This window comes from Qipengyuania sp. (assembly GCF_048550555.1).
Lineage (GTDB): Bacteria > Pseudomonadota > Alphaproteobacteria > Sphingomonadales > Sphingomonadaceae > Qipengyuania.
In genome coordinates, this window is sequence record NZ_JBLYYF010000037.1 from 1 (window position 1) to 57,210 (window position 57,210).

Genomic DNA, 57,210 nt, shown 5'->3' on the forward strand with positions numbered 1-57,210 from the left:
GCAAAGTCGAGGTATTGAAGTTTATGCAGATCATGGTTCGCGATAACAATGTCGACCAGGCCCTCCGCGCGCTCAAGAAGAAGCTGCAGCGTGAAGGCGTGTATCGCGAAATGAAGCTGCGTCGCCACTACGAGAAGCCGAGCGAAAAGCGCGCCCGCGAAAAGGCTGCCGCCGTTCGCCGCGCGCGCAAGCTCGAGCGCAAGCGCATGGAGCGCGACGGCGCCAAGTAAGTCGCGCTTGCGGCTCTATCCAAGCTAAGCCATGAGGGCGCGGAGAAATCCGCGCCCTTTGCGTATCAGGACGAATTCGATGACCGAGATTACCCGCGTTCCCCTCCAGCCCATCAAGAAAGGCTCGCTGACCAAGCTGTGGCTCGGCGTGCTCGTCGCCGTCCTGTTCGGGGCCGGCCTCGCCTGGGCCGCCGTGCCCAAGGGCCTCAATGTCGAGACGGTGACCGCGGGCACGGGCGATTCGCCCAAGATCGGCGACGTGGTGTTCGTGAAATATGTCGGCAAGCTCGCCGACGGCACCGAATTCGACCGCTCGCAGCCGCTGCCCGTGCCGCCGGGCCTGTTCCCCGAAGGCAATCCGCTGCTGCTCGAGGAAGGCGCGATCATCGACGGCTTCATCGAGGGGCTGGAGCAGATGCAGAAGGGCGGCAAATACGTCCTCACCATCCCCGCCGAGCAGGCCTATGGCGCCGAACCGCCTCCGGGCTCGCCGATCCCGGCCAATGCCGATCTGGTGTTCGAGGTCGAAGTGGTCGATTTCATGAGCCGCGACGATTTCCAGGCACGCGCCGCCGCACTCCAGCAGATGATGGGGCAGCAGCAGGGCCAGGGCGGCGACGCTCCGGCTCCCGCAGCGCCGCAATAGGCTTTCCCCGCGTTTTCTGCGGTTTGCCCATGCGGGGCGCCGCGTGATGCGCTAGAGGTCGTGCGAGGCGAGGGAAGCAGCGCATGACCGATACCGTTGCAATGCAGCACGAGGACTGGGCGCTGCGCCCCTGGGTGCTGGCGGGCCTGCTGGGTCTCGCCGGCCTCGGCGTGCATTTCCTCGCCCAGTGGGATGCAGCCTGGTGGTCGCCATGGCGCGCGGCGCTGACCGCCGCGCTGGCCTTCGGCCCGCTGGCCTTCGCCTTCACGCTCGATCGCGCCCGGTGGCGGGAGCCGCTGACCTTCGCGGCGCTGGTCGCGCTGGTCACGGCGGGGATCGCCTGGCGAGTCGCGGCGGGCGGAGAACAGCACGCCGATGCGCCCTTCTGGTTCGCCGCAGCCATTGTCTCGATCGCGCTGGCGCTGCCGCTGTTCCAGGCGGGCTTCCATCGCCTGCGCTGGCGCACGCCCTACGACGCGACGCATTTCCACGTCTGGACCGACGCCATCAGCGCGGCCGGCGCGCTCGCTTTCGTCGGCCTTTCGTGGCTGCTGCTGTTCCTGCTGTCGCAACTCTTCGCCGCGATCGAGATCGACCTGCTCAAGGAGCTGGTCGAGAAGGGCTGGTTCGGCTGGGCGTTCTCGGGCGCGAGTTTCGGCGCGGCGCTGGGCGTGCTGCGCAACCAGCTGAAGGTAATCGGTACGCTCCAGTCGGTGGTGATGCTGGTCTTCGCGATCATCGCCGTCCCGCTGGCGATCGCGCTGGCGATCTTCCTCGCCGCCGTGCTGGCGAGCGGGATCTCGGTGCTGTGGAACGCCACCGAGAGCCCGACGCCGCTGCTGCTCTCGGTCGCGGTCGCCAGCTTCGTGCTGGTCAATGCGGTGATCCGCAACGGCGAGGAAGAGGCCAGCGGCAACCGCGTGATGCGCTGGGCGGCGCTGGCGCTGGCGCTGGCGATATTCCCGCTGGCGCTGCTCGCGGCGATCTCTACCGGCACGCGGATCGCGCAATACGGCCTCAGCCCCGAGCGGATCTGGGGCGTGATCGCGGTGGCCGTCGCGGTGGCCTATGGCGTGGCCTATTTCGTCTCCCCGATCCGCGGGCGGATGGCCGGGTGGATGGCGCGCGTCCGCACCGCCAACCTGCACCTCGCGGTCGGCACCTGCGTGCTCGCCTTCCTCCTCGCCCTGCCGCTGCTCGATTTCGGCGCGGTCTCCGCGCGCAACCAGATTGCGCGGCTCGAAAGCGGCAAGGTTTCGGTCGACGAATTCGATTTCGACGCGCTGCGCTGGGATTTCGGCGATGCCGGGAAGGAGGCGCTGGTCAAATTGACGACGAATTCGGACCCCCAAATCGCGAAGCGCGCCAAGGAAGCAAATGAAGCTAAGGAACGCCTTTGGGACGATTATCGGATAAGCTCGAAGGATGATGCCTTCGAAGGGGAGTACAATATTCATCCCTCTGGCGCCGATCTGCCTTCCGGGCTGAGGGAGGCAATCAACAATCCCCCAACCCAGGCATGCTTCTCGGATGCGCAATGCCGCGTCTACCTGCAGCCGGGCGGGGCTAGCGCAATCGTTCTGGCGGATCGCTGTGCAAGACCTGACATTACGAGTGAGGAAAGCATTGATCCTGGCTTTAGCTGCACCGTCAGCCCAACCGTCTTCGAAATTGAAGACGGGAAGTTGGTAAAGCGGCAACGCTTCATGGAACTAGATTTGACCCGGGCGGAGCAAAAGGAAGCTCTGGCCAAGGAAAGGCGCGGTATCGAGGAGGGTGACGTCAGGATCGGGCCGGCCGACCTGCGTCAAATCTATATTGGCGGCTTACCGGTCGGGGACGCCTTCGAATAGCCTTGCGTTGCAGCATCGCGCTTGAAGCTCACTGCCTGCGCCGCTAACGCGCGAGCCATGTCAGTTACACGCGAAGAAGTGGCCAAGATCGCCTCGCTCGCCCGCATCAAGATGGGCGATGCCGAGCTCGACCGGATGGTCCCCGAATTGAACGGCATCCTTGCCTGGGTCGAACAGCTGGGCGAGGTCGACACCTCCGCCGTCGAACCGATGACCGCGGTCATCCCCAACACGCTGCGCCTGCGCGACGACGTGGTCGATGCCATCCCCGAAACCGCCGGCGGCCGGCGCGACGACGTGCTCGCCAATGCCCCCGCCGCCGAGCACGGCTTCTTCGGCGTGCCCAAGGTGATCGAATAATGAGCGAGCTTACCCAGCTGGGCGTCAAGGCCATCCGCGATGGTGTGGCCGGTGGCGATTTCACCGCGCGCGAGGTGGCTGAGGCCTTCAACGCCGCGGTCGCCGAGGCCGCAGACCTCAACGCCTTTATCGTCACCACGCCCGACCACGCGCTCGCCGCCGCCGATGCGGTCGATGCCAAGCGCGCGCGTGGCGAGGCGCTCGGGGCGATGGGCGGCGTGCCGATCGGCATGAAGGATTTGTTCGCCACCAAGGGCGTCCAGACCAGTGCCGCTAGCCACATCCTCGAAGGCTTCACGCCCGAATACGAGAGCACCGTCAGCCAGAACCTGTGGAATGCGGGCGCGGGCATGCTCGGCAAGCTCAATCTCGACCAGTTCGCGATGGGCAGCTCGAACGAGACGAGCTATTTCGGCAACGTCAATTCGCCGTGGCGGAAGGCGGGCAGCAACGCCGCGATGAGCCCGGGGGGATCCTCGGGCGGGTCCTCCGCCGCAGTCGCCGCACGCATTGCGCCCGCGACCACCGGCACTGACACCGGCGGATCTATCCGCCAGCCCGCCGCCTTCACCGGCATCTGCGGGATCAAGCCGACCTATGGTCGCTGCAGCCGCTGGGGCGTGGTCGCCTTCGCCTCCAGCCTCGACCAGGCCGGTCCGATGGCGCGCAGCGTGGAAGATTGCGCGATCATGCTCGAAGCCATGGCCGGCTTCGACCCCAAGGACGCGACCAGCCTCGACATGCCCGTGCCCGATTGGGAAGCCGCGCTGTCGGCCGACCTCAAGGGCAAGACAATCGGTATCCCGAAGGAATACCGGATGGAGGGCACCGACGAGGAAATCCTCAAGAGCTGGGAGCAGGGCAAGGAATGGCTCCGCGATGCCGGAGCCGAGATCGTCGACGTATCGCTGCCGCACACCAAATATGCGCTGCCCGCCTATTACATCGTCGCGCCCGCCGAAGCCTCGAGCAATCTCGCGCGCTATGACGGCGTGCGCTACGGCCTCCGCGACCTGCCCGACGGGGCGGGACTGCAGGACATGTATGCCGCCACCCGCGCCGCCGGTTTCGGCGACGAGGTCAAGCGCCGCATCCTGATCGGCACCTATGTGCTCTCCGCGGGCTTCTACGACGCCTATTACACGCAGGCGCAGAAGATCCGCACGCTGGTGGCGCAGGACTTCGCGCAGGCGTTCGGCCAGTGCGACGCGATCCTCGCGCCGACCACGCCGACCGCCAGCTTCCCGCTGGGATCGCTCAACGAAGACCCGCTGACGATGTATCTCAACGACGTCTTCGCGGTCCCCGCCAGCCTTGCGGGCCTGCCCGCGATGAGCGTGCCCGCCATGGTCAATGCCGACGGCTTGCCGCTCGGCCTGCAGGTGGTCGGCAAGCCCTTCGACGAACAGGGCGTGCTCGATGTCGGCCTCGCGATCCAGCAGCGCGCCGGGTTCGAGGCGAAGCCGGAGAAGTGGTGGTAATGGCGATGATCATGATCATCGTCGGCTCGGTGTTCCTGACCGGAATCATCGCGATCTTCATCTCGCGAAACGTCGAGCATGGAGAGGCGCGCTTCGGGCCCGATGGTCAACTTCCTCCGTACGAACCGCCAGTCACGGATCGCGCCGACATGACGGTGACGATCAAGCAGGGCAGCACAATCCATGACTAACTACCGCATCCAGGGCGCAACGGGCGAATGGGAGGTCGTGATCGGCCTCGAAGTCCATGCGCAGGTCACCTCCAAGGCCAAGCTGTTCAGCGGCGCCAGCACCGCCTTCGGCGCGGAGCCGAATTCGCAGGTCAGCCTCGTCGACGCGGCGATGCCGGGCATGCTGCCCGTGCCCAATCGCGAATGCATCCGCCAGGCAGTGCGCACCGGCATGGCGATCGAGGCGGAAATCAACAAATACAGCCGTTTCGACCGCAAGAACTACTTCTACGCCGATCTGCCGCAGGGCTACCAGATCAGCCAGCTCTACCACCCGATCGTGGGCGAGGGATCGCTGCATATCGATGCCGACGAGAAGGCCGGCATTCCCGAAGACAAGGTCATCGGCATCGAGCGCATCCATGTCGAACAGGATGCGGGCAAGCTGATGCACGATCAGCATCCGACCATGTCCTATGTCGACCTCAATCGTTCGGGTGTGGCGCTGATGGAGATCGTCTCCAAGCCCGACATGCGCAGCCCGGCAGAGGCGGGGGCTTACGTGCGCAAGCTGCGCAGCATCCTGCGCTATGTCGGCTCGTGCGACGGCAATATGGAAGAAGGCTCGATGCGCGCCGACGTCAACGTCAGCGTGCGCAAGCCGGGCGAGCCCTTCGGCACCCGGACCGAGACGAAGAACGTCAATTCGGTCCGCTTCGTGATGCAGGTCATCGAATACGAGGCCAACCGCCAGGTCGACGTGATCGAGAATGGCGGCACCGTCGACCAGGAAACGCGCCTGTTCGATCCGAACACAGGGACCACGCGGACCATGCGCAGTAAGGAAGACGCGCATGACTATCGCTATTTCCCCGATCCCGACCTGCTGCCGCTGGAGCTGGAGGACAGCTTTCTCGAGGAATGTCGCGCCTCGCTCCCCGAACTGCCCGACGCCAAGCGCGCGCGCTACGAGAGCGAGTTGGGCCTCACGCCCTACAATGCGCGCGAGCTGACCGCGGAGGTCGAGACCTTCGCGCGCTTCGAAACGCTGCTGGGTGCAGCCGCCGCGAAGATCGGCAAGACCGAGGCCGAGGTGGCGACGCAGGTCGCCAACTGGGCGCTCTCGGTCGCGCCGGGAGTGATGAAATCGCTCGGTGACGAGGCCGATCCGGCCAATGCCACCGCCGAGGCGCAGGCCGGCATCCTCGCGATGCAGGACAAGGGCGAGATTTCGGGCGGGCAGGCCAAGGAAATCTACGAGATCGTCCTCAAGACCGGCCGCGATCCCGAGGAGATCGCCGATGCCGAGGGCCTCAAGCAGGTCAGCGACACCGGCGCGATCGAGGCGGCGATCGACCAGATCATCGCGAACAACCAGGACAAGGTCGCCGAGTATCGCGGCGGCAAGGACAAGCTGTTCGGCTTCTTCGTCGGCCAGACGATGAAGGCGATGCAGGGCAAGGCCAACCCGGCCGTCGTCAACCAGATCCTGAAAGACAAGCTGGGCTGACGCCCGGCTTTTGGGAAATCCGGGCGGGTGCGTGAGGGCGCACCCGTTTGCCCAAGAATTACACTGAGAAGAGTCGCATCCATGCGCAAGATCACCACCATCGCCGCGCTGCTTACCTGCGCCGCCTCCGCGCCGCTCACCGCCAAGGAGGGCATGTTCACGCCCGGCCAGCTACCCGAGATCGCCGACGACCTGCGCGCAACCGGGCTGGAGGTTTCGCCCGAGGCGCTCGCCGACCTCACCGGCTTCCCGATGGGCGCGATCGTCCAGCTGCAGGGCTGTTCGGGCAGCTTCGTCTCGGACGAGGGGCTGGTGGTCACCAACCACCATTGCGCGCGCGGATCGGTGCAGTACAATTCGACCGCCGAGAACAACTATCTCGAGAACGGTTTCCTCGCCAAGACCAAGGGCGAGGAACTGCCCGCCGCGCCCGGTTCGCGCGTCTATGTGACGACCGAGATCAGCGACGTCACCGCGCGCGTGCGCGACGGGATCGACACGCTTTCGCCCAACGATCGTTACGACACGGTCGACCAGCGGGTGAAGGACATCACTGCCGAATGCGAGGCCGATGCGGGCTATCGCTGCCTCGTCGCGAGCTTCTACGGCGGCAAGGAATACACGCTGATCAAGCGGCTCGAGGTCAAGGACGTGCGGCTGGTCTATGCCCCGGCGGATTCGGTCGGCAAGTATGGCGGCGACATCGATAACTGGATGTGGCCGCGCCACACGGGCGACTGGTCGTTCTACCGCGCCTATGTCGCGCCCGACGGCTCTTCGGCCGAATATTCGGAAGACAACGTCCCCTACCGCCCCGATCACCACCTCAAGGTCAGCGCCGCCGGGCTGGACGACGGCGATTTCGTGATGGCCGCGGGCTATCCCGGATCGACCAACCGCTACACGCGGCTGGGCGAGGTAGAGAACACCTTCGAATGGACCTACCCGACCTTCGTCACGCTGCTCAACGACTGGATCCACACGATCGAGGCGGCGGCACCCGAGGGTTCGGACGCGCGGGTGAAATACGAATCGCGGCTCGCGGGCCTCAACAATTACGAGAAGAACCTGCGCGGCCAGATCGACGGCGCGCGCCGCGTCGGCCTCGTCGACCGTCGGCGCGAGCGCGAAGCCGCGCTCAACGCCTGGATCGCCGCCGACCGCTCGCGCGGCAAATACGCCAAGGCGATCGCCGCGCTCGATGCCCTGTCGCAGGAAAGCGCCACCGCCGACCGCTCGCACTTCTGGTACGGCAACGTCACGCGCCCGCAACTGCTTGCGGCGGCGCAGCGGCTCTACCGTCTCGCCAAGGAGAAGGAAAAGCCCAACGCCGAGCGCGAGAGCGGCTATCAGGAGCGCGACATGGCGTTCTTCCGCCAGGGCCTGCAGGCGCTCGACCGGCGCTATGATGCTTCGGTCGACAAGGCCGAATGGCTGCTGTTCCTGAACGGCTACCTCGCGCAGCCCGATGCCGAACGCGTCGCGGTGTTCGACAAGGCGCTGGGCCTCGACGGTGTCGACGATGCCAAGCAGCTCGCGGCGATCGTCGACGGCTATTACGCCGGCACCTCGCTCGACGAGAGCGACACCCGCCTCGCGCTGATGGACGCCACGCCCGCCGAGCTCGAGGCGAGCGAGGATCCCTTCATGCAACTCGCCGTCGCGCTCTATCCCTACGAGCGCAAGCTCGAGGACGAGGAAGAGCAACGCGCCGGCCGCGCGCTGGCGCTGCGCCCAGCCTATATGGACGCGATCACGCAGTGGCAGCGCAGCCAGGGCCAGGCGACCTATCCCGACGCCAACAGCACGCTGCGCGTGACCTATGGCAAGGTGCTCGGCGGTAGCCCGCGCGACGGCATGGCCTATCTGCCCTTCACCACGCTCGAGGGCATCACCGAGAAGGACACGGGCGAGGACCCGTTCAACGCGCCCAAGCGCGAGCTCGAGGCGATCCGCGCCAAGGACTACGGCTCCTACGCGCTCGACAGCATCGGTTCGGTGCCGGTGAACTTCCTCTCCGATCTCGACAGCACCGGCGGCAATAGCGGCTCGGCCACGCTCAACGCGCGCGCCGAGCTGGTCGGCCTGCTGTTCGACGGGACCTTCGAGAGCGTCAATTCGGACTGGGACTTCGACCCGCGCACCACGCGCACGATCCATGTCGACACGCGCTATATGCTGTGGGTGATGGACAAGGTCGACGGGGCGCAGAACCTGATCGAGGAAATGGACGTGGTCCGCTAGGCCTTGCAACCAAGCAACAAAAAAGGGCCGCCGGATCGCTCCGGCGGCCCTTTTCGTTCGCGGGTGAAAAGATCAGCCCTGGCGCGTGCCAGTCAGCGGCATGTCGCCGAAGGCGCCGGCGTTGACGGTGCCGGTCAGCGCGTCGCCGTCGATGGTGGCGGTGCAGTTGAGCGTCATCGGCATCGGCACGGTCATATTCATCGACCAGGTGATGGTGTTGCCGTCGACCTTGCCGTCGGTGATGTCCATCGAGCCCATGCCGCCGGCCATCTGGCCGGTCCAGCTGTCGCCATCGGGATTGACGGTCAGCGTGCCCTTCTGGTCGCCCATCGGGCTCTTGACGGTGGTGTCATAGGTACCGGCTACAGACATGGGAATTCCTCTCTTCGCTTGAGGGTTTGAAGTGCTGTTTCAATCGGCGCTACTGACACCGGTGTCAACATCGAGATAGGTCGTCGGCAGGCCGAGCTTTTCGAGCTGGCCGTCGATTTCCTTGCGGTCGCCGACCACCACGATGGTGAGGTCGTCGGCCCCCAGATAGTCACGCGCGGCGGCATCGATGGCCGCCTTGTCGATCGCGCGATAGGTCGCGGGCAGGGTGACGTAATAGTCGTCTGGACGGCCGAGTTCGTCGTTCTCGGCGATCGCGCCGAGCACCTGGCCATTGGTCTCGAAGCGATTGGGCAGGCCGCGGATATTACCATCGGTGACGCGGGTGAATTCGGTGTCGTCCACGCCCTGCGTGCCATCGGCGAATTCGCGCGCCGTCTGCAGGATCAGTTCAACCGAATCCGCCGTGCGGTCGGACTGCACCGAGGTGCTGATAGTGAACAGGCGCGGGCCGTCCGGGGCATCGACCCCGCTACGCGCGCCGTAGCTCCAGCCCTTCTCCTCGCGGATAAGCATGTTGATCCGGCTGAGGAAGCCGTTGCCGAGCACCTCGTTGGCAAGGTCGAGCGCCTCGAGACCAGGCGTCGGGCCGGTCAGCGGCAGCACCCGCCCGGCATAGATCACCGATTGCGGCGAATTGGGCCGGTCGATGACCACGAGCCGCGTCTGCGCGGGCGGGGTGGCGCTGTCGAGCATCTTGGCGGGGGCAGCTTCGCCGGTGCCCTGCCAGTCGCCGAAGGCCTGCTCCAGCAGCGGCTTGATCTCGGCCATGGTGACGTCCCCGACGACGTAGATCGCTGCGCTTTCGGGGCGGATCCAGCGGTCGTGCTCTTCTTCGAGCGTATCGGGCGTGATCGCTTCGACGACCGGGACGGCGCCGAGCCCGCCGACCGTGCCATAGGGGTGGGCCTCGCCGAAGACGAGCGGACGCAGCGTCCGCCCGGCGAGACCACCGGGCGAGGAGAGCTGCTGCGCGATCGCGGCGAGCCGCTGGTCGCGCACGCGCTGGACCTCGGTCTCGGCGAAGGCGGGGTTGCGCACCACATCGGCCATCAACGTCAGCGAGGGGGCAAGATTGGCGGTGAGCGCATTCATCGTCACCGAGCTCGTGTCGAGCGAACTGCCGGTCGAGATCGTCGCGCCGAGCCGTTCCTGTTCCTCGGCGATCTCCACCGCGCTGCGCGTTTCGGTGCCTTCCTCGAGCAGGTCCATCATCAGCGACTGCGTGCCTGCCCGTGCCGCGCCGTCGGCGGCATAACCGGCGTCGAATTCGACGCTGATCACCGCCTTGGGTACCGCCGTGCGGCGCGCCAGGATCACGGGAATGCCGTTCGAAAGCTTGGAGCGCTCGACCTCGGGGAAGGTCAGCGGGCCGACCGGTTCGGGGGGCGGCAGGTCGCGCGGCGGCCCGGTGCGGGCGATTTCCATCGGTTCCCTGGCGTCCGGCTCGGGTGCGGGGCTGGTCGCCTCGTCGCCCCAGCCGCCCATGGTCGCGCCGTCCTCGGTCCGCTCGCCCGGCACGATGGCAAGGCGATAGACCGGGCGGGTCAGCCAGCGCTGCATCGCGTCGGTCACGCTCTGCGGCGTCGCCGCGGCGATCGCTTCGAGCTGCTTCTTGTAGTTCGCCGGACTGCCAGCGTAGAGCAGGCCTTGGGCCAGCGTCGCCCCCTTGCCGGAAAAGCCGCCGACGCGTTCGAGCGAGTCGATCTCGCCCGACACCATGCTGGTCGATGCGCGCGCGAGTTCCTCTGCAGTGGGGCCTTCGGCGACCATCTGCGCGATCACTTCGTCGAAGCGCTTCTCGGCCAGCGCGCGGTCGACGCCGGGTTTCACGTCCATCTGGGCGAAGAGGATCGAAACCTGCTCGGACTGGTAGCTGCTGGCGGAGACGCCGGTGGCGAGCTGCTCGTCGCGCACCAGCACGTTGTCGAGCCGCGAGCTGGCGAGGCCGCCGAGCACTGTCATGCCGAGGTCGAGCGGTTCGGCATCGGGATGCGTCAGCGCGGGGCCGGTCCACAGGCGATAGATGCGCGGCTGCGGCACCTGGTCGACCATCTCGCGCGATGTCTCGGCGGCGAGCGTGGTCGGCGGCGCCTCGACCGAGCGGACCTCGGGCCCGGCGGGGATGGCGCCGAACCAGCGCTCGACCATCGGCCGCGCGGTCGCCGCGTCGATATCGCCGGTCAGCGAGAGGACGACATTGTTGGGCGCGTAATTGTCGAGGAACCACTGGCGCACGTCGGCAAGGCTCGCCGCATCGAGATCGGCCATCGAGCCGATGGTCGAGTGGCGATAGGGATGTCCGACCGGGAACAGCCCTTCGAGCATGGCATAGAACGACAGGCCATAGGGCTGGTTGTCGCCCTGACGCTTCTCGTTCTGGACCACGCCGCGCTGTTTATCGAGCTTCTCCTGGCTGATCGCGCCGAGGAGGTAGCCCATGCGGTCGCTTTCCATCATCAGCGCGAGATCGAGCGCGCCGGTCGGGACCACTTCGACGTAATTGGTGCGGTCGAAGTCGGTTGAACCGTTTGTGCTCGTCGATCCGGCCGCTTCGAGCGGGATATCGAAGTTCTCGACGTTCTCGCTGCCTCCGAACATGAGGTGTTCGAACAGGTGTGCGAAGCCCGTGCGGCCCCGCGGTTCGTGTTTCGAGCCGACACGATAATAGGTCGTCACGCCGACGATCGGCGCCTTGCGGTCGGTGTGGACCAGCACGGTGAGGCCGTTGTCGAGCGTGAACTGTTCGTAGGGAATATCGACTTCGTCGACCAGTTCGGCGAGCGGCGCGGCCTCGGCGGCGTCTTGCGCCGCGAGCGGCAGCGGCTGCGCGACGGCTAGTCCGGCGAGGGCGACCGCGGCGATGCCGCTCAACAATTTGCGACGCATCGAATACTCCAGTTTAGCGCTTCGGCTGGTGGGCGACGGTATAGCGTCGCTCGGCATTGGCAAGCACGTCCTGTCGCCAGAAATGCACCGGCTTCAAGCGGTGCTGGACGAACAGCGCAGCCTGATCGGCGTAATGCGGCGAACGCGGCCGTGTGGTCGCCGCGCCATAGGGCTGAATCGACTGCGAGCTCACCCGTTTGCCCGGCGCCCATTCGACGAACTGGATGAAGCTGTCGCCGTGCTTGACCGACAGCCGTCCGTCGTCGTCCACGTCCCAGGTGGTCGAGGCGCGCAGCGTATCCGAACCGCCGTCGAGCGGCAGGTCGACATCGCCCTGCCGCAGCCGCAGGAGGTCGCCCATCGGCGGGTCGATGCTGCCGAAATGGGTCTGCAGATGGTCGACCGCCCATGCGAGCCGTTCGCGCACATCGGGCATGGGCTTGTTCTGATATTCGGCGGACATGAAGTCCTTGATCATCAGCAGCGCCAGCGCATCGCCGCGGCCGATATTGTCGGCGGTGAAGTCCCAGTCGAGCAGCAGCGCCCGCGCGCGGCCAAGGTCGCTATCGGGATCGAGTTCGAGCGCCGCCAGCCCGTCCCATAGGTCGGCGACATAGCCCGCCCGCTCGTAGCCGGTATCGTATTTGACCCGCTTCAATCGTTCGAGCGAGATCGGCCCCGCCTCGCTCAGCAGCTTCCACGCGCGGCGCGAGCGGTTGGTCTGCTTGAGCTCGACGCCCAGTTCGGGCGCCACGCTGTCGGGCGACAGGTCGCTGTCTTCGCCCGCCGCGGTAAAGGGCGTGTTGTTCGAATTGTAGAGCCAGCCCGAGGCGGGATTGATGTATTTCGGCAGCTTTTCGTACGGCACCGGCCCGCTCCACAGCGCGCGCGGGTCGTCGCCCGGCAGCACGCCGCGCCAGTCGTAGCCCTTGGCCCGGTCGGGGATCGCGGCGTTGTAGACATAGGCGATGTTGCCCGCCTTGTCGGCGTAGAGGAAGTTGGTCGAGGGGATGTCCATCCGCGCGAGGATGTCCTGCCACTGTTCGAGCGTCTCGGCCTTGTTGAGCCGGTAATAGGCGTCGAGCTGGCCGAGATTGTCGATCCCGCCGTAGCGGATGGCGAAGGCACCCTTGTCGTTCTTGATCACCGGTCCGTGGACGCTGCGGTAGACCGTGCGGCGGACGGGCACGACGACGGGACCGAAGCGCACCGGCAGCGTCACCGTCTCTTCCTCGAGGTCGAACCAGCGGTCGCCCATGCGGTATTTCTTCCCGCTTTCGTCGAGCACCAGCTTGTAGACGTCGGTCATGTCGGGGCGGTTGACCGTATTGGTCCAGCCGAGGTCCTCGTTATGGCCGAGGAAGGGGAAGGGGCTGCCGGGGAAATTTGCGCCGGCATAGTGCCAGCCTTCGCCGCTCTCGACGACGAGTTCGTACCAGGCGACGCCGCCGCGCCAGGGCTGGTGGCTGTTCGAGACGAGGCGGGTGACGTTGTCGTCGGACTTCTGCGGCGCGACGGCGAAGGCATTGGAGCCCGACAGCGCGCCGTCCTCGCCCCAGGGCAGCGGGAAGGCCCGGGCCTGCGCGACCTTGTCCTCGCGGATCACTTCGACGCCATCGGAGGCGGGTTGCTGCGCCTCCTCATTGAGCGGAATCCGCGGGCCGAACTCGGGCAGCAGTTCCTCGCCCGCGACCAGCGGGCCGATGGTGTTGTTGAGGCCGAAGAAAAACGGCTGGCGCAGTGCGAAACCGGCGGCGACGTCGGTGCCGTCGACGGGGAAGAGGTTGGCGAGCTTGATCTCGCCCGCGTGCTTTTCCGCGTAGTCGTTCAGCCCGGTGGCATAGGCCTCGAACAGCGCGCGCGTGTCCGCGGGAAGCTCGGGATAGTGGCGCTCAGCCGTGCCGCGTGCGTCGAGCAGGTGGTAGACATAGTCGACCTGCGCGCCTTCCTCGCCCGCGATCGCGCCATAGCGTCCGCGGCTCATCGCGACCACGTCCTGCAGGGTAGAGAAATCGTCTTCGGCATGCGCCACGGCCACGCCGTATGCGACGTCGCGGTCGCGCCGGCCGTAGATGTGCGGGACCCCGAATTCGTCGCGGACGATCTCGGCCTGATAGGCTTCCTGCGAGATCGAGACCCCGTCGCGCTTTGCCCAGAAGGGCTCCCAGCTCGCCAGCGCAACGAATACTACCAACACCACCACGAGCAGCGCGAATCCGATGCGCCCCAGCCATTTTTTCATGAAAACCCGTCCTCTCTTGCAACTGGCGTAGCGAGCACGCGGGCGCGAAGCAATGCGATTGGGCAAAACCGCGTCGCGGCTGTTCCCCGCGAGAGATTCGGCTGGCTATTCCCCCTGCAGTGACAGCGCAGATCACCATCGGCCACGAATCTTCCGGCAAACCGGTCGAGTTCGACATCGAGGAACTCCTCGCGACCCGTTTGCTCGTCCAGGGCAATTCGGGCAGCGGCAAGTCGCACCTGCTGCGCCGCCTGCTCGAAGAGAGCGCTGGCATGGTCCAGCAGGTTGTGATCGATCCCGAGGGCGATTTCCCCAGCCTCGCCGAGGAGTTCGGCCATGTGGTGATCGACGGTTCGGCCTATTCACCGGGCGAGATCGAGGCGCTGGCGCGGCGCATCCGCGAACACCGCGCGAGCGTGGTGCTCGATCTCGACGGGCTCGAGGTGGAACAGCAGATCCGCTGCGCGGCGCAGTTCCTCACCGCGCTGTTCGATGCCCCGCGCGAGCACTGGTACCCCGTGCTGGTGGTGGTCGACGAGGCGCAGATGTTCGCCCCTGCGGTGGCGGGCGAGATCGCCGAGGACACGCGGCGGATGACGCTCTCGGCGATGACCAACCTGATGTGTCGCGGGCGCAAGCGCGGGCTCGCCGGTATCGTCGCGACGCAGCGGCTGGCCAAGCTCGCCAAGAACGTCGCGGCGGAAGCTTCGAACTTTCTCATGGGGCGCACCTTTCTCGACATCGACATGGTCCGCGCGGCCGATCTGCTCGGGATGGATCGGCGGCAGGCCGAACGTATCCGCGAACTCGAGCGCGGGCATTTCCTCGCGCTCGGCCCGGCGATCACCCGGCTGCCGCTGGCCTGCAAGATCGGCCCGGTGAAGACCGGCAACCGGGCGCGCAGCGAGGGGCTGATGGCGCTGCCCGACACCGCGCCCGAGGACATGGCCGCGCTGCTGACCAGCGATCTCGCCAGCGATGTCGCCAAGGCCCCGCCGCCGCCCGCACCCCCGCCCGCGCCGCGGGTCGAGGAGATGGCCGACAGCATCGCGCAGGCCGAGGAGCGGCAGGTCGCCCCGTCCGAGCCGGTCGACAGCTCGGCCGTGGCGACGCGGATCGCCGAAATCATCGAGGAACTCGCGCGTGAGGAAGGCGTCGCCTTCCAGTCGGCGAGCGCGCAGTTCCAGACCTTCCTCACCCGCTGCCGCCGCGAGCGGCTGATCGGGCCGATGCCCGACATGCGGGCTTTCCGCCGCCGTTTCGCGGTGGCCGGGGCGGGGTTGGGCGAGCTCGACGAGGGTGTGCAGGCGCGAATCATGCAGCTGGCGGGCGCGGTCGAGGAAGACCTGATGGGTCCCTTCCTCGTCATCGCCAAGGCGGCGCATGCGGGGGAGACGCAGGTCGACGAGCATGCGCTCGCGCGCGCCTACGGCACCAGCTCGCCGGGCCGTATCCGCCGGTTGCTCGACCACCTCGAGCGGCAAGGACTGATCGTGGTGCGCGAGGATTTCGGCGGCGACCGAACGGTGATGGTGCCGGGGCTGGAGGGCGTGGGCGCGGACTAGCGTTTGCCGCCGAAGAGCTGCCGCCCGGCGAGGTCGAGCATGATTTCCTCACTGCCCCCGCCGATCGCATTCACGCGCACCTCGCGATAGATCCGCTCGATTTTGCTGCCGGTGAGGTAGCTCGCCCCGCCAAGCACCTGCGCCGCTTCGCGCGCGACGGCCTCGAGCATGCGGGTCGCCTGGACCTTGAGCATGGCGAAATCGGCCGGGCGATCGCGCCCTTCGCGTACCTGCCAGGCGCACAGGTCGACCCAGGCTTGCGTCGCCTCGATCTGCCGCTCCATGTCGGCTAGCTTGATGCGGATCGACTGGTGCCCGACCAGGGGCTTGCCGAAGGTCTCGCGGTTTCGCGCCCAATCGGCGGCCTCGGCCATGGCGACACGGGCGAAGGCGCAGCAACCCATCGCCATCCCCAGCCGCTCGCCGTTGAAATTGCGCATGATCCCGATGAAGCCGCCGTTTTCGGACCCGATCAGGTTCTTGGCTGGGACACGGACATCGCTGAAATGGATCGCGGCGGTATCCGAACAGCGCCAGCCCATCTTGTCGAGCCGGGTGCGTTCGACGCCTTCGCTCTTCATGTCGATCAGCAGCAGTGAAATTCCGCCAGCCCCGGGGCCGCCGGTGCGCACCGCGCAGGTCAGCCAGTCGGCGCGCATGCCGGAAGTGATGAACATCTTGCCGCCGTTGACGACGTAATGGTCGCCGTCGCGCACGGCGGTGGTGGACAGGTTTGCGACGTCCGATCCGCCGCCAGCCTCGGTAATCCCGAGTGCGATGATTTTCTCGCCCGCGAGCACCGGTGGAGCCACGCGCTGCTTCAAATCCTCCGAACCCAGCGCGAGGACCGGTGGCAGGCCGATCCCGTGTGTCATCAGCGAGGCGCCGAGCCCGCCCGCGCCGCAGGCGGCGAGTTCCTCGGTGACCACCAGCGAATGGAAAATGTCGAACCCTTCCTCGTGGCCGCCGTATCGCTCGGGATAGCGCAGCCCGATTATGCCCGCCTCTGCCGCCTTGCGATGCAGATCGCGCGGCAGTTCGCCCTCGGCTTCCCAGCGGTCGATATGCGGGGCCACCTCGCGGATGACGAAGCGACGGACGCTCGTGGCGAGCGCCTCGTGGCTGTCGTCGTAGAAGGGAGAGCGGGCGCGCCAGTCGTCGAATGCGGTCATGGCGCAAGAGTTGCGCGGAGTGGGTGCGCGGTCAATCCGCGACAAAAATTTCCTCTGCCCCCTCGCCAACTACGGAGACACCCCTATATCTCGCTAATACACCTCGTGAAATTTACGGGGAAGGACTTGTGTTGCAGATAAGCAACACCATATTCGGGCGGCAATTCCAGCGAGGGACGACTGAATGAATCTCGAAAAGTTCACCGATCGCGCCAAGGGCTTCCTCCAGGCGGCGCAGACCGTTGCCATCCGCAACAGCCACCAGCGGATTTCGCCGTCGCATCTGCTCAAGGCGCTGCTCGACGACGATCAGGGCATGGCCGCGCAGTTGATCCAGCGCGCGGGCGGCAATCCGGGCGTGGCGATCACCGAGATCGACAATGCGCTGGCCAAGGTGCCGGCGGTGTCGGGCGGCGGCGCGCAGCAGACGCCGGGGCTCGACAACGACGCGGTGCGTGCGCTCGACCAGGCCGAGCAGCTGGCCGAGAAGGCGGGCGACAGCTTCGTCCCGGTCCAGCGCATCCTTCAGGCTCTGGCGCTGGCCGACAATGCTGCGGGCAAGGCGCTCAAGGCGGCCGGAGTCGATGCCAAGGCGCTCGAAGCGGCGATCCAGGAGGTGACCAAGGGCCGCGCCGCGCACAGCGCCGGGGCCGAGGAAGCCTATGAGGCGATGAAGAAATATGCCCGCGACCTGACCCAGGCCGCGCGCGACGGCAAGCTCGATCCGGTGATCGGGCGCGACGAGGAAATCCGCCGTACGGTGCAGATCCTCGCCCGCCGGACCAAGAACAATCCCGCGTTGATCGGCGAACCCGGCACGGGCAAAACCGCGATCGCCGAAGGGCTGGCGCTGCGCATCGCCAATGGCGACGTGCCCGACAGCCTCAAGGGCCGCACCCTGATGGCGCTCGACATGGGCGCACTGATCGCGGGCGCGAAGTACCGCGGCGAGTTCGAGGAGCGCCTCAAATCGGTGCTCGACGAGGTGAAAGGCGCAGAGGGCCAGATCATCCTGTTCATCGACGAGATGCACACGCTGATCGGTGCTGGCGCCAGCGAGGGCAGCATGGATGCGGGCAATCTGCTGAAGCCTGCGCTCAGCCGCGGCGAACTGCACTGTATCGGCGCGACCACGCTCGACGAGTATCAGAAATATGTCGAGAAGGACCCCGCGCTGCAGCGGCGCTTCCAGCCGGTATTCATCGACGAACCGAGCGTCGAGGATACGATCAGCATCCTGCGCGGCATCAAGGACAAATACGAACTGCATCACGGCGTGCGCATCACCGACGGCGCGATCGTCGCCGCCGCGCAGCTCAGCAACCGCTACATCCAGAACCGCTTCCTGCCCGACAAGGCGATCGACCTGATGGACGAGGCGGCGAGCCGGATCCGGATGGAAGTGGAGAGCAAGCCCGAGGAAATCGAGGGACTCGACCGTCGGATCATCCAGCTGCGGATTGAGGAGCAGGCGCTGCAGAAGGAGACCGACAGCGCCTCGCAGGACCGCCTCGAGGCGCTGCGCAAGGAACTGTCCGAACTCGAGCAGCAGTCCTCCGAGCTGACCACCCGCTGGCAGAACGAGCGCGACAAGATCCATGCCGAGGCGCGGATCAAGGAAGAGCTCGACCAGGCGCGGCTGGAACTCGAACAGGCGCAGCGCGGAGGCGATCTCGCCAAGGCAGGCGAGCTGCAATACGGGCGCATTCCCGAACTCGAAACAAAGCTCGCCGAAGCCTCGGGTCACACCGACAACGCCCTGCTCAAGGAAGAGGTCACCGAGGACGATATCGCCGGCGTGGTGTCGCGCTGGACCGGCATCCCGGTCGACAAGATGATGGAAGGCGAGCGTGAGAAGCTGCTCGACATGGAGAACATCTTGGCGAAGCGGGTGATCGGCCAGAGCCAGGCGATCGACGCCGTGTCCAAGGCCGTGCGCCGCGCCCGCGCAGGCCTGCAGGACCCGGGCCGTCCGCTGGGCTCGTTCCTCTTCCTCGGCCCCACCGGCGTGGGCAAGACCGAGCTGACCAAGGCGCTCGCCGGCTTCCTGTTCGACGACGATTCGGCGATGGTCCGTATCGACATGAGCGAATTCATGGAGAAGCACGCGGTCGCCCGGCTGATCGGCGCGCCTCCGGGCTATGTCGGCTATGAAGAGGGCGGGGTGCTGACCGAAGCGGTGCGGCGCAGACCCTACCAGGTCGTGCTGTTCGACGAGGTCGAGAAGGCGCACGCCGACGTGTTCAACGTGCTGCTGCAGGTGCTCGACGACGGACGCCTGACCGACGGGCAGGGCCGCGTGGTCGACTTCTCGAACACGCTGATCATCCTGACCAGCAATCTCGGCAGCCAGTATCTCGCCAATATCGAGGACGGGCAGGACGTCGAGAGCGTCGAACCGCAGGTGATGGACGTGGTGCGCGGGCATTTCCGCCCCGAATTCCTCAACCGGCTCGACGAGATCATCCTGTTCCACCGCCTGGGCCAGGAGCACATGGCCCCGATCGTCGACATCCAGGTGGCGCGGGTGCAGAAGCTGCTCAAGGACCGCAAGATCGTGCTCGACCTCACCGATGGCGCGAAGAAGTGGCTTGGCCGCGTGGGTTACGACCCGGTCTATGGCGCGCGTCCGCTCAAGCGCGCGGTCCAGCGCTACGTGCAGGATCCGCTCGCCGACATGATCCTCTCGGGCAAGGTGCCCGACGGCTCGACGGTGAAGATCGACGAGGGCGACGGCGAGCTCGCCATGACCATCAGCTGATCGGTAGCGTAATTCGAGGCACAACAAAAAAGGGCCCCGGTTTCCCGGGGCCCTTTCCTTTGTGCGTCAGGTGCCGGGGCCTCAGAAGTTGAGGCGGACACCGGCGTAATAGCGACGACCGAAGACGTCGTAGACGTCTGCGGCAGTATCCGACCCGGTCACGTTGCCGGTCACACCGCTGAGGATGTTCGGAGCATCGTTGTCCAGCAGGTTGTCGACGCCGAGATAGAACTCGTACTTGTCGCCTGCGAAGAAGGTCGTCTGCATGTCGAGGTAGAATTCCGCCGGGATTTCATAGACGCGCGAACCATCGAACTGGTCGTCGATATAGGCGCTGCCGATGAACGTGCCGGTGAACGTCATGCGGAAGTCGCCCGTTCCGTAGGCGAGATTTGCCGTGAAACGATCCTTCGATGCGCCAACTTCACCGTCTGCCCGGTCGGGATCGCCGCCCGGGAGCGAGAAGAAGTCGTACCTGATGAGGTGCGTGTACGCACCGCGGACCGAGAGACGATCGTTTTCGAGCAGTCCGAGGCCGGTGAACCAGTTCGCGGTCACGTCGACACCCGCGGTCTTGAGGACCGAGGCGTTGACCGACAGCGAGTTGATCAGATCGATCGAACCGGCGCTATTGACCGCAGTTGCCGTCGGGCGACGCGTGATCAGGTCGCAGAACGTGTCGTTGCCCTCGCCGTAGCACTGGTCGAGGCTGAACTGCCGCGGGAAGCCCGAGATCACGTCGTCTACTTCGATGTTGTAGTAGTCGGCGGTGATCGTGAGATTCCGCAGAGCGTCGAACGAGCGCGGGTTGATGATGACACCCGCAGTCCAGGAGGTCGCGGTTTCTTCCTGGAGGTCGGGGTTGCCGCCGTTGAAGCCCGAAATACCCTGGATGTCCGACTGGTTCAGCGTGAACGTCCCATTCGCGGCGATGTTGGCCGCCACGCCCGGATCCGCACGACAATTGTCGCCCAGTGCGCCACCGCCGCTGGCGCCGATGCCTTCACAGGGATCGGTGAGGCCGCTCGGGAAGGTCTGCGAAAGACCCGAATACAGCTCGCCAATGTTCGGCGCACGGACCGCCTTGGCGTAGGTGCCGCGGAAACGGACGTCCTCGATGGGCGCCCAGGTTCCTGTGACGTTCCAGCTGAAGGTGGTGCCGACCGTCGAGTAGTCCGAGACGCGGGCCGCTGCACCGACTTCGAGAACATCGAAGAACGGAGTGTCGGCCAGAATCGGAATGCGGACTTCGCCGTAGGCTTCCTTCACATCGAACGAACCGCTCGTGTCCGGCAGGACGTTACCGGCATTTAGGCCGGCATTGGTGAGCGCATCATTGTCCGAGAACGAGCTCTCCTTGCGGTATTCGGCGCCGACAGCGATGCCGAGCGGACCTGCCGGAAGCTCGAAGAGCGAACCTGCGAGGTTCGCCTGCACGACCTGCTGGGTGATGCCGGTCTGGTAGGTGCCCTGTGCCTGGATGTAGTTCACGGCATCCTGCGAGAGGCTGCCGAAACCGAAGATGTTGGCGGGAGCACAACCGTTGGCGCGGGCTTCGGGATCGATACAGATCGCTTCGCCGGCGATGCCGTTTCCGTTCTCGTCACCGTCTTCCGCACGCACGGCGAGTGCATCGCGGAAGTTCACGACATTGACCTGACCCGAAGAGACCTGGTTTTCGCTGACATCGCCGTAGTTGTAGCTGACGTCCCAGCTGAAGCGATCGTCGAACAGCTTGCCTTCGAGGCCGACGACGAAGCGATAGAAATCGCGCGTGGTCGAGCCGCTGCGCGGGCCGAATTCGGACAGACGACGGGCGAAGCCGATGTCACGCAGTCCGTCGCCATTCGTGTCGGTCGCGGCAGCAAGGATTTCCGCCGGGACGAACGGGTTCGCGACGATGGTGTCGGTGCCCGGAAGGTAGTTTTCGATATTGAAACCACCATCGGTCGGGAAAATGCCGTTGGCACCGCCGGATTCGAGCGGAAACGGCTCGATGATCCGCGACGAGCTCGTCTTGTTGAAGGTACCTTCCACGAAGACGTTGATGTTGTCGGAAATCGCGTAGTTGCCGCGGGCTGCGAACAGGTAGCGTTCGACCGGAACGGCCAGCGTACGGAAGTTCTGACGGTTGAAGCCGTTCGGGCCTACGCCCGAACCGATGTCCGGATAGACCACGTTCCCATCTTCATCGAGGACTTCGCTCGAGCAGGTCGGGCCGTTGGTCGTGAAGCACGGCTGCAATGCGCCATCGGGGCCGTAGGTGAAGGTATAACCCGGCGTGACGAACCGCCCCTGAGGAGGGAAGCTGGAGTAATAGGGCTCCGTGGGAACGCCGAACTCGCCGCCGAAGTAGATCGAGTCGAGATCGTCGACGCGGGTGTTGGCCCGCTTGCGCGACAGCAGACCCTCTTCCTTCGAATAGCCGAAGTGGACCATGATGTTGCCATCGCCACCGCCGAGGTTCGTCCCGGCGGTCAGGTTGGCCTGGTACCGTGCATCGTCCCCTTCTTCGGTGATGCCGTACTGGGCGTTGGCTTCGATGCCTTCGAAATCGGTCTTGTAAACGAAGTTCACCACGCCGGCGATCGCGTCCGAGCCGTAGAGCGACGAGGCGCCGCCGGTCAGGATGTCGACGCGCTCGATGAACTGCGTCGGGATCACGTTGAGGTCGACCGTGGCCGAGCCCGCGAGGCTGCCGACGACGCGGCGGCCGTTGATCAGGACCAGCGTGCGGTCGGAACCGAGGTTACGAAGGTCGACGGTGGCGACACCGGTACCCGAGGTCAGGAATGCCGAGTTGGTACGGCTGAGCGTAGGCGTACCGAAAACGGGGTTTTCGAGCAGCACTTCCTGGATGTTGGTTACACCGGCATCGTCGATGAGCTGATCGTCGACGATCTGCAGCGGCGCAGGCGATTCGATCGTGGGCGAAGCGATGCGCGAACCCGTAACGACGATGGCATTGCCGGGGGCAGCCTGATCGTCGACGGTGTTTTCACCAGCGTCCTGCGCGACTGCGGACGTGGAAATGGCAAGGGCGGCGATCCCTGCACTCGTGAAGAGCGCAAGCCGCCGGCCCCTGTTAAGGGGGGAGGTCTTTGTCATATTTATCCCTGATTTGCGACCAGTGCGATATTGCACGGGCGCGCCATGGGCGTCCGGCCACCCACCTTGCAATGGCAGTTCGTCGATTTTCGGAGATTAGGTATGGTTACGTACGCAGATGTCGCAAAAGTGCAACACTGTGGCGTGCTGTCTACCGGCGGAACATCCGCCAGGTCTGCATTGCCTAGGCCCTGTCGTGACTATCACCGACCCGGGCGGCGGGAGCGATTGCATGATCTTGTCGCCCCGAAACGATCTGTTAGTGTCCTGGCCGACACTGAAAATCGCCTGCGGCCTAGTTATGAAGGAAACAACCTGATGCTGCGTCTCATCGGCCTCGCGGCCATCCTCGTTGCCAGCCCGGTCGCGCTGAGTGCGCAGGCAACGGGCAACGACGCCCTGCTGCTGCAGTGCCGCGCTCTAGAAAAGAAATCGCAGCGCCTCGAATGTTTCGACACTGCGATGGACACCATTTTCGGGGTCGACGAGGTGGCGGAGGCCGAACGCGAACAGTTGCGCCGTGACAATTTCGGCAATCTCGCGGCCGAGAAACAGGACACGGCCGACGCCTACAGCGGCACGATCACGCATGTCGATTTCAACCAGACATACAAGATTCTTCGGCTCCAGCTCGACAATGGCAGCGTCTGGGAAGCCAAGACCTCGGGTTCGCTGAACCTCGGATTCCTCCAGCCCGGCGAGCAGGTGACGATCGAGAAGGGCGCGCTCGGGACGTTCAAGCTCTCGGTTGTCGGGAAGAAGGGCTGGCGCGGCGTCAAGCGCATCGACTGATGGATACAGCGACGGCGCAGCGGGCGCTTCAGGGGGCCCAGGCGGCGCTGCAGCAGGGGCGGACTGCCGAGGCTCGCGGCCTCCTCGCTGCGCTGCGCAAGGCGCTCCCTCGGGAGAAGGCGGTGCTCTATCTCTCGGCCCGCCTCGCCCGAGCCGAAGGTGATCCGCGTGCTGCGGCGAAGCTACTCGAAAAGGCGTTGCGGACATCGCCGCGAGAGGCGTCGCTATGGGCCGAATATGCCAGCACGCTCGACGATGCGGGGCGCCCGGAAGAGGCGGTAAAGGCCTATGACCGCGCGCTGCAGCTCGAACCGCGGCTGGTCGACGCGGCGATCGACCGGGCGGTGGTGCAAGTCCGGAAACTCGATCGACCGGCGATGATCGAAGACCTGCGACGGATCGCGCGCGAGAATCCGGCGCATCTGCGCGGCTGGCGCAATCTCGCCATGCTCGAACGCGAGGCCTTCGCTACCGAGCGGGCCATCGATGCGGCGGAGCATGTACTGACAGCGGCGCCGGGCGATCCCGCGGCGCTGGCAGTTCGGGCCTTCGCCCAGTTCGATTCGGGCGAGGCGAGTGCGGATTACTTCGCCCGGGCATGCGCGGCGGACCCGGGCAATGCCGACCTGGCCATCAAATATGCCGCGGCATTGCATGGCGAGGGCCGCTGCGACGATGGCGACGGGCTGCTGGGGCGGATCCTCGCCGCACAACCCTTTCATCTCGAAGCGCTGCGCACGCGGGCGCAATTGCGCTGGGAAGGGGCCCTCGGCGGCGATCCGATGGAGGGCTTCGAACAGGCGGTGGCCCGAACCGGGTGCCCGCCCGAGATATGGCAGGAATACGCACGGCTGATGGAACGTCAGAGTGGCCCCCGGGCGGCGCTGGAGGTCGTGGAGCGGGCGCGGGCATCGCTGGGCCAGACGCGCGACGTCGCGCTGATGGCCGCCCAGGCCGCGTGCGAAGCCGATGATTTCGCCGAACGGGAAGATGCCCTTGCCGCGGTGGCGAGTTCGAAAGACCCCTATGCGGACATGCTGCGCGCGCGCTGGCTCGCGCGGATGCACCGCTGGGACGAGCTTTCGAAGCTTGGCCAACGCCTTCTGCGCGCCGGCTTGCAGCGCGACATCCTGCCCTATCTTTCGCTGGCCTGGCGCGGCAGCGACCCGGAACGCTGGCACTGGCTCGAACGCGATGGCGATCTCGTCGGCACACTCGATGTCGGCTCGCGGCTCGAGGACATCGATACGCTGGCCGACTACTTGCGAAGCATTCACCGGTCGCAGCGCCAGCCGCTCGAGCAGTCGCTGCGCGGCGGCACGCAGACCGACGGCATGCTGTTTGCCCGAACCGCCCCGGAAATCGTCGAACTGAAGTCGGCGATCGAGGATGCCGTGCGCGAATATCTCGCCGGACTACCGCCGCCCGATCCGAAGCATCCTTGGCTTTCGCTCCCGCGCGAGATCAAGCGCTTCAGCGGCGCATGGTCGGTGCGGTTGCAGGATGCGGGTTTTCACGTCGCCCATATCCACAATCTCGGAGACGTCAGTTCGGCCTGTTATCTCGCGCTGCCCGATACGCTGGGTGCCGACGAGAGCGGGGATGACGGCTGGTTGGCGGTGGGTGAGCCGCCGCGCGAATTCGGCCTCGACTGGGCGCCGGTCAGGCTGATCGAGCCCGAGGTGGGCAAGCTGGCGCTGTTCCCGTCCTGGGCGTGGCACGGCACGCGGCCCTTTTCGGCAGGCGAACGGCTGACGGTCGCCTTCGACGTCGCGCTGCGCTGACTCCCGCAAAAACTGTGCAAGCCTACTCGGCCGTAGGCCGGGCCTGCACGGTCATGTGTGGCACCCATCCCAGAATGCGATCGGGCAAAAAGAAAGGCGGGCCGAAGCCCGCCTTTCCGTGTGTTCGTTTGCCGAAGCTTAGAACTGGAGGGTCGCGCTCATGAAGATGCGGCGACCGACCGGGTCATAGGTTTCGACATAGGTGTTGCCGTTGTTGCCACCATAGTTGGCGCCCATGATCGGCGGTTCCTTGTCGAGGATGTTGTTCACGCCGAGGCGGAGCGTCACCGGATCGAGGTCATACGACAGCGTCAGGTCGAAGTAGTTCTGCTGGCCGATGTCGCCAACCGAAGCTGCTGCGCCCGTGCCGAGGTCGCCGTCGGTGCTGCGCTGGTCCCAATCGACCGCGCCGAAGTGACGCCAGCGGATCGACGCACCGAAACCGAAGTCGAAGGTGTAGCCGAGACGCATGGTGTGGCGCCATTCCGGAGCCGGGGTGCCGCAGACGGTACCGTGGTAGCCGGCGCAATCGCCGATACCGTCGGTAGTCGCCGTCGGGATACCCGTGTCGAACGCATATTCGTTCAGCCAGGTACCGTTGAACTGGAAGTTCAGGCGGCCTGCGCCGATCGAGCGGTTGTATCCGACAGCGATATCGACACCCGAGGTCGAGAAGCCACCGACGTTCAGCGTCGTGTTGGTGACCTGACCACCGTTCGTCCACAGCGTCAGGCTGCCCGGAGCACGGGTAACCAGGCTGCAGTAGAACGGATCGCCGGTGAGACCGCACTGGTTGATGATCGTCTGCGCACCAAGGGTCGAAATCGCGTTATCGACCGTGATGTCGTAGTAATCGACAGCCAGCGTGAGACCCGGAATGGCCATATCGGGCTCGATCACCACACCGACGGTGTAGGTATCGGCCTTTTCAGGCTGTGCATTCGGGTTACCACCGATGAACTGGTTGTACTGAGCAGCCGGGCTAGCGGTAACGGTACCGTAGCGCGACGTCGGAACACCCAGATTGACGCACTGCGCGGCAGTGTAGTCGGGGGTGGTGCCGGCGCACGGGTCGTTGCCGCCGAACAGCGCAATCCGGTTCGGAGCGAACAGGTTGAGGATGTTCGGGGCGCGGACCGCACGGTTGTAACCGCCACGGAACTTGATCCAGTCGACCGGAGCGAACTCGGCCAGGATCTTGTAGGTGTCGGTCGACGAGCCGGTGCTGTAGTCCGAATAGCGATAGCCGAGTTCGAGGGCGAGCATGTCCACGAAACCGTCTTCGATCAGCGGGATGCGAAGTTCGCCGAAGACTTCCTTCACGTCGAACTTGCCGTCCACGTCCAGCTGCGGGCTACCCTGGCCTGCGCCGTCCTGCGTCTGGAACGAAACGTCGTTGCGAGTCGAAATGAGCTCTTCACGATATTCCGCACCGAGGACGAAGCCGATCGGGCTGGCGTTGCCGATCGAAACCAGATCGCCGGCGATGTAGGCGTTGGCGACGACTTCTTCGACTTCACCCTTCGAGAGCAGCGGAATATTGACGTAGTCAATGGCTGCCTGGGTGATGCCGTTACGCGGATCGGTGCCGGCGATAATGCCGGGGCCCTGGAACGGGTTGTAAACCGCGCAGTTCGGGTCCGTACCGTCGACAACCGACTGGCAGACCACGTTGCCGTTGGCATCGGTGGTTGCCTGAAGGGCATTGCGAAGGCGCGAACGCGAGAAGTCGTTGTTGTAGACCTGGCTGAAGATGGTCGTGCCGTACTGGAACGATGCATCGTAACGGATCGAATCGGTGATCGGACCACGCAGACCGGCGACGATGCGATACGCGGTGTGACGCAGGTCGTCGAAACGCGGACCACCTTCGATGTTACGCTTACCGAGGTAGAGCGGGATCACGCCGGCGCCGGTCGGATCGACCAGGTTGGCGTCGGGATAGCCGTCACCGTCCGTATCGTCACCCACGGCGTCACCGTAGAACGGGTTGCCGTCGATACCCGGAGCAACCGGGCCGAGAACGTTGCCGTCCGCATCCGTATATTCGAAGCCGAAGTCGACGGTGTTGCACAGGTAATCGGCCTGGGCATCCGTAAACAGCGGGCTGTCGCACGTGATGTTGTACTGGTCGGCAAAGAAGGTACCCGACTGCGCGATCTGCGCCTTCGAACGGTCGTCCATGAACATGAACTCGGCATAGGCCGTGACCGCGGGCGAGATTTCATAGTCAGCGAAGAAGCCCGCCGTGTAGCGAGTATCCGGACGCTGGAAGTGGTTGATCGGGTTGTAGTTGTACGCTTCGTACGGACGGCTGAAGTCGTCCGAACCGTCGCCCACCAGGCCGCCGAACAGCTGGAAGAACGGATCGGTGACCGTCACGTAGGGAGCGGTCGACGAACCACCGCACGACGCATTGTCGGCAGCACCGCCGCCGGTCAGGGCGCAGAACGAGTAATCGCGGTCGCCGAGGAGCAGCGCTTCGACTTCACGATAGCCGACATAGCCGGTGACGTGGCCGCGGCCATCATCGAAGGCAGCGCCGACGGTGAGTTCGACATTGTACTGCGAACCGCCGACGTCATTGCCCTTGGGAGCAACGAAGCCACGGGCAGCCTGACGATCGTTGACGGTCTGACCATCACCGCGAACGACCTGGTTGGTGTCGTTGTCGTGCTGGTAGAAACCGTAGGTCGCATCGAGACGGACGCCTTCAAAGTCGGTGTCCATGACGAAGTTGACAACGCCGGCCACAGCGTCGGCACCGTAGGTGGCCGATGCACCGCCGGTCAGAACTTCGACGCGCTCGATGAGCGACGCCGGGATCTGGTTGAGGTCGGCTGCGGGCAGCGCGGGGTCACCCGGCTGCAGGCGGCGGCCGTTGATCAGGACCAGGGTACGGGCAGTGCCGAGACCGCGAAGGTCGACGGTTGCCGTACCCGAAGCGCCGTTGGCGATGAAGGCGTTCTGGCCACCGAGAACCTGCGGCAGCGAGTTGACCAGGTCTTCGACGCGGACCGTACCGGTGTCGGCAACTTCCTGAGCGCCGACGACGGTGACCGGGCTGGCGCTTTCGACGTCCGGACGCGCGATACGCGAACCGGTAACGACGATGGCACCGCCAGTCGGTGCTGCTTCAGCATCGTCACCCGTGTCCTGAGCCATTGCCGGCTGCGAAAGCAGGGCAAGGCCAAGGGCAGCGGGAGCCGCGCTTGCTTTGAAATAGGTGTGGAGTTTCACTCTGTTAATCCCTCTATTGATCGACCGACCCCTGAGGTCGGATCTCCAAGGAACCCCTGGGAGGAACGGAGAATCCGGATGCGCCGAAGCCCAAACGTATGTGCAGTCCCTCCAGTGGAAGCTCGCATGTGCCTTTAGGGACGCGCCGAATGCAAAGGTTTTGTTACGATTTGCAAGGATTGTGTAAGGGGGTGTGACGCCGATGTCACACCTGCTGGTTTGCCGAAAATTTCACTCGGGGCAGGCGACCCGCATTGAGTGGAAAATCTCCGGCAGCGAAAGCGACCCGTTCCGATTGACGTTCACGTAAGGTGGGCCTAGGCAACCGGTACCTAAACGAAACCTAATGGTTTCAGAAAAGCTACGAGAGGATGACAATGCCCGAAGCCTATCTAGTCGAAGCCGTCCGCACAGCCGGGGGCCGGCGCGGCGGTCGCCTCGCCGGGATTCACCCGGTCGATCTCGCTGCCAAGTCGCTCGACGCGATCATGGAGCGCAGCGGGCTCGAGGTCAAGGCGATCGACGATGTGGTGATGGGTTGCGTCAGCCAGGGCGGCGAACAGGCCATGCAGGTCGGCCGCAATGCCGTGCTCGCGGCCAAGCATCTCGGCGAGGGCGTGCCCGCAGTGACTATCGATCGCCAGTGCGGTTCGTCGCAGCAGGCGATCCAGTTCGCCGCGCAGGCGGTGATGAGCGGGACGCAGGACGTGGTCATCGCCGCCGGTGTCGAGAGCATGAGCCGCGTGCCGATGGGCTCGACCGCGATGTTCCATATGAAGGAAGGGCTGGGGAACTACAAATCGCCCGGGCTCGAGGAGAAATACCCCGGGATTCAGTGGAGCCAGTTCATGGGCGCCGAGATGATCGTCAAGAAGCATGGCTTCACCAAGGACGATCTCGATCGCTTCGCGCTGTCGAGCCACCAGAAGGCGATCGAGGCGACCAAGTCGGGCGCCTTCGAGGCCGAGATCGTCCCGGTCGAGGTCGAAACCCCCGAAGGCACCGAGATGCACACGGTCGACGAGGGCATCCGCTTCGATGCGACACTCGAGAGCATTTCTTCGGTCAAGCTGTTGAGCCCCGAAGGCACGATCACCGCAGCCACCAGCAGCCAGATCTGCGACGGCTCCAGCGCGGTGCTGGTCGTTTCCGAAAAGGCGCTCAAGGAATACGGCCTCACCCCGATGGCGCGCATTCACAATCTCACCGTCACCGCGGGCGATCCGGTGATCATGCTAGAAGAGCCGCTCTTCGCCACCGACCGGGCGCTGCAGCGCGCGGGCATGAATATCGGCGATATCGACCTTTACGAGGTCAACGAAGCCTTCGCCCCGGTCCCGCTCGCCTGGCTCAAGCATCTCGGTGCCGATCCGGACAAACTCAACGTCAACGGCGGCGCCATCGCGCTCGGCCACCCGCTCGGCGCGAGCGGGACCAAGCTGATGGCGACGCTGGTCCACGCGCTCAAGGCGCGCGGCAAGAAATACGGCCTGCAGACGATGTGCGAAGGCGGCGGCGTCGCCAACGTCACCATCGTCGAAGCGCTTTAGCGATCGATTGAGCTCCAGCGAAGGCTGGGGCCTCCCGCCACACCGAACAAGGCCCCGGCCTTCGCTGGGTCACACTTCAGGAGAGAATAATGGAAGTCAGCAGCAATACCCCCGCAGTCGTGACCGGCGGCGCGTCGGGCCTCGGCGAAGCCACCGCCCGCGCGCTCGCGGCCAAGGGGGCCAAGGTCGCCATCTTCGACATGAACGAGGAAAAGGGGGAAGCGGTCGCCAAGGACATCGGCGGGGTGTTCTGCAAGGTCAATGTAACCAGCGACGAGGACGTCGACGCCGGTTTCGCCAAGGCGCGCGAGGCGCACGGCCAGGAACGCATCCTCGTCAACTGCGCGGGCATTGGCAATGCCATCAAGACCGCCAGCCGAGACAAGCAGACCGGCGAGATCAAGAGCTTCCCGATCAGCGCCTTCGACTTCGTCATCCAGGTCAATCTGATCGGCACCTTCCGCTGCATCGCCAAGTCGGCCGCAGGCATGATGACCCTCGACCCGCTCACCGACGAGGGCGATCGCGGCGCGATCGTCAACACCGCCTCGGTCGCGGCCGAGGACGGGCAGATGGGCCAGGCGGCCTATTCGGCCTCGAAGGGCGGCGTGGTAGGCATGACGCTGCCGATCGCGCGCGACCTGATGCGCGAAGGCATCCGCGTGAACACCATCCTCCCGGGCATCTTCAACACCCCGCTGATGAATGCTGCGCCGCCCCAGGTGAAGGAAGCGCTGGCGGCCAGCGTGCCGTTCCCCAAGCGCCTCGGCAATCCGGAGGAATATGCCAAGCTCGCCATGTGCATGATCGAAACGGGCTATTTCAACGGCGAGGACGTGCGCCTCGACGGTGCCATCCGCATGGCGCCTCGCTAGGCGCGGGGAAAGCTCTCCGGGCGCCGCGTCGGGCGCTCGCGGCCTCTGGCAAGATGCGCCGCCCGCTCCACTGGAGCGGGCGGCGTTTTCCCTTGCAAGGCGATCCTCAGTAGATCGTCTCCATCATCCGGACTGCTCCGGTCCAATGATCCCGCTCCGCCGCATCGGCCAGCAGCATGGCGACATCGCCCCGCGCAGCCTTGCCCTTGGGATCGACCTTCGGGCCGAGCCGCACCGATCCGGTGGGACCGTCATCGGTAAGCGACGCCGGCCGCAGAATGGCATATTCGAGGCTGCTGTGCTTCAGCCGCTCGTCGGCAGCATGTTTCGCCGCGAGATAATGAGCCAGATCACTGTCGGGATCCGGTGCGTCCGCCCCGACCGAACTGAGCATGACGAAGCGGCGCACGCCGGTCTTCTCGGCGATCTCGATCAGCCTGATGGCGCCATCGCGGTCGACCTTGTCGGTCATCTCCGCGCCGGTGTCGCCACCCGAACCGGCCGCGAAGACGATCACCTCGCAGCCCTCCGTAACGTCGTCCGCCAGATCGGTCAGATCGCCTACTCGCTGTCGGGCGCCATCGGGCAGCGCACCGGTATCCGATGATGGGCGAACGAGCGCCACGGGTTCGTGACCGCGGCGGCACAGTTCGTGGACGAGTCGGGTGCCGGTATTCCCGGTTGCGCCGGCGACGAGGATTTTCATGAAGCTCTCCAGTATCGAGGGGGCCGGCTCAGGGCAGGAAGATCGCCTTGGCGTTGACGAATTCCCTCATCCCGAAGCCACCGTGCTCGCGGCCGTAACCCGAATCCTTCACGCCCCCGAAAGGCATGTTGGGGTCGGCCGCGCCGAAGGAATTGATCCGCACCATGCCGGTGTCGAAATGGTCGCGCGCGAGCCGGATCGCCTTGTCCTGATCCTTGGTGAAGATGCCGCCGCCGAGACCGTATCGGCTGTCGTTGGCGATGCGCATGGCGTCCTCGTCGTCCTTGGCGCGGATGATCGAGGCGACCGGGCCGAACAGCTCGTCGTCATAGGCCGGGGTGCCCTTCTGGCAGTCTGCAAGGACGGTTGCCGGGTAGTACCACCCTTCGGGATCGTCCTCCGGATCGCCGCCGCACAGCAGCGTGCAGCCGCCGTCGATGCTTTTCCTCACCTGCTCGACAAGGGTCTCGAACTGTTCCTTGCTGGAAACCGGGCCAAGCTGCGTGTCCTCCGCGGTCGGATCGCCCATTTTCGCCGCCTTCATGCGAGCGACGAAAGCGTCGATGAAGGCGTCATAGACCGCGTCGGCGACCACGAAGCGCTTGGCCGAGACGCAGGTTTCGCCATTGTTGTAGAGGCGCCCGGTGACGCAGGTCTTCACCGCCAGATCGATGTCGGCGTCCTCGAGGACCAGGTAGGCATCGTTCGAACCCAGTTCCAGCACGGTCTTCTTCAGCGCTTCTGCGGCTTTGCTGCCGATGTGGCGGCCCGCGCCGTCGCTGCCGGTCATCGTCACGCCGCGGATCAGTTCGTGCGCGATGATCTCATCGGACAGATCGTGGTCGACGAGGACGACGTCGAAGAGGCCCTTGGGGAGGCCCGCTTCGAGACAGAGGTCGCGCAGCAGCAGGCCGCTGCCCGTGCAGATCGAGGCGTGCTTGAGGATGCAGGCGTTGCCCGCCATCGCATTTGCAGCGAGCACGCGCACGGGCTGGTAGAGCGGGAAGTTCCACGGCTGGATCGAGTAGATTACCCCGATCGGGGAATAGGTGACGATGCCGCGCTTCTTTCCGCCCGAATGGTCGCGCTCCTCGTCGGCCAGTACTCGGGCGCCGTTGTCGGCGCTGTATTCGAAAATGCGCGCACAGATTTCCACCTCGGTCTTGCCGTCGCGCAGCAGCTTGCCCGTTTCGCGCGTCATCAACTGGCTGATCCGGTCGGCGTTGTCCCGCAGCGTCTTGGCGATCCGGCGCAGGATGGCCCCGCGGTCCCCGAAGCTCAGGCCGCGCCAGTCGAGGAACGCCTCTTGCGCTGCCTCGATCCTGGCGAAGGCCTCGTCCCGCGACGTCAGTTCGTAGGTCTCGATGTCTTCGCGGGTTGCGGGATTGTTGGTCGTGATCTGCGCCATGGGCCACCTTGGTCGTTGAAAGAGAGGTTCGCTTTTGCAACGGACCTTGCGGGTGCGGCGTTCCTGAAACTTTTTCTCTGGGCGGCGGGAACCGCTCGAGTTTGCGGTCCAATAATCTGCGCATCGCGCTTTTCCTTGCCAGCACGGCGTTGCTTGTGTTCCATCCCGATCGACCGAGAGGGAAGGGGAATCCAACGAATGTCCTACACGCAGATCAAGCTCGACATCGCCGACGGCGTGGCCACCATCACCTTGCACCGGCCGGAGAAGATGAACGCCTTCACGCGCGTCATGATGGACGAGATGATCGATGCGATCGACACCACCGATGCAGACGACAGCGTGCGCGCGGTGATCGTCACCGGGCATGGCGATCGCGCTTTCTGCGCAGGAGCGGATCTGACTCCCGAGGGCGGAGGGCACGTATTCTCCGACCCCAACCCTGTAGATGACCTGTCCGACGAGCGCGTCCGCGACGGGGGCGGTCGGTTGACCTTGCGTCTGTTCAATTCGAAGAAGCCGCTGATCGGCGCCTGCAACGGCGTGGCGGTGGGCGTTGGCGCCACGATGCAGCTGCCCTTCGACATGCGCCTGTGCAGCGACAATGCCCGCTTCGGTTTCGTCTTCGCGCGGCGCGGGATTACGCCCGAGGCGGCCTCGAGCTGGTTCCTGCCGCGGCTCGTCGGCATGCAGACCGCGCTCGAATGGTGCATGACCGGGCGGATCTTCGATGCCGCCGAAGCAAAGGAACGGGGCCTGGTGCGCTCGGTCCACCCGCGGGACGAACTGATGGATGCGGCGCGGGGTATCGCGCGCGAGATTGCCGACAACACCTCCGCCATCTCGGTAGCGATGACGCGTGCCATGCTGTGGCGGCTGGGCGCCGGCGGCCATCCGATGGATGCCCACCGGATCGACAGCCGCGCGATCTACCGGCTCAGTCGCAGCGCCGATGCGACGGAAGGGATCGCCAGCTTTCTCGAAAAGCGCGCGCCTGCCTATCCCGACAAGGTGAGTGCCGACATGCCGGACTTCTATCCCTGGTGGGACGAGCCCCCCTATCGATAGTTGCGCTTGTGACAGTTACAGCGGTAACGGCCTTGCCAAGCCGCGTTCAGGAATCCAAGGTTGCCGGCATGTCCCGACGTCAGCCAGCACAGCTTCTCGCAGATTTCCTGCCCTACCAATTGTCGATCGCCTCGAACGCGGTCTCGACGCGCATTGCCGAGCAATATCGCAAGCGCTTTGCGCTCAAGACGACCGAATGGCGCGTGATGGCCGTGCTCGGCGATCACGGGGCGCTGACCCAGCGCGAACTGACGCAGGAGACGCTGATGGACAAGGTGCCGGTCAACCGCGCCTGCCGTCGCCTGGAGGAGCGCGGCCTCGCGCGGCGTTCGCCCAATGCCAGCGACGGGCGCTCGCACCTGCTCGAACTCACTGCCGAGGGGCGGGCGGTCCATGCCGGCATCATGCCGCTGGCGCAGAAGATCGAGGAAGAACTGTTTTCCGTCCTGAGCGCCGACGAGCGCGCCAGCCTGCTCGACATGCTCGGCCGGGTCCGCGAGCAGGCGGGCGATTTCGACGCGGAAAGCCTGGTCGACTAGGCGTCGACCAGGCTCCGGGTTGCGATTGGACGCAGGAAGGGCGGGTTAGCCGATGCCGCCGCTGAACGCGTCGGCGATCGAACATGCGGCCGGGCCGAGAATGACGATGAACAGCACCGGCAGGATGAACATGATCAGCGGCACGGTCATGATCGCGGGGAGACGCGCGGCCTTTTCCTCTGCGCGCATCATGCGCTCGTTGCGGAACTCGGCCGAGAGCACGCGCAGCGCGCTGGCCAGCGGAGTACCGTAGCGCTCGGTCTGGATCATGGTGGTGACAACGCCCTTCACCGCATCGAGATCGACGCGATAGGCGAGGTTGTCGAAGGCTTTCTTGCGCTCGTTGAGGAACGACAGCTCGATCGCGGTGAGCGCGAATTCGTCGCCCAGCTCCGGGTAGGCGCGGCCCAGTTCCTTGGCGACGCGGTTGAAGGCGGCGTCGACCGTCAGCCCGGCCTCGGCGCAGATGACGAGGAGGTCGAGCGCGTCGGGCAGGCCCTTGCGGATCGCGTCCGAGCGCTTCTTGGCGATATTGCCGATGTAGAGTTCGGGCCCTTTGTATCCGACGAAGACGGCGAGGGCGAGCGCAGCGACGCGCTTCATCTGCCAGTCCGGGTAGACCTCGATGACATACAGCATGACGAAGGCAAAGCCGCCGAGCAGCAGCGGCAGCACCGCGCGGAGGCCGATGATGACGATCGCCAGTTCCTTGTTGCGGATCCCGGCATGCGCCAGCTTCTGCTGGACGACTTCGACCTGGCTCTGCTGCAGCACCTTGAGGTTGCCGAGCGTGTCCTTGATCTTCTCGGTCGTGTCGGTCTTGCGGACGAGGCTCTGCCGCTTCTTCGCGTGCGAGGTGACGAGACCCATCTTGAGCTCTTCGCGTCGGCCCTCGAGCACCTTGACGCGCTTGCTCATCGGGTCCTTGATGGTCAGCGCGGTATAGATCGCGAAGACCATCGCCATGGCGGCGATCCCGGCGAGGATCGAGCCGACCAGGAAGACGTCGAAGCCGAGGAGGGTGGGGCCGGTTGCAGGGTCCATTGCGCTATTCTTTTCCCACTCAGATTTCGAAGCTGACCATCTTGGCCATGATGAAGCCGCCGATGCTCATCCACACGAGGCCGCCGAGGCCGGTCACAATCAGGCGATCGTCCTCGAAGAAGCCGCCGATGTATTCCGGATTTATCCACCAGATCATCGTGAACACGATGAAGGGGAGCGCGCCGACGATATAGGCCGAGGCCTTGGATTCGGAGCTCATCGCCCGGATCTTGAGCTTCATCTGGGCGCGCTTGCGCAGCACGTCCGCCAGGTTCGACAGGGTTTCCGCAAGGTTGCCGCCGGTTTCGCGCTGGATGGCGAGCGTGATGCAGAAGAAGTTGAATTCGGGAATGTTCAGCCGGTCGGCGGTTTCCTGGAGCGATTCCTCCATCGTCCGGCCGATCTTGATCCGCTCGACGATGCCCTTGAACTCCACGCCCACGGGGCCGGGAACTTCCTGCGCCACCACAGCGAGCGTTTCGGTGACCGGCAGGCCGGAGCGGAGGCCGCGCACGAGCAGTTCGATGGCGTCGGGAAACTTGGCGTTGAAGGCGGCGGTCCGTTTCTTGATCGCGCGTCCGACGATGAAGTGCGGCAGGCCTGCCCCCACGAACACGCCGATGGCGAGCGAAAGGGCGAGCGAACCGCTGCGCAGGTACATCAGCAATGCGACCACGACACCGAGGCCGAGCGAAGCATAGGCATACTGGCTCAGCGTCCAGCCCTTGCCGGTCTGGTCGAGGCGGTTGACCAGAGCCTCGATCCGCGAGGAGGAGCCCGCGACCCGATGCATCTTGGGCCTGCGCGCCGCGATGGCCTTCTTGAGTTGCGATTCGACCTTGGCGTCAGTGCTTTCCGAGTGGCGGTAGCGCACCTGCTGCAGGCGGCGCTGGCTTGCCTTCGACGCATTCGGGCCGGAGAGCATGGCATAGCCGATCGCCAGCAAGGTCAGGACCCCGACGGCCAACAGCACCAGCTGGATGATGTTCATGCGTCAACTCCGTTTCTTCAGAGCCCGGCGACCACGGAGGCGGTCGCCAAAGCCGTCACTCGGCAGGCTCTGCCACCTGACCGGTCTTTTTCTTCGCCAGCAGACCCTTCAGGTCCAGCGAGCCGAGGAGCGATTTCTTCGCGCCTCCGTTGTCCGCAGCGGCGGCGTCCTCTTCTCCGGCACCCAGGATCTGCGCAGCCAGCTGCTTGATCGCCGCCGTGGCCTTGGTGCTGCCGTTGGCATCGACGAAGGTCTTGCCCAGCTTGGCGGCGTTCGCGGCGGCCTTCTGGTCGAAGGGGATGGTGATATCGATCTTGCGCTCGATCGAGGCTTCGAAGTCGGCTCTGCTGATTTCCGCGACGCCCGGCTGGACCTTGTTCGCGGTGATCAGCACCTGGGCATGCGGAGCGTTCGTCTTCAGCCAGGAGAGGATGCGGATCGTGTCGCGCGCCGAGGCCAGCGACATTTCCGTGGCCAGCACGACGACGTTCACGTCGTTGAGCAGGTGCGGGAAATTGATCATCATGTTGCGCGGCATGTCGAGCACGGTCATTTCGAACGTGTGCTTGAACTCTTCCTGCAACTGCATGAAGGCCGCGCCGTCGGTCATCAGCGGCTGGTTGATCGGCGCTTCGGCAGAAAGGATCGCGAGATTGTCGTTCGCGCGGATCATCGCGCGTTCGATGAACAGGCCGTCGATGCGGCTGGGATTGTCGATCGCGTCGGTGAGGCCGCGGCCGGGCTCGAGATCGAGCGTCAGCGCGCCGGTGCCGAAATGCACATCCAGATCGAGCAGCGCCGTGGGCATGCGCTTGTCGACCGAGAACAGCCAGGCGAGCGAGGTGACCAGCGTCGATGCGCCGACACCGCCTCGCGTGCCGATGACCGCCGACGAGATGTGGCGCTTCACGCCTTCGTCCTCGCCCGTGCGCGGCGCCATGAAGACGGCCTGCGCCTGGGTGAGCGAATCGCGCAGCATGTTGGCCGACAGCGGCTTGAGCAGGTAATCGTGAATGCCGCTGGCGAGCAGGTCGCGATAGAGGCGTACGTCGTTGACCTGGCCGATCGCGATCACCACCGTGCCGGGTTCGCATACTTCGGCGAGCGCATTGATGTCGTTGAGCGGGTCGCCGCTTTCCGAGAGATCGACCATTAGGATGTTCGGGCTGGCCGAGACGGACAGTGACTGCACCGCGTTGCGCAGGCCGCCCTTGTTGCACTTCTCGGGCGCCCAGCCGAGTTCGATCACCACCGGGCGCAGCACGTCGAGAGCATTTTCGTCGCAAACATAGGCTGCGAAGGAGTCGCGATTGCCCGGCATGCTGGATTTGAGTGAAGCGCTCATGGCTGTTTAGCCTCCTTCTTGGGTGCTGACATCGGCCAGGCCGCCGGCGCCGGTCGGTACCTGTTCGCGATAGGCCTTGATGGCTTTGGTCGAGGTCGTGACCATGGTTTCGCCCGTGCCCTTCTGGCCGGCGATCAGATCTTCGGGATTGGCGACCATCGCGGCGAGATTGCCGTTCACCGCACAGCCGTAGCCGGGGTAGGTCGCATTGGACGTGTTTGCCTCGTTATTGGCCGACCAGTCGGGGCAGCCGGGTACGCTGGCTGTCGAACGGGTCACCACGATTCGCGCCTGGCCCGGGTTCACATAGCCGGCGGTCACCGGAGTGCCTTCGCTGACGAGCAGCCCGTGGCGCCCGGCGAGCGCGGCGAGATCTTCCCTCACCGCGGGGTTGGCGGTGGGATCTTCGAGCGAGATGCGGTCGCCGTAGCCGAGGCCCATGGCCTCGAACCAGCCCGAGACGCGCTGCTGTTCGGAGACGGGAAGGCCGTCTCCCGAGGTGCTGACGTCGAGCGTGAAATTGGTCCGTTCGACGACCGGCTGGCGGGCGCTTTCGAGCGACCGGTTGTCGGTCGGCATGCCGCCCACGCAGGCGCCGAGCACGAGGCTGAGCGAGACGGTCAGCGTCCCGGCGAGCTTGCGATTGATTGCCTTGGCCATGATACTCGTCCCCTATTCGAAGCTGAAGCCGGGTTCGGCCGACGCGGTGCGTTCGTTGCGCCCCGTGTCGGGCTTGCCCTTTGCCTGCCGGTTGCCGTCGTCGGCCGGCTGTCCCTGCGAGAAGCCGGGCGCGGCCGGAGCCGCTTCGACCGCGCTCGGTTTCGGGCGGTCGCCACCGGTCACCCCATCGCTCTGCTGATAGCCGAGCAGGCGCTGGAATTCGGTCGGCGTGCGGAAGCCGTCGGTTGGCAGTTTGATGTCGTTGCCGTCGACCGGCTTCACCAGATATGGCGTGACCACGATCACCAGTTCGGTCTCGCCCTTGCGATAGGTGGTCGAGCGGAACAGATTGCCGAGGATCGGCACGTCCCCCAGACCGGGTGCCTTGTCGACCGAGTTGGTCGCATTGTTCGACAGCAGGCCGGCGATCATGAAGCTCTGGCCCGAGCCCAGCTCGATGGTCGTTTCCGCGCGGCGTGTCACCAAAGCCGGGACCTGGAAGCCGTTCAGCGTGATCGCGCCCTGGCTCGACAGTTCGGATACCTCGGGGCGGACGCGCATCGAGATACGGCCGTTTGCCAGAACCGTGGGGGTGTAGGCGAGGCTGACACCGTAATTCTTGTATTCGACGGTGGTCGTTCCGAGACCCTGGCTGAGCGGGATCGGAAACTCGCCGCCGGCGAGAAACTCGGCCGTTTCGCCCGACAGGGCGGTGAGGTTAGGCTGCGACAGCGTGGTCACCAGGCCTTCGGTCTCGGCGAGATCGAGCGCCGCGCCGACATCGAGGCCGAGGAACTTGCCCATCGCCCCGAGCGTGGTGCCGGGCGACGCGCGGGTAATCGTCGTGCCGACCGCCTCGATCAGCTTGGTCGGGTCGGTCGGGTCGGGGATATAGCCCTTGGGCGTGTTGCCGACGCCAAGGGCGGGCAGCGCACCCCCGGCGATGAACCCGCTGCGGCCCTGGCCGACACCGAACTGGAAGCCACTGGTGCTGTCGATGCTGGTCAGATTGACGCCCAGCGCGCGGACGAAGCTGCGGCTGACTTCGGCAATGCGGACCTGCAGATTGACCTGCAGCGGCGTCGCCATGCGCAGCCGGCTGATGACGTTGGTCTCTTCGCCGACGAAGGCCTCGACGAGGCGCTGGGCCTCCTCGGCATCTTCGGGTGCGGCGACGGTGCCGGTCAGCAGGACCACGTTAGATCCCATGGTCGCCACCGAAATCTTGGCTTCGGGCATAGCGAGGGCGAGCAGCTGGTCGATGCTGCCGATGTTGGATCCGACGCGGACATTGGCCGACCAGATGATGTCTCCGCCGGCATTGCTGGCGTAGATCGTGGTTTCGCCCCCCGCCTTGCCGAGGACATAGAGCTGGCGCTGCGACTTGACCTGGACGTCGGCGACATTGTCGTCGGCGACGAACACGTCGGCCATGGTGCCGGGCACGTTGACCAGTTCGCCGCGACCGATCGAGAGTACGATCTCCGAGTTCGGGCGGACGACCGACTGCGCTGTCGCGACACTGGTCGGTGCGGTCGCCAATGGCGCGACGGCCATGCTGGCGAGCAGCAGTTTCGTGATAAGACGACGCTTCATCGAATTGCCCCCTGAATGGCTCTTCATTTTTTCGGCCCGGCTCATTTGCCGCCCACCGGTACTTCTTCGATTTCCTTGCCGCGGGTCACGCGGACGCTCGGGCCCCGGTAAACCGGAGCGCTTGCCCCCGCTGCCGGTGCAACGCCGGGCGCAGGCGCGACCTGCTGCGGTGCGCTCGATTGAGCCTGCGAAGGTGCGGTACGGCGCTGGAAGCGCGACACGTCGCCGCCCGTGACATAGGTGCTCTTGCCGTCGACCGGACGCGCCATGGCCTGGCGCAGAATGCGTTCTTCCTCTTCGGGCGAGGCATCGTCGGGAATGGTGACGTCGCCTTCGGCGATCGCGCGTTCGAGTTCGCTCTGGTTGTCGGCGAGCGAGCGCAGCGAGAGGCTCAGCGTGCCGATGGTCTGCGCCACCGCGACCTTTTCGGCGATGACCGGCGTGACCTCGAGCGTGACGGTACGGAATTCCTTGACCACCGTCGATCCGTCCTCGGCTTTTTCCGAAACCGTCGACTGGTCGGTGGCGAGCACGCGAAGGTTACGAAGGATGGTTTCCGAAGCTTTCAGGCTGGGGCCATCGCCCTCGACCTGCTGGGTCAGGACCATGTCGACGCGGTCGCCCGGGAAGACGAAGCCGGCGACGCCCGACTGGGCGTTCACGGGAACGGTGATCGCGCGCATCCCCGGGGCCAGCGCGGCGGCCAGGAAGCCGCGGTCGCCGGGGGCGACGAGCGAGCCCTGCGTGACCGGCTCGCCTGCGGTGATCGGATTGCGCACCACGGTCCCGAGCAGCTTGCTCATGTCGGTTTCGCCGTCGAGGAAGTAGGCATCCTGGACCAGTTCTTCGGGCCAGGGCTGGAAACCGAGCGCATCGGCGGTGATGATCGTGCCCACCGGCAGCGCGCGCTGTGCGACGAGTACCTTGGGACCCAGCGGTTCGACTTGCGCGGCCTCGGCCTGCGGAGCGCTTGCCCCGGCGAACATGCTCCGCGCGACAAGTGCCGTGCCGATCGCGACGATCAGCGCGACGACCAGCAGAACCAGCTTCTTCCTATCCATGGCTATCTAGCCCCCTAGTTCGGCCCGCGTAGCGATATGGCGGGCATGTATGGTTGCCTCCTCTAAGGGCGAATTGGTTAAGATCGCGTTCTCAACCACCGGCGGGAATTGCCGTCCCTGCCAGCAGCTCTCCGCTGGCGAGGATCCAGATCGCGGCCAGCGAAATCGCCGGGCCGTAAGGGACCCACAAATCGGCATCATGACGCCGGATGATGCGGATCGACCCGAGCGTGACGGCGAGGAGGACGACGAAGGGCGCGAGCACCAGCGCCAGCATCGCTGCGGAGCTGGCGGCGCCGAGAGATGCGATCGCCTGGGGCACGGGCAGGGTCGGCCCGCCAAGCACCGCGCTGGCGAAGACGGCCGCAATCGCCGTACCCAGCCCGAGGAGGGCGGCATCCAAAGTCGGCCTGGCCCCGGTCGCCTGCGAACGCGCGACGCGCCAGGCGCCCACCGCCATCGTCAGCACCCAGCCGAGCATCGCCATGGCGACCAGCAGCAGGGTAAACTCCGACGGCGGGATCCACAGGGCGAGGGCGGTCAGCAGCTTGACGTCGCCGCCGCCCATCTGGCGGATGGCGAAGAGCACGCAGCACACCGCGAACACCGCCAGGGCGAGGCCCAACTGGAGCGCGACGCCGGGCCAGAGCGGTAGGCCGAGCGAAAGCCAATAGAGCGGCGCGCCCGCGGCGATCGTCAGCGTCAGCCTGTTGCTGATAGTCCGGCTCCGCAGGTCGGTCACGATTACCCAGAGCAGTGCGATTGCCAAGCCGCAGAGCAATACGTAGGTGAAAGTCTGGCTGTGCATGGGCGCCCGGGGCTCTCCTTCGGGCGCGGTGCTACAGGAACGTGCTTACCAAAAAGTAACCATAGAGGAGGTCGCGATCACGGGCATGGCAGCGCAGCATGAGACCTTCGACCGCCGCTCGATCCCGCCCGGCGCGACCGAGTCCACTTTTGCCCTGGCCGATGGGCATGCGATCCGGCGGATCGACTGGCCCGGCGCGGATGGCGGCAGGCGCGGTTCGATCCTGTTCTTTCCCGGCCGCGGCGATTTCTACGAGAAATATCTCGAGACGCTCGATCACTGGCACCGCGCCGGATGGCGGGTCACCGCGGCCGACTGGCGCGGTCAGGCGGGCTCGGGGCGGCTCGGGAACGATGCGGTCACCGGCCATATCGCCGATTTCTCGTTGTGGACCGCCGACCTGGCGGAGCTGTGGAAGGCCTGGAAGGCGCAAACGCCGGGGCCGCACATCCTCGCCGCGCACTCGATGGGCGGGCATCTGGTCATGCGTGCGCTGGTCGATTCGCTGGTCAATCCCGATGCGGTGGTGCTGAGCGCGCCGATGATCGGGATGGCCGGCCCGCCGCTTCCGCTGGCAGTGCTTCATGCGGTCGCGAAGCTGATGACGAAGATCGGTGCACCGACCCGTCCGGCATGGAAGTGGAGCGAGAAGCCGGGCGAAATGCCGGCCAATCGGGGCGCCCTGCTGACCCACGACGCCCAACGCTATGCCGACGAGCTATGGTGGCGCGAGAAACGGCCCGAACTGGTCATGGGTCCGGGCAGCTGGGGCTGGGTCGAGCGGGCCTATGCGTCGAGCCGCAGGCTGGAGGAAGCCGGCGCGATGGAAGCGGTGCAGGTTCCCGTGCTGGTGCTGAGCACTTCGGCGGACCGGCTGGTCAGCCATGAAGCGGCGGTGCGTGCCGCGCAGCGCCTACCGAAGGGCGAGCTGGTTGCCCTCGGCGACGAGGCCCGCCACGAAATCCTTCGCGAGGCAGATCCCGTCCGCAGCCACGCCTTGGCGGAGATCGACGCATTTCTCGATCGCGTGGCGCCCGCGCAAACGCAGTGAGCTACTACGATTTCGCCGTGGTCGGTGCCGGCATTGCCGGCGCGAGCCTCGCCGCCGAGCTGGCCGAAGGCGGCGCAAGCGTCTTGCTGCTCGAGGCGGAGGAGCGCCCCGGCTATCATGCCACCGGTCGCTCCGCAGCCTTCTGGGAAGAATGCTACGGCGGGCCCGAGATCGTCCCCCTGACGCTCGCCTCCGGCGCACCCCTGCGTGACGGCGGGTTCCTGACCCAGCGCGGCGCGCTCTATATTGCGCGCTCCGGCGACGAGGCGCTGGTCACCGATTTCATGCAGCGCTTCGTCCCCACCGGCGCGACCATCGAACATCTCGGTCGCGGACAATTGCAGTCGCGACTCCCGGGCGTGCGCCCCAGCTGGACCGATGCGATCTGGGAGCCGGTCTGCGCTGATATCGACGTCGCCGCCCTGCACGGACATTTCCTCGCCCGCGGGCGTGCCGGTGGGGTGCACCTCGAATGCCGGGCACAGGTGGCGGACCTGAAGCGGGGCGAGGGAGGCTGGACGATCACCACCGCGCGGGGCGAGAGCTACCGCGCCAATACGATCGTCAATGCTGCCGGTGCCTGGGCCGATCCGGTCGCGCGGCTCGCAGGCGCCAGGCCTGTGGGGATTACTCCCTATCGCCGCACGGTCGTGCAGGTGCGCGTCGACCCTTGCGTGCCCGACGACCTTCCGCTCGTGCTCGACCTGCGCGGACAATTCTATTTCAAGCCCGAATCGGGTCGCCTGTGGCTGAGCCCGCATGACGAGGAGCCGAGCGAGCCGTGCGATGCCGCGCCGGAAGAGCTGGCGGTGGCGCAGGCGATAGAGCGAGTCGGCGAGGTGGTCGACTGGCGGGTCGAGGCGGTCGAACACAAGTGGGCAGGCCTGCGCAGCTTCGCGCCCGATCGGCGACCGGTCTATGGCCGCGATCCCGAAGTGGAAGGATTCGCCTGGTTCGCAGGGCAGGGAGGTTTCGGCATCCAGACCTCGCCTGCGGCGGCCCGGCTAACCCGCCAGCTCCTGCTCGACGAAGCGCGAGACGCAATGACCCGGGGGCTCGCAGCCGAGCTCTATTCGCCCGCGCGCTTCAGCTAGCCGAGGGGAATCGAAGCGCTAGGAGGCGGGGTTGGCGATGCGCTCTGCGGCGTCGCTGGCGAGGCGATCGACGCGATCGTTTTCCTCATGACCCGAATGGCCCTTCACCCAGTGCCATTCGACCCTGTGGTGCGCGGTCAGATCGATGAGGTCGTGCCATAGCTCGGCATTGCGGACCGGTTTCTTGCTGGCATTGACCCAGCCACGCTTCTTCCAGCCGTGGACCCACTTGGTGATTCCGTCGATCAGGTATTTGCTGTCGGTGTAGAGATCGACCTCGCACGGCTCGATCAGCGCCCGCAGGCCCATGATCGCGGCGGTCATTTCCATGCGATTGTTGGTGGTATCGGGCTCGCCGCCCGACAGTTCCTTTTCGTGCGGGCCCATCCGCAAAAGCGCACCCCAGCCACCCGGGCCGGGATTGCCCTTGCAGGCGCCGTCGGTGAACAGTTCTACCTTCTTCATGCGAAGGCGCTTTGGGCCCTCTCGCGGTAGAATTCCAGCCGGCGCATGAATTCCATCGGATCCTTGCGCCGGACCAGCGCATCGGCCGGTGTCTCGAGCCAGTCCTGCGCGCGGCTGGCAATGAACCGCAGGCACGCGCCCTCGGCCAGCAGCGGCAGCGCCGCGCGCTCACGCTCTCGGAGCGCGCGCACGCTCTCGTAACCTTCAACGAGGGCACGGCCGAGTTCGCGGTCGCAGGTCGTTCCGCTGCCGTCGAAGCACCACGCGGCATGAGTCACTGCCAGGTCGTAGGCCATCGCGCCGTTGCAGGCGAAATAGAAGTCGATCATGCCCGTGACCCGGTCGCCGAGCATCAGGACGTTATCGGGAAAGAGGTCCGAATGGATCACCGAGTTCGGCAGGTCGTCCGGCCATGCCGCCACGATCTCCGCGCCGGTGTCGAGAACGGCGGGCAATCGCAGATCGATGGCGGCGAGCGCCGTCTCACCGCAGCCCTTGAGCATCGCCAGCGTATCCGGCGGCGCGAGGCGGTTTTCGCGCTGGGTCGGAAAATCGCCAGCGGCGCCATGCATGCGTGCGAGGGCCGAGCCCACGGCGCGCGCCTGCGCCGCGCTCGGGTGGCTGGGTGACAGCCCGGGGAGGAACTCGATCAGCGCGACCGCCTTGTCGCCGACCAACCGCCAGGCATCGCCAGAGCGGTCGTGGATCGTGCGCGGTACAGGGCAGCCGGCGGCCGAAAGGTGATCGAGCAGGCCGAGGAAGAAGGGCAGGTCGGCGGTCTCGATCCGCCGCTCGTACATCGTCAGGACGAAGCGCCCCTGCGTGGTTTCGACCAGCCAGTTCGAATTCGAAACGCCTTCGGCGATGCCCTTGAAGGAAACCAGCTCGCCGACATCGTACTGCGCGACGAGCCGCGCCAGGTCCTCGGCCCCCAGGTGGGTGTAGACCGCCACCCTATTCGGTCAGCTGGCGGGGCAGCTTGAAGACCATGTTTTCCTCGGCGGTGGTCACCACTTCCTCGTCGACAACACGCCAGTCGGACAGGCGGTCGACCACCTCGCGGACGAGCTTCTCGGGTGCAGAAGCGCCTGCGGTCAGGCCGATCGTGCCGACCCCTTCGAGCCACGAAGGATCGATCTCGTCGGCCCGCTGGATCAGCCGGGCATCGGTCCCGATCCGTTCAGCCACTTCGACGAGGCGCAGCGAATTGGAAGAATTGGGCGCGCCGATGACCAGGACGAGATCGCAGCTCGGCGCCATCTCCTTGATCGCAGCCTGCCGGTTGCTGGTGGCGTAGCAGATGTCCTCTGCCTTGGGGGCGACGATCTGCGGGAAGCGGGCCTCCAGCGCTGCGACAATGTCGCGCGTATCGTCGACCGAGAGCGTGGTCTGCGAAAGATAGGACAGGTCGGCACCGGGCGGGAAGTCGAGCTTCGCCACATCGTCGATTGTTTCCACCAGCGTGATCCGGCCTTCGGGTACCTGTCCCATGGTGCCGATCACCTCGGGGTGGCCGGCATGGCCGACGAACAGGATGTGCTGGCCCTTTTCGATCTGCCGTTCGGCCTGGCGGTGGACCTTGCTCACCAGCGGACAGGTCGCATCGACATAGAGCATCTTGCGCCGCTCGGCCTCGGCGGGGACGGTCTTCGGCACGCCGTGCGCGCTGAACACCACGGGCGCGTCGTCGGGCACTTCGTCGAGTTCCTCGACGAAGATCGCGCCCTTGGCCTTGAGGCTGTCGACGACATAGCGGTTGTGCACGATCTCGTGCCGCACATAGACCGGGGCGCCGTATTTCTGCAGCGCGCGCTCGACGATCTCAATCGCGCGGTCGACGCCGGCGCAAAAGCCGCGCGGAGCCGCGATCAGCAGCTTCAGCGGAAGCCGCGGTTCGCCGGGGCTTGGCGCAGGCGTGGATGGAAAGGGGGCATTCATGTGCCGCCCTCTAGCGCTTTCGCGCTGCCCAAGCTAGGGCATCGCGCAGCCCGGCCGGGCGATGAATTCGAATGACCGTAAAAGGGAATTTTGCCGCATGACCATCCGCACCCGCCTTGTTCCCGCGCTTGCTCTCGGCCTGGCGTTGGCCGGTTGCGCCAAAGAGGGCGACCTGATCGTCGATCAGGGTGTCGGCATCAGCGCGGTGCGGACCGCCTGCCCCGCGGTCGGCATTCCCGACTACACCGGCGATATTACCACGTTCCGTGCCCCGGGGTCGACCACCCTCGCCGATCTCGACGTGACCGCAGCGATGACCAATCTGCGCTCGAGCTGCAACGAGGGCGCGGGTGACCGCGTCTATACCGAAGCGAGCTTCGACGTGGTGGCGCGGCGTAGCGATACGCGCGGCAGCCGCACGGTGACGCTGCCCTATTTCTCCACCGTCCTGCGCGGTGGTTCGGCGGTCGTCACCAAGCGAGTCGGCAGCGTGACGCTGCAGTTCGCCGACGGGCAGGAGCGCGCCACGGCTCGCGGGACCGCCGGCGCCTATGTCAATCGCGCCGAAGCGACGCTGCCCGCAGAAATCCGCGAACAGATCACCCGCAAGCGCAAGGCGGGCGATCCCGACGCCGCGCTCGATCCGCTGGCCGATCCCGCGGTGCGTGCGGCGGTCCAGCGCGCGACCTTCGAGCTGCTGGTGGGCTTCCAGCTGACCGAAGAGCAGCTGCGCTACAACGTCACCCGCTGAGCCTCTGGCATCTTGCCATTTTGCGCCGATAGTCTAGGCGCGCGCCATGGCTGACATGCAGACACTTCACGCGGCCTTCGCGGCCCGCATCGACGCGGTATTGGACGCTCTTGAAATGGAAGGCGGGCTTCCCGCCGGAACCGATCGCGGCAATGTGACCGTCGAGCCGCCGCGCGATCCCGCGCATGGCGACCTCGCCACCAATGCGGCCATGGTGCTCGCCAAGCAGGCGAAGACCAATCCGCGCGCGCTGGCCGAGACGATCGTCGAGCATCTGCGGCGCGATCCAGCGATCGCCGAGGCGGAGATCGCAGGACCCGGCTTCATCAACCTGCGCCTCCAGAGCGACGTCTGGCGGCGCGAGCTGCAGGCAATCGCCACGCTCGGCGAGAATTATGGCCGCTCGCACATGGGCGATGGGCAGACGGTCAATATCGAATATGTCTCGGCCAATCCCACCGGCCCGATGCACATGGGCCACTGCCGCGGCGCGGTGGTCGGCGATGCGCTGGCCGGCCTGCTCGAATGGGCGGGCTATCGCGTCACGCGCGAATACTACGTCAATGATGCCGGCGGCCAGGTCGATGTCCTCGCCCGCTCTGCCCATCTGCGCTATCGCGAGGCGCTGGGCGACGACATCGGCGAGATTCCGGAGGGACTTTATCCGGGCGACTATCTCAAGCCGGTCGGCGAACGGCTGGCTGAGGAATTCGGCCCCGCCTACAAGGACGCCCCCGAGGGCGAATGGCTCGAACTCTTCCGCCAGCGCTCGGTCGCGGCGATGATGGAGATGATCCGCGAGGATCTCGCGCTGCTCGGCATCCATCACGACCTGTTCTCCTCCGAAGCGGAACTGCAGGCGGCGAAGAAGCCCGAGGCGGCCGAGGCCTGGCTGCGCGAGAAGGGCCTCGTCTACGATGGCGTGCTCGAGGCGCCAAAGGGCAAGGCACCACCCGAGGATTGGGAGCCGGTCGAGCTGCCGCTGTTCCGCTCGACCGAATTCGGTGACGACCAGGACCGCCCGATCAAGAAGTCGAACGGGGCTTGGACCTATTTCGGCGCCGATCTCGCCTATCACTTCCAGAAGGCCGAAAAGGCCGATGCGCTGATCGACATCTGGGGCGCCGACCATGCCGGCACGGTCAAGCGGATCAGGGCCGCCGTCGCCGCGCTGACCAAGGGCGCCGGGCGCGACGTGCCCTTCGACGTCAAGCTGGTCCAGATGGTCAAGCTGCTGCGCGACGGCGAGCCGGTGAAGATGTCCAAGCGCTCGGGCACCTTCGTCACGCTCGCGGAAGTGGTCCGGGAAGTGGGCAAGGACGTGGTCCGTTTCACCATGCTGACCCGCAAGCCCGATGCGCAGATGGAATTCGACTTCGCCAAGGTGGTCGAGGCGTCCAAGGACAACCCCGTCTTCTACCTACAGTATGCGCATGCGCGCATCCGCTCGACGCTGCGCAAGGCCGGGGTCGAACCCAGCGATGCCCATCTCGACCGGCTGGGCGCGGAAGAGCTCGCCCTCGTACGCGAAGCCGCGCAGTTCCCGCGTGTGGTCGAGGCCGCCGCCAAGGCCCGCGAACCGCACCGCATCGCTTTTTTCCTCGGCGATCTCGCCGCCGCCTTCCACAGCTTCTGGAATGCGGGTAACGATGATCCGGCGAAGCGGATCATTCAGGAAGGCGATCCCGATCTTACCGCCGCGCGGCTGTTCCTCGCGGCGCAGGTCGGGCAGGTGATCCGCAACGGCCTCGCCATTTTGGGGGTCGAGGCGGTCGAGGAGATGTGAGCATGACGGCGTCCACGCCATACGACACCGATGAGGATTGGGATGGCGAGGACCAGCTCGACCTCGCCGATGGCGAAAGCCTGCCCTGGCTCGAAGCGGGCGAGGACGATCACGAGGCGACCGGTTTCGATACCTCGCGCCTGCTGATGATCGGCGTGCTCGCGCTGGTGCTGCTCGGTGCGGTCGTGGGCGGGATCTGGTTCGTAGCCAACCAGGCATCGGACGAACCCGAGGCGGACGGCAGCGTGATCGCCGCGCCCGAAGAACCCTACAAGACCAGGCCCGACGATCCGGGCGGCAAGACCTTCGCCGGCACCGGCGATACCAGCTTCGCCGTGGGCGAAGGGCAGACCCGCGAGGCCAAGCTGGCCGAGACCGCGCCGCCCAAGCCGGCGGCGAAGCCCGCGGAGAGCGGCCCCTCGATAGCCTCGACGGTGAACGAGCCTCCGCGCACCTCCGCCGCGCCCGGAACCGTGGTGCAGGTCGGGGCCTATCCGCGCCGCGCCGATGGCGAGGCGGCCTGGGCCAATCTGATGCGCCAGACCGAGGCGCTCAACGGCGTCAGCCACCGCGTGGTCGAGGCACAGGTCGATATCGGCCGCGTCTATCGCCTGCAGGCGGTCGCGGGCGATCGCAGCGGCGCCAACCGGCTGTGCGCCGCGCTCAAGGCCGACGGGCTGGCCTGTTTCGTCAAGTAGGGCGCTCGACCGGTCGAAATTTCCACACTTCCCGCGGGTCGCAAGCTTGCGGCTTCGCGGCGAAAGACACAGTTTCCGTCCATGACACCCGCCATTTTCGGCATTTCCGGCCTCGACCTGACGGCCGATGAGCGCGCCTTCTTCAAGGAGGCCGATCCGGCAGGCTACATCCTCTTCGCGAGAAATTGCGAGAGCAAGGACCAACTGCGGCGGCTGACCGACGATCTGCGCGCGATCCATGGGCGGGACCGGCTGATCGTCTCGATCGACCAGGAAGGCGGACGCGTCGCGCGGATGAAGCCGCCCGTGTGGCAGCGCTACCCCGCCGGCGAAGCCTTCGCGAATCTGTGGGACATCGCCCCCGCCTCGGCCATCGAGGCGGCGCGCGCCAATGCCGAGGCGATGGGTCGCGAGCTCGCCGAAATGGGGATCACGGTCGATTACCACGCGCCCTTCGATGTGCGTCGGCCCGAAACCGACGACGTCATCGGCGACCGTGCACTGGGCAGCGAATCGATGCAGGTCGCGGCTCTCGGCCGCGCGGTGCTCGACGGCATGGGCCGGGCGGGCGTTGTCGGATGCCTGAAGCACATGCCCGGCCACGGTCGCGCAACCTGCGATTCGCACAAGGAACTTCCGCATGTCGGCGTGAGCGCGGATGAGCTCGAGGCCGATATCGCCCCCTTCCGTACGCTTGCCTCGCATCCGCTGGGGATGAGCGCGCATATCGTCTTCGAGGCATGGGACCCGGCGCATCCGGCGACGCTGTCGCGAACGATCATCCGCGAGGTGATCCGTGGAGCGATCGGCTTCGACGGGCTGCTGTTGACCGACGATATCGACATGCAGGCGCTCGACGGGACCATTCCCGAACGCGCCGAACGCGCGCTCGCCGCGGGCTGCGACGTGGTCCTCAATTGCTGGGCGAAGATGGACGACCAGCGGGGCATCGCCGAACGCCTGGGGTCGATGGGCACGGCGAGTGCCGCGCGGCTCGACCGTGTCCATGCGGCGATGGGCGAGCCTCGGGACGGACCCGACACCGCCGAGTTGCTGGCCAAGCGCGATGCTCTGCTGGCCATCGCGGAAGAGCGGGCGGCGTGACCGGCGACGGCCTCCTCTTCGCCGAACCCACCGGCGCGGCGCCGGACGAATGGGACGAAGAGGCGAGCGAAGCGCCGGTCGACGAGAACGCGCTCTATCTCGAGCTCGACGGCTGGGAAGGGCCGCTCGACCTGCTGCTCGACCTCGCGCGGCGGCAGAAGGTCGATCTCCGCTCGATCTCCATCCTCGCGCTGGTCGACCAGTATCTCGACTATATCGAGCGCGCCGGCGCGCTGAAGCTCGAACTGGCTGCCGACTATCTCGTGATGGCGGCCTGGCTGGCCTATCTCAAATCGGCGATGCTCTTGCCCAAGGAAGAGCAGGAAGACCCGAGCCCCGAGGAACTGGCGCTCAAGCTGCAACTGCGCCTCCAGCGGCTCGGCGCCATGCGCGATGCGGCGGCACGGCTGATGGGCGGCGACCGGATCGGGCGCGACGTCTTCCTCCGCGGCAGCCCCGAAGGGCTCGAGATCGCCCGCAAGAACCTCTGGCAATGCGACCAGTTCGCGCTGATCGAGGCCTATGGCCGGGTCAAGGCGCGCACCGCGCCGGCGATCCACATGGTCCGCGAACGGCCGGTGATGACGCTCGAATCGGCGCTCGACCGGGTGTCGAACATGCTTGGTGTCACGCTCGAATGGGTGGAACTGCGCGATTTCCTGCCTCCGCACGCCGAACCCCGGCTCAAGCGCTCGGCGCTGGCATCGAGCTTCGTCGCCGCGCTCGAGCTGGCCCGGCTGGGCAAGGCCGAACTGCAGCAGGAGGACACTTTCGGTCCGCTGCACCTGCGCAGGGTACCTGCCTGATGGACGAACTCGCCCGCGCCGTGGAGGCCGCGCTGTTCGCGGCGGAAGAGCCGATGACGGCGGAGGCGCTGGCCGGTTTCCTCGGCGACGCCGCAGTCGGGGACGTGCGCGAGGCCCTGCGCAGCGTGGCCGCGGATTACGAGAAGCGCGGCATCCTCCTCGTCGAGCGCGGCAAGCGCTGGCATTTCGAAACCGCGCCCGATCTCGCCCATCTGCTCCGGCGCGAGAAGGAACAGGTCCGCCGGCTGAGCCGTGCGGCGACCGAGGTTCTGGCGATCATCGCCTATCACGAACCCGTCAGCCGTGCGGAAATCGAATCGATCCGCGGCGTGCAGACCAGCGGCGGCACACTCGACGTGCTCATGGAAGCGGGCTGGGTGAAGATCGCCGGACGGCGCGAGGTGCCTGGGCGTCCGACGATCTACGCGACCACGCCCGACTTCCTCGAACACTTCGGCCTTTCGAGCCGCCGCGACCTGCCCGGTATCGCGGAACTGCGCGCCACCGGCCTGCTCGACCCGGTCGAGGATGCCTATGACGAACTGGTCGGCGGAGACGAAGGGGAGGCCGAGGGCGAGGCCGAATCCGACAGTGGCGGTCACGCCTGACTGGCGCTTGGTCGCCAGCAGGCCTATATTCGCCCTCTAGCTACGAAAAAGGTTTCACAATGTCGCTCGGTCCCTGGCAGCTCATCATCATCGCCCTCGTCATCCTCGTGCTCTTCGGGCGCGGGCGAATCTCCGAAATGATGGGCGATTTCGGCAAGGGCATCAAAAGCTTCAAGCAGGGCATGAACGAGGATGACGCGCCCGCGAAGCGGATTTCGCACGATGCCAAACCGGCCGACGAGGGGCTGACCTCAGACCAGGTCAAGCAGACCACCGACACCAAGTAACCCGCAGCCAGGCGGAGCCCGCCCATGTTCGATATCGGCGCCAGCGAATTGCTGGTCATCGTCATTGTGGCGATCCTCGTGATCGGTCCCAAGGACATGCCGCGCGCGATGCGCACCGCGGGGCGTTGGATCGGCAAGATGCGCCGCATGTCGAGCCATTTCCGCGCCGGATTGGACGAGATGGTCCGCCAGGCCGAGATCGAGGAGATGGAAGAAAAGTGGGCCTCGCGGAACAGGGAGATCATGGCCAAGTATCCCGACGGCGCGACGCCCGAGGGCGGCTCGCCGGAAAACCTCCTGCCCAGCGAGATGGAACCGCTCGCCGCTGCGGGCGAGGTGCCCGATGCCGATGCCGCGGCGGAGGCTGCAATCAAGCGCGCCGCCCCGGTCAAGGCGCCCGAGCATGCGGACGAGCCCACGCTCCCACTCGATCCGCCTCCGCCCGGCAAGGACGCGTGACATGGCGGTGATCAAGGACATCGACGAGAGCCAGGCCCCCTTGCTCGACCACCTGATCGAGCTGCGCGCGCGGCTTGTGCGCTGCGTGCTGGCGCTGGTCGTCGCCTTCGGCGTCTGCCTCTATTTCGCCGATCCGATCCTCGGCTTCCTGATCCAGCCGCTCAAGAACGCCTTTCCCAACGGCCAGGGGCAGCTGATCTTCACCAAGCTCTACGAGGTTTTCTTCGTCGAGTTGAAGGTGGCGCTGTTCGCGGGCTTCTGCCTCAGCTTCCCGATCATCGCCAACCAGCTCTGGGCCTTCATCGCGCCGGGTCTCTACGCCAGGGAGAAGAGGGCCTTCCTGCCCTTCCTGCTGGCGACCCCGGTCCTGTTCCTGATGGGCGCTTCGCTGGCCTATTACGTGGTCATGCCGACGGCCTTCAAATGGTTCCTCGGCTTCCAGGGCACCGCCGGCGGGCTCGAGATTCAGGCGCTGCCCACCGCCAACGAATATCTCGGACTGGTGATGCAGTTCATCCTCGCCTTCGGAATGAGTTTCCTGTTGCCGGTGCTGCTGCTGCTGCTCCATCGCGCGGGGATCGTCACGCGGGCCCAGCTGGTGGCGGCGCGACGCTATGTCATCGTGCTGGTCGTGGCGCTGGCAGCTGTCATCACGCCGCCCGATCCGGGCTCGCAGCTGCTGCTGGCGATCCCGCTTCTGCTGTTGTTCGAAGGTTCCCTGGTGCTGATGCGCCTGACCGAAAGGCGTCGCAAGGCCGAAGCGGCCCAGCCCGAAGAACCTCAGTCCGCGTCGTAGACCTTGCGCCCGCCGACCCAGGTTTCGAGCACCTTGGTCGCACGCAGCTCGCTCGGCGTGGCCAGCATGGGATCGCGATCGACCAGCACGAAATCGGCGCGTTCGCCCGGCAACAGGCGACCGAAGCGACCCTCCGCGAAACCGGCATAGGCCGCGTCGCTGGTAAAGCCCGCCAGCGCCTGTTCGCGGGTCACCCGGTCCTGCGGGCGCCAGCCGCCGAAGGGCTCGCCACTGGCGTCCATTCTCGTGGTCGCGGCGGCGAGGCCGGCGAAGGGATCGGGCGATTCGACAGGTGCATCCGACCCGAAGGCCAGCCGCCCGCCGAGCTGGAGGATGGTGTTCCAGGCATAGGCGCCCTCTAGCCGGTCGGGCCCGAGCCGTGCCTCGACCATCAGCCGGTCGCTGGTCTGGTGCACCGGCTGCATCGAGGCGATGATGCCGTTCTGGCCGAACTTTGGTAGGTCGACCGGCTCGACGATCTGCGCATGTTCGATCCGCCAGCGGCGGTCGCCGGGAAAGCTTTCGGCAATCTCGCCGATCGCGTTGAGCGCGTCTTCGTTGGCGGCACTGCCGATGGCGTGGATCGCGGGCTGGAAATTGCCCGTGGCCGCCCGCACGAGGATGTTGCGGAATTGCGCCGCGTTCATCAGCGGCAGGCCGGTATTGCCCGGATCGTCCGCATAGGGCCGCTTGAGCCACGCCCCGCGGCTGCCGAGAGCGCCGTCGAGATAGAGCTTCACGCCGTTCAGGCGCAGCTTGTCATCGTAGAGCCAGGGGGACGGTCCCGAGCCGGCGATGAGTTCCATCTGGTCGGGCCCCGCAGCGTAGGACATGATCCGCAGCGTCAATGCGCCGCGATCGCCCGCGCGGCGGAAGGCCTGCCAGTCCTCGATGCTCGTCCCCATGTCGGCCACGGCGGTGATGCCGAAGCGATGGAGCAGCTTCTGCGCCTCGGCAAAGGCGAGGTCGCGTTCCTTCGGGCGGGGCGCGGGCACGGCGGCCTGCATGATGTCGGTCGCCCGGTCGACGAACACGCCCGACGGAGTCTTGCCGTCGGCCAGTCGTTCGATACGCCCGCCGGCGGGGGTCTTCGTCGCCGCATCGACGCCGGCCGCGCGCAGGGCGACGCTGTTGGCCCAGCCGGCATGGCCGTCGACCCGCTCCAGATAGACCGGGCGGTCGGCAATCGCGCTGTCCAGTTCGGCGGCGGTGGGGAAGCGGCCGAGGCCCCATTTCTCCTGGTTCCAGCCGCGCCCGAGGATCCAAGGCCGGTCCGGATTGGCGGCCGCGAAGGCGCGGATCTTGTCGAGCGCCTCGGCCAGCGAATTGGTCTCCGACAGATCCAGAGTGAGCGCACCGATCCCGACCCCCATGACATGGACGTGGGCGTCGATCAGTCCGGGGATCATCACCCGGCCCTTGCCGTCCTCGCGATAGTCGGTCTGCGGCTTCTTGTCCTTCGCCTGGAGGATCTGCGCGACCTTGCCGTCGTCGTCGATCACCAGCGCGGTAAAGCGCTGGACCTTGCCGTCCTCGCCGATGGTCAGACCTTCGACATTGTCGACCAGCACGTCGGCCTGCGCGGGCAGGGCGAAGGCAAAGGCAAGCACGGTTGCAAGGAGTTTGAGCTTCATGTCGGGCGGTCCCATCAGGCAATTCGCCGCCCGCGATAAGGCATAGCTTGCCCGAGGCAAACCCTTTCGGCGATTGCACCGCAGCCGCACGCGCCGTAGGGCCGGGCACCATGACCGAAGCATCTTCTGTGCGTGCCGCTGCCCCAGCGACCGAGCTCCTGACTCTCGACGATGTGCGGGCTGCCGCCGCGCGCATCGAAGGCGCGGTGGTGCGGACGCCGATGCTGCGCTCGCAGACTTTGTCGGAGATTACCGGGGCCGATATCTGGCTCAAGTTCGAGAACCACCAGTTCACCGCCGCCTACAAGGAACGCGGCGCGCTCAATGCCTTGCTGCACCTCACCGACGAGCAGAAGGCGCGGGGCGTGATCGCAGCCTCGGCGGGCAACCATTCGCAGGGACTGAGCTATCACGGTCGCCGGCTGGGTGTGCCGGTGACGATCGTGATGCCGCAGACCACGCCGAGCGTGAAGGTGATGCAGACCGAGAGCGTGGGCGGCAATGTCGAGCTGTTCGGCGAGACCTTCGACGAAGCCTATGCCCATGCGCGCGAGCTCGAACGGGAGCGCGGCCTGACCTTCGTCCACCCCTTCGACGATCCGCTGGTGGCCGCGGGGCAGGGCACGGTCGCGCTCGAAATGCTCGCCGACAAGGACGATTTCGACTGCCTCGTCGTGCCGATCGGCGGGGGCGGACTGATGAGCGGCATGGCGACCGTCGCCAAGGCGCTGAAGCCCGAAATCGAGATGGTCGGCGTCCAGGCCGAGCTCTATCCCTCGATGTATTCCGCAGTGACCGGCGACGAACGCCCATGCGGCGGCGATACGCTGGCTGAAGGAATCGCGGTCAAGGCGCCGGGGGAGTTCACCCGCCAGATCATCGCCGAGCTCGTCGACCAGGTGTTACTGGTCAAGGAAGGCGCGCTCGAACACGCCGTCTCGCTGCTGTTGCAGATCGAGAAGACCGTGGTCGAGGGCGCCGGCTCGGCCGGTCTCGCCGCGGTGCTGTCCAATCCAGGGAAGTTCGCCGGCAAGACCATCGGCCTGGTGCTGTGCGGCGGCAATATCGATACGCGCCTGCTCGCCAATGTGCTGCTGCGCGACCTCGCGCGCTCGGGACGACTCGCGCGGTTGCAGATCGTGCTGCAGGATCGCCCCGGGGCGCTGTTCAAGGTCATGCGCGAGTTCAACGAGCACAATGTGAACATCATCGAGATCTACCACCAGCGCATCTTCACCACGCTGCCGGCCAAGGGCCTGACCGCGGAAATCGAGTGCGAGGCGCGCGACGCCGAGCAGATCGACCGGCTGGTGCGGGCGCTCCGCGGCAAGGGCTACAGCGTCTCGGTGGCCGAACTCGCCTGACCCGGAACGAACGTTCGGCGGAGCGATTGTGGTTTTCATGGTAAAGAGGGTTTTAACCTCTCACCGGCTCTGGCATTGATATGCATACGAGGTAGGATCTAGCCGCCGGAAGGATGCAGCCGAAAGTGACCGCGCCGATACGCTTTCCCCGCTTTTTCGTGACCAGCCCAGCGCCGTGTCCGTATCTGCCGGGCAAGAGCGAGCGCAAGGTCTTCACCGAACTGCGTGGCGACAATGCCGACGAGTTGAACGAAGCGCTCGGGCGGATCGGTTTTCGGCGC

Annotated in this window: 48 protein-coding genes (1 of these 48 only partly in view); 29 read left to right on the plus strand and 19 right to left on the minus strand. The window is 65.9% G+C overall.

Features of this window, described 5'->3' with window-relative positions; translation table 11 throughout:
• Positions 1–23 precede the first annotated feature (23 nt).
• The 8 genes from rpsU (at position 24) to ACN4E0_RS08935 (ending at position 8,494) form a co-directional block, all read left to right on the plus strand.
• Entirely contained in the window at positions 24–230 is a 207-nt protein-coding gene (gene rpsU / locus ACN4E0_RS08900; RefSeq protein ID WP_419567368.1) for a 30S ribosomal protein S21, read from the plus strand.
• A gap of 79 nt (positions 231–309) precedes the next feature.
• On the plus strand, positions 310–876 hold the full coding sequence (locus ACN4E0_RS08905) for an FKBP-type peptidyl-prolyl cis-trans isomerase (RefSeq protein WP_419567225.1): 567 nt from the start codon (positions 310–312) through the stop codon (positions 874–876).
• Between the two features lie 83 nt (positions 877–959).
• Positions 960–2,729, plus strand: a complete 1,770-nt coding sequence (locus ACN4E0_RS08910) for a DUF4153 domain-containing protein (RefSeq protein ID WP_419567226.1) — start codon at positions 960–962, stop codon at positions 2,727–2,729.
• Between the two features lie 57 nt (positions 2,730–2,786).
• The gene (gene gatC, locus ACN4E0_RS08915) at positions 2,787–3,089 is read left to right on the plus strand and encodes an Asp-tRNA(Asn)/Glu-tRNA(Gln) amidotransferase subunit GatC (protein ID WP_419567228.1); all 303 of its coding nucleotides are present in this window, start codon (positions 2,787–2,789) and stop codon (positions 3,087–3,089) included.
• The gene (gatA, locus tag ACN4E0_RS08920; protein WP_419567230.1) at positions 3,089–4,570 is read left to right on the plus strand and encodes an Asp-tRNA(Asn)/Glu-tRNA(Gln) amidotransferase subunit GatA; all 1,482 of its coding nucleotides are present in this window, start codon (positions 3,089–3,091) and stop codon (positions 4,568–4,570) included. The genes gatC and gatA overlap by 1 nt, the downstream gene beginning before the upstream one ends.
• Entirely contained in the window at positions 4,570–4,761 is a 192-nt protein-coding gene (locus ACN4E0_RS08925) for a hypothetical protein (RefSeq protein ID WP_419567231.1), read from the plus strand. The genes gatA and ACN4E0_RS08925 overlap by 1 nt, the downstream gene beginning before the upstream one ends.
• Positions 4,754–6,250 (plus strand): Asp-tRNA(Asn)/Glu-tRNA(Gln) amidotransferase subunit GatB, encoded by a 1,497-nt coding sequence (gatB, locus tag ACN4E0_RS08930; RefSeq protein WP_419567233.1) that lies wholly within the window; start codon positions 4,754–4,756, stop codon positions 6,248–6,250. The genes ACN4E0_RS08925 and gatB overlap by 8 nt, the downstream gene beginning before the upstream one ends.
• An 81-nt stretch (positions 6,251–6,331) precedes the next feature.
• Positions 6,332–8,494, plus strand: coding sequence for a S46 family peptidase (locus ACN4E0_RS08935; protein ID WP_419567234.1), 2,163 nt, complete (start codon positions 6,332–6,334; stop codon positions 8,492–8,494).
• A gap of 72 nt (positions 8,495–8,566) precedes the next feature.
• On the opposite strand, the gene ACN4E0_RS08940 is transcribed toward ACN4E0_RS08935, so the two are convergent.
• Genes ACN4E0_RS08940 through ACN4E0_RS08950 form a run of 3 tightly spaced genes read right to left on the minus strand, consistent with a single transcriptional unit; the run spans position 8,567 to position 14,015 of the window.
• Complete coding sequence (locus tag ACN4E0_RS08940) at positions 8,567–8,866, minus strand: hypothetical protein (protein ID WP_221603254.1); 300 nt, start codon at positions 8,864–8,866, stop codon at positions 8,567–8,569.
• 39 nt (positions 8,867–8,905) lie between these two features.
• The gene (locus ACN4E0_RS08945; protein ID WP_419567236.1) at positions 8,906–11,773 is read right to left on the minus strand and encodes a M16 family metallopeptidase; all 2,868 of its coding nucleotides are present in this window, start codon (positions 11,771–11,773) and stop codon (positions 8,906–8,908) included.
• 13 nt (positions 11,774–11,786) lie between these two features.
• Positions 11,787–14,015: an acylase gene (locus tag ACN4E0_RS08950; protein ID WP_419567238.1), complete on the minus strand. Its 2,229-nt coding sequence runs from the start codon at positions 14,013–14,015 to the stop codon at positions 11,787–11,789.
• A 119-nt stretch (positions 14,016–14,134) separates the two neighbouring features.
• Between ACN4E0_RS08950 and ACN4E0_RS08955 the strand changes: the two genes are divergently transcribed.
• Positions 14,135–15,580, plus strand: a complete 1,446-nt coding sequence (locus tag ACN4E0_RS08955) for an ATP-binding protein (protein WP_419567239.1) — start codon at positions 14,135–14,137, stop codon at positions 15,578–15,580.
• Here the strand turns inward: ACN4E0_RS08955 and ACN4E0_RS08960 are convergent.
• Entirely contained in the window at positions 15,577–16,752 is a 1,176-nt protein-coding gene (locus ACN4E0_RS08960; RefSeq protein WP_419567241.1) for an acyl-CoA dehydrogenase family protein, read from the minus strand. The two genes, ACN4E0_RS08955 and ACN4E0_RS08960, sit on opposite strands and share 4 nt — an antisense overlap.
• A gap of 184 nt (positions 16,753–16,936) precedes the next feature.
• Between ACN4E0_RS08960 and clpB the strand changes: the two genes are divergently transcribed.
• Positions 16,937–19,513, plus strand: a complete 2,577-nt coding sequence (gene clpB, locus ACN4E0_RS08965) for an ATP-dependent chaperone ClpB (RefSeq protein WP_419567243.1) — start codon at positions 16,937–16,939, stop codon at positions 19,511–19,513.
• An 81-nt stretch (positions 19,514–19,594) separates the two neighbouring features.
• On the opposite strand, the gene ACN4E0_RS08970 is transcribed toward clpB, so the two are convergent.
• A complete protein-coding gene (locus tag ACN4E0_RS08970) occupies positions 19,595–22,621 on the minus strand; it encodes a TonB-dependent receptor plug domain-containing protein (RefSeq protein WP_419567244.1) in 3,027 nt (1,008 codons plus the stop codon).
• A 318-nt stretch (positions 22,622–22,939) separates the two neighbouring features.
• Between ACN4E0_RS08970 and ACN4E0_RS08975 the strand changes: the two genes are divergently transcribed.
• Positions 22,940–23,413, plus strand: a complete 474-nt coding sequence (locus ACN4E0_RS08975; protein WP_419567245.1) for a hypothetical protein — start codon at positions 22,940–22,942, stop codon at positions 23,411–23,413.
• Positions 23,413–25,197 carry a putative 2OG-Fe(II) oxygenase gene (locus ACN4E0_RS08980; protein ID WP_419567247.1) on the plus strand — a complete coding sequence of 595 codons (1,785 nt, stop codon included), beginning with the start codon at positions 23,413–23,415 and terminating at the stop codon, positions 25,195–25,197. Before ACN4E0_RS08975 ends, ACN4E0_RS08980 begins: the two co-directional genes overlap by 1 nt.
• A gap of 138 nt (positions 25,198–25,335) precedes the next feature.
• On the opposite strand, the gene ACN4E0_RS08985 is transcribed toward ACN4E0_RS08980, so the two are convergent.
• Complete coding sequence (locus ACN4E0_RS08985; RefSeq protein ID WP_419567249.1) at positions 25,336–28,437, minus strand: TonB-dependent receptor plug domain-containing protein; 3,102 nt, start codon at positions 28,435–28,437, stop codon at positions 25,336–25,338.
• 377 nt (positions 28,438–28,814) lie between these two features.
• On the opposite strand from ACN4E0_RS08985, the gene ACN4E0_RS08990 reads away from it, so the two are divergent.
• Together ACN4E0_RS08990 and ACN4E0_RS08995 are read left to right on the plus strand one after the other, a co-directional pair.
• Complete coding sequence (locus tag ACN4E0_RS08990) at positions 28,815–29,987, plus strand: acetyl-CoA C-acetyltransferase (protein WP_419567250.1); 1,173 nt, start codon at positions 28,815–28,817, stop codon at positions 29,985–29,987.
• A gap of 89 nt (positions 29,988–30,076) precedes the next feature.
• Entirely contained in the window at positions 30,077–30,862 is a 786-nt protein-coding gene (locus ACN4E0_RS08995; RefSeq protein ID WP_419567251.1) for an SDR family NAD(P)-dependent oxidoreductase, read from the plus strand.
• 106 nt (positions 30,863–30,968) lie between these two features.
• On the opposite strand, the gene ACN4E0_RS09000 is transcribed toward ACN4E0_RS08995, so the two are convergent.
• Positions 30,969–31,568 carry an SDR family oxidoreductase gene (locus tag ACN4E0_RS09000; RefSeq protein ID WP_419567252.1) on the minus strand — a complete coding sequence of 200 codons (600 nt, stop codon included), beginning with the start codon at positions 31,566–31,568 and terminating at the stop codon, positions 30,969–30,971.
• Between the two features lie 28 nt (positions 31,569–31,596).
• A complete protein-coding gene (locus ACN4E0_RS09005) occupies positions 31,597–32,976 on the minus strand; it encodes an NAD-dependent succinate-semialdehyde dehydrogenase (protein ID WP_419567253.1) in 1,380 nt (459 codons plus the stop codon).
• Between the two features lie 198 nt (positions 32,977–33,174).
• Here ACN4E0_RS09005 and ACN4E0_RS09010 point away from each other — a divergent pair, with 198 nt between their 5' ends.
• Both ACN4E0_RS09010 and ACN4E0_RS09015 read left to right on the plus strand, forming a co-directional pair.
• Positions 33,175–34,044 (plus strand): crotonase/enoyl-CoA hydratase family protein, encoded by an 870-nt coding sequence (locus ACN4E0_RS09010; protein WP_419567254.1) that lies wholly within the window; start codon positions 33,175–33,177, stop codon positions 34,042–34,044.
• 68 nt (positions 34,045–34,112) lie between these two features.
• Positions 34,113–34,583 carry a MarR family winged helix-turn-helix transcriptional regulator gene (locus ACN4E0_RS09015; protein WP_419567256.1) on the plus strand — a complete coding sequence of 157 codons (471 nt, stop codon included), beginning with the start codon at positions 34,113–34,115 and terminating at the stop codon, positions 34,581–34,583.
• A 45-nt stretch (positions 34,584–34,628) separates the two neighbouring features.
• On the opposite strand, the gene ACN4E0_RS09020 is transcribed toward ACN4E0_RS09015, so the two are convergent.
• The 7 genes from ACN4E0_RS09020 to ACN4E0_RS09050 form a co-directional block, all read right to left on the minus strand.
• On the minus strand, positions 34,629–35,627 hold the full coding sequence (locus ACN4E0_RS09020; protein WP_419567257.1) for a type II secretion system F family protein: 999 nt from the start codon (positions 35,625–35,627) through the stop codon (positions 34,629–34,631).
• Between the two features lie 19 nt (positions 35,628–35,646).
• A complete protein-coding gene (locus ACN4E0_RS09025; RefSeq protein WP_419567259.1) occupies positions 35,647–36,618 on the minus strand; it encodes a type II secretion system F family protein in 972 nt (323 codons plus the stop codon).
• A gap of 55 nt (positions 36,619–36,673) precedes the next feature.
• Positions 36,674–37,963: a pilus assembly protein CpaE gene (locus tag ACN4E0_RS09030; RefSeq protein ID WP_419567261.1), complete on the minus strand. Its 1,290-nt coding sequence runs from the start codon at positions 37,961–37,963 to the stop codon at positions 36,674–36,676.
• Positions 37,964–37,969: 6 nt separating this feature from the next.
• Positions 37,970–38,623, minus strand: a complete 654-nt coding sequence (locus ACN4E0_RS09035) for a CpaD family pilus assembly protein (protein ID WP_419567262.1) — start codon at positions 38,621–38,623, stop codon at positions 37,970–37,972.
• A 12-nt stretch (positions 38,624–38,635) separates the two neighbouring features.
• Positions 38,636–40,219, minus strand: coding sequence for a type II and III secretion system protein family protein (locus ACN4E0_RS09040; RefSeq protein WP_419567263.1), 1,584 nt, complete (start codon positions 40,217–40,219; stop codon positions 38,636–38,638).
• 41 nt (positions 40,220–40,260) lie between these two features.
• Positions 40,261–41,280 carry a Flp pilus assembly protein CpaB gene (cpaB, locus tag ACN4E0_RS09045; RefSeq protein ID WP_419567265.1) on the minus strand — a complete coding sequence of 340 codons (1,020 nt, stop codon included), beginning with the start codon at positions 41,278–41,280 and terminating at the stop codon, positions 40,261–40,263.
• A gap of 91 nt (positions 41,281–41,371) precedes the next feature.
• Entirely contained in the window at positions 41,372–42,088 is a 717-nt protein-coding gene (locus tag ACN4E0_RS09050; RefSeq protein WP_419567267.1) for an A24 family peptidase, read from the minus strand.
• Positions 42,089–42,173: 85 nt separating this feature from the next.
• Between ACN4E0_RS09050 and ACN4E0_RS09055 the strand changes: the two genes are divergently transcribed.
• A complete protein-coding gene (locus ACN4E0_RS09055) occupies positions 42,174–43,139 on the plus strand; it encodes an alpha/beta fold hydrolase (RefSeq protein WP_419567269.1) in 966 nt (321 codons plus the stop codon).
• A complete protein-coding gene (locus ACN4E0_RS09060) occupies positions 43,136–44,233 on the plus strand; it encodes an NAD(P)/FAD-dependent oxidoreductase (protein ID WP_419567271.1) in 1,098 nt (365 codons plus the stop codon). The genes ACN4E0_RS09055 and ACN4E0_RS09060 overlap by 4 nt, the downstream gene beginning before the upstream one ends.
• A gap of 18 nt (positions 44,234–44,251) precedes the next feature.
• Here ACN4E0_RS09060 and rnhA read toward each other — a convergent pair whose 3' ends face one another.
• Genes rnhA through ispH form a run of 3 tightly spaced genes read right to left on the minus strand, consistent with a single transcriptional unit; the run spans position 44,252 to position 46,636 of the window.
• A complete protein-coding gene (gene rnhA / locus ACN4E0_RS09065) occupies positions 44,252–44,698 on the minus strand; it encodes a ribonuclease HI (RefSeq protein WP_419567272.1) in 447 nt (148 codons plus the stop codon).
• A complete protein-coding gene (locus ACN4E0_RS09070; RefSeq protein WP_419567274.1) occupies positions 44,695–45,651 on the minus strand; it encodes a homoserine kinase in 957 nt (318 codons plus the stop codon). The genes rnhA and ACN4E0_RS09070 overlap by 4 nt, the downstream gene beginning before the upstream one ends.
• A gap of 1 nt (position 45,652) precedes the next feature.
• The gene (ispH, locus tag ACN4E0_RS09075; protein WP_419567275.1) at positions 45,653–46,636 is read right to left on the minus strand and encodes a 4-hydroxy-3-methylbut-2-enyl diphosphate reductase; all 984 of its coding nucleotides are present in this window, start codon (positions 46,634–46,636) and stop codon (positions 45,653–45,655) included.
• A 97-nt stretch (positions 46,637–46,733) separates the two neighbouring features.
• Here ispH and ACN4E0_RS09080 point away from each other — a divergent pair, with 97 nt between their 5' ends.
• The 9 genes from ACN4E0_RS09080 (at position 46,734) to tatC (ending at position 53,931) form a co-directional block, all read left to right on the plus strand.
• On the plus strand, positions 46,734–47,387 hold the full coding sequence (locus tag ACN4E0_RS09080) for a hypothetical protein (protein ID WP_419567276.1): 654 nt from the start codon (positions 46,734–46,736) through the stop codon (positions 47,385–47,387).
• 46 nt (positions 47,388–47,433) lie between these two features.
• The gene (gene argS / locus ACN4E0_RS09085; RefSeq protein WP_419567278.1) at positions 47,434–49,173 is read left to right on the plus strand and encodes an arginine--tRNA ligase; all 1,740 of its coding nucleotides are present in this window, start codon (positions 47,434–47,436) and stop codon (positions 49,171–49,173) included.
• A 2-nt stretch (positions 49,174–49,175) separates the two neighbouring features.
• Positions 49,176–49,871, plus strand: a complete 696-nt coding sequence (locus ACN4E0_RS09090; protein ID WP_419567280.1) for an SPOR domain-containing protein — start codon at positions 49,176–49,178, stop codon at positions 49,869–49,871.
• 81 nt (positions 49,872–49,952) lie between these two features.
• A complete protein-coding gene (gene nagZ / locus ACN4E0_RS09095; RefSeq protein ID WP_419567282.1) occupies positions 49,953–50,975 on the plus strand; it encodes a beta-N-acetylhexosaminidase in 1,023 nt (340 codons plus the stop codon).
• Positions 50,972–51,781 (plus strand): segregation and condensation protein A, encoded by an 810-nt coding sequence (locus ACN4E0_RS09100; RefSeq protein ID WP_419567284.1) that lies wholly within the window; start codon positions 50,972–50,974, stop codon positions 51,779–51,781. The genes nagZ and ACN4E0_RS09100 overlap by 4 nt, the downstream gene beginning before the upstream one ends.
• Positions 51,781–52,389, plus strand: a complete 609-nt coding sequence (scpB, locus tag ACN4E0_RS09105) for an SMC-Scp complex subunit ScpB (RefSeq protein ID WP_419567285.1) — start codon at positions 51,781–51,783, stop codon at positions 52,387–52,389. The genes ACN4E0_RS09100 and scpB overlap by 1 nt, the downstream gene beginning before the upstream one ends.
• 59 nt (positions 52,390–52,448) lie before the next feature.
• Positions 52,449–52,676, plus strand: coding sequence for a twin-arginine translocase TatA/TatE family subunit (tatA, locus tag ACN4E0_RS09110; protein ID WP_419567286.1), 228 nt, complete (start codon positions 52,449–52,451; stop codon positions 52,674–52,676).
• 24 nt (positions 52,677–52,700) lie between these two features.
• The gene (gene tatB / locus ACN4E0_RS09115; RefSeq protein ID WP_419567287.1) at positions 52,701–53,135 is read left to right on the plus strand and encodes a Sec-independent protein translocase protein TatB; all 435 of its coding nucleotides are present in this window, start codon (positions 52,701–52,703) and stop codon (positions 53,133–53,135) included.
• Between the two features lies 1 nt (position 53,136).
• Positions 53,137–53,931: a twin-arginine translocase subunit TatC gene (tatC, locus tag ACN4E0_RS09120; RefSeq protein WP_419567289.1), complete on the plus strand. Its 795-nt coding sequence runs from the start codon at positions 53,137–53,139 to the stop codon at positions 53,929–53,931.
• On the opposite strand, the gene ACN4E0_RS09125 is transcribed toward tatC, so the two are convergent.
• Positions 53,916–55,565 carry an amidohydrolase gene (locus tag ACN4E0_RS09125; protein WP_419567290.1) on the minus strand — a complete coding sequence of 550 codons (1,650 nt, stop codon included), beginning with the start codon at positions 55,563–55,565 and terminating at the stop codon, positions 53,916–53,918. The genes tatC and ACN4E0_RS09125 overlap by 16 nt on opposite strands.
• A 110-nt stretch (positions 55,566–55,675) precedes the next feature.
• On the opposite strand from ACN4E0_RS09125, the gene ACN4E0_RS09130 reads away from it, so the two are divergent.
• Positions 55,676–56,929, plus strand: coding sequence for a threonine ammonia-lyase (locus tag ACN4E0_RS09130; protein ID WP_419567292.1), 1,254 nt, complete (start codon positions 55,676–55,678; stop codon positions 56,927–56,929).
• Between the two features lie 125 nt (positions 56,930–57,054).
• Positions 57,055–57,210, plus strand: the start of a protein-coding gene (locus ACN4E0_RS09135) for an arginyltransferase (RefSeq protein ID WP_419567294.1). Its footprint extends 687 nt past the window's final position; only the first 156 of its 843 coding nucleotides appear in the window; the start codon lies at positions 57,055–57,057; its stop codon lies off the right edge, out of view.

Excerpts from the sequence above, each read along its gene's own strand:
- rpsU (WP_419567368.1), top strand. The coding sequence starts at position 24 with ATGCAGATCATGGTTCGCGATAACAATGTCGACCAGGCCCTCCGCGCG.
- ACN4E0_RS08905 (WP_419567225.1), top strand. The coding sequence starts at position 310 with ATGACCGAGATTACCCGCGTTCCCCTCCAGCCCATCAAGAAAGGCTCG.
- ACN4E0_RS08910 (WP_419567226.1), top strand. The coding sequence starts at position 960 with ATGACCGATACCGTTGCAATGCAGCACGAGGACTGGGCGCTGCGCCCC.
- gatC (WP_419567228.1), top strand. The coding sequence starts at position 2,787 with ATGTCAGTTACACGCGAAGAAGTGGCCAAGATCGCCTCGCTCGCCCGC.
- gatA (WP_419567230.1), top strand. The coding sequence starts at position 3,089 with ATGAGCGAGCTTACCCAGCTGGGCGTCAAGGCCATCCGCGATGGTGTG.
- ACN4E0_RS08925 (WP_419567231.1), top strand. The coding sequence starts at position 4,570 with ATGGCGATGATCATGATCATCGTCGGCTCGGTGTTCCTGACCGGAATC.
- gatB (WP_419567233.1), top strand. The coding sequence starts at position 4,754 with ATGACTAACTACCGCATCCAGGGCGCAACGGGCGAATGGGAGGTCGTG.
- ACN4E0_RS08935 (WP_419567234.1), top strand. The coding sequence starts at position 6,332 with ATGCGCAAGATCACCACCATCGCCGCGCTGCTTACCTGCGCCGCCTCC.
- ACN4E0_RS08940 (WP_221603254.1), bottom strand. The coding sequence starts at position 8,866 with ATGTCTGTAGCCGGTACCTATGACACCACCGTCAAGAGCCCGATGGGC.
- ACN4E0_RS08945 (WP_419567236.1), bottom strand. The coding sequence starts at position 11,773 with ATGCGTCGCAAATTGTTGAGCGGCATCGCCGCGGTCGCCCTCGCCGGA.
- ACN4E0_RS08950 (WP_419567238.1), bottom strand. The coding sequence starts at position 14,015 with ATGAAAAAATGGCTGGGGCGCATCGGATTCGCGCTGCTCGTGGTGGTG.
- ACN4E0_RS08960 (WP_419567241.1), bottom strand. The coding sequence starts at position 16,752 with ATGACCGCATTCGACGACTGGCGCGCCCGCTCTCCCTTCTACGACGAC.
- clpB (WP_419567243.1), top strand. The coding sequence starts at position 16,937 with ATGAATCTCGAAAAGTTCACCGATCGCGCCAAGGGCTTCCTCCAGGCG.
- ACN4E0_RS08970 (WP_419567244.1), bottom strand. The coding sequence starts at position 22,621 with ATGACAAAGACCTCCCCCCTTAACAGGGGCCGGCGGCTTGCGCTCTTC.
- ACN4E0_RS08975 (WP_419567245.1), top strand. The coding sequence starts at position 22,940 with ATGCTGCGTCTCATCGGCCTCGCGGCCATCCTCGTTGCCAGCCCGGTC.
- ACN4E0_RS08980 (WP_419567247.1), top strand. The coding sequence starts at position 23,413 with ATGGATACAGCGACGGCGCAGCGGGCGCTTCAGGGGGCCCAGGCGGCG.
- ACN4E0_RS08990 (WP_419567250.1), top strand. The coding sequence starts at position 28,815 with ATGCCCGAAGCCTATCTAGTCGAAGCCGTCCGCACAGCCGGGGGCCGG.
- ACN4E0_RS08995 (WP_419567251.1), top strand. The coding sequence starts at position 30,077 with ATGGAAGTCAGCAGCAATACCCCCGCAGTCGTGACCGGCGGCGCGTCG.
- ACN4E0_RS09000 (WP_419567252.1), bottom strand. The coding sequence starts at position 31,568 with ATGAAAATCCTCGTCGCCGGCGCAACCGGGAATACCGGCACCCGACTC.
- ACN4E0_RS09005 (WP_419567253.1), bottom strand. The coding sequence starts at position 32,976 with ATGGCGCAGATCACGACCAACAATCCCGCAACCCGCGAAGACATCGAG.
- ACN4E0_RS09010 (WP_419567254.1), top strand. The coding sequence starts at position 33,175 with ATGTCCTACACGCAGATCAAGCTCGACATCGCCGACGGCGTGGCCACC.
- ACN4E0_RS09015 (WP_419567256.1), top strand. The coding sequence starts at position 34,113 with ATGTCCCGACGTCAGCCAGCACAGCTTCTCGCAGATTTCCTGCCCTAC.
- ACN4E0_RS09020 (WP_419567257.1), bottom strand. The coding sequence starts at position 35,627 with ATGGACCCTGCAACCGGCCCCACCCTCCTCGGCTTCGACGTCTTCCTG.
- ACN4E0_RS09025 (WP_419567259.1), bottom strand. The coding sequence starts at position 36,618 with ATGAACATCATCCAGCTGGTGCTGTTGGCCGTCGGGGTCCTGACCTTG.
- ACN4E0_RS09030 (WP_419567261.1), bottom strand. The coding sequence starts at position 37,963 with ATGAGCGCTTCACTCAAATCCAGCATGCCGGGCAATCGCGACTCCTTC.
- ACN4E0_RS09035 (WP_419567262.1), bottom strand. The coding sequence starts at position 38,623 with ATGGCCAAGGCAATCAATCGCAAGCTCGCCGGGACGCTGACCGTCTCG.
- ACN4E0_RS09040 (WP_419567263.1), bottom strand. The coding sequence starts at position 40,219 with ATGAAGCGTCGTCTTATCACGAAACTGCTGCTCGCCAGCATGGCCGTC.
- cpaB (WP_419567265.1), bottom strand. The coding sequence starts at position 41,280 with ATGGATAGGAAGAAGCTGGTTCTGCTGGTCGTCGCGCTGATCGTCGCG.
- ACN4E0_RS09050 (WP_419567267.1), bottom strand. The coding sequence starts at position 42,088 with ATGCACAGCCAGACTTTCACCTACGTATTGCTCTGCGGCTTGGCAATC.
- ACN4E0_RS09055 (WP_419567269.1), top strand. The coding sequence starts at position 42,174 with ATGGCAGCGCAGCATGAGACCTTCGACCGCCGCTCGATCCCGCCCGGC.
- rnhA (WP_419567272.1), bottom strand. The coding sequence starts at position 44,698 with ATGAAGAAGGTAGAACTGTTCACCGACGGCGCCTGCAAGGGCAATCCC.
- ispH (WP_419567275.1), bottom strand. The coding sequence starts at position 46,636 with ATGAATGCCCCCTTTCCATCCACGCCTGCGCCAAGCCCCGGCGAACCG.
- ACN4E0_RS09080 (WP_419567276.1), top strand. The coding sequence starts at position 46,734 with ATGACCATCCGCACCCGCCTTGTTCCCGCGCTTGCTCTCGGCCTGGCG.
- argS (WP_419567278.1), top strand. The coding sequence starts at position 47,434 with ATGGCTGACATGCAGACACTTCACGCGGCCTTCGCGGCCCGCATCGAC.
- ACN4E0_RS09090 (WP_419567280.1), top strand. The coding sequence starts at position 49,176 with ATGACGGCGTCCACGCCATACGACACCGATGAGGATTGGGATGGCGAG.
- nagZ (WP_419567282.1), top strand. The coding sequence starts at position 49,953 with ATGACACCCGCCATTTTCGGCATTTCCGGCCTCGACCTGACGGCCGAT.
- scpB (WP_419567285.1), top strand. The coding sequence starts at position 51,781 with ATGGACGAACTCGCCCGCGCCGTGGAGGCCGCGCTGTTCGCGGCGGAA.
- tatA (WP_419567286.1), top strand. The coding sequence starts at position 52,449 with ATGTCGCTCGGTCCCTGGCAGCTCATCATCATCGCCCTCGTCATCCTC.
- tatB (WP_419567287.1), top strand. The coding sequence starts at position 52,701 with ATGTTCGATATCGGCGCCAGCGAATTGCTGGTCATCGTCATTGTGGCG.
- tatC (WP_419567289.1), top strand. The coding sequence starts at position 53,137 with ATGGCGGTGATCAAGGACATCGACGAGAGCCAGGCCCCCTTGCTCGAC.
- ACN4E0_RS09125 (WP_419567290.1), bottom strand. The coding sequence starts at position 55,565 with ATGAAGCTCAAACTCCTTGCAACCGTGCTTGCCTTTGCCTTCGCCCTG.
- ACN4E0_RS09130 (WP_419567292.1), top strand. The coding sequence starts at position 55,676 with ATGACCGAAGCATCTTCTGTGCGTGCCGCTGCCCCAGCGACCGAGCTC.